This is a genomic window from Blastococcus capsensis, assembly GCF_030165005.1.
Lineage (GTDB): Bacteria > Actinomycetota > Actinomycetes > Mycobacteriales > Geodermatophilaceae > Blastococcus > Blastococcus capsensis.
Genome location: NZ_JASNNW010000021.1, coordinates 1 through 55867 on the forward strand (window position 1 = coordinate 1; position 55867 = coordinate 55867).

The window sequence follows — 55867 nt, forward strand, 5'->3', positions numbered from 1 at the left end:
TGGAGTCCCACTTCCACTGGCACGGCGACGCCTTCACCGATGGCCAGGTCATCGACACGATCACCCCCAAGACCGGCCGCGCCAAGGGCGGGAAGGTCGGGGAGAACGACACCGCCCGCCGCGCCGAGCCCGTGTGGGACCCCACGCAGCACACCGGGTCGTGGCGGGCGGTGTGGGCATACTCGGCCAGGCGCGCAGCCCGGGACCGCAAGACCCTCGCCCTGCAGGAGGCCCGGGCGCGGGAGGTCGTCGACGGCGAACGCGCGGCCCGCACGCCGCGGTTCGTCAAGACCAGCAACGGTGCCCGATCCCTGGACGAGACCGCACTGGCCAGAGCGCAGAGCCTGGTCGGGTTGAAGGGCTACGTCACCAACATCCCCGCCAATCTCATGCCCGCGGCCGAGGTGATCGGCAGCTATCACGACCTGTGGCGGGTCGAGCAATCGTTCCGGATGAGCAAGACCGATCTGCGGGCCAGGCCGATGTTCCACCACACTCGCGACGCCATCGAGGCCCACCTCACCGTCGTGTTCACCGCCCTGGCCGTGGCCCGCGAGGTTCAGAACCGCACCGGCCTGGCGATCGGCAACGTCATCCGCCAGCTGCGGCCGCTGCGCTCGGCCACGGTCGCGATCAACGGCGCCACCCAGACGTTTCACCCCGCCGTTCCCGCAGCTCAGCGGGTCATCCTCGATGCGCTACCGCCGGTCGAAGTCACGCACTAAGCAAATGATCAAAGTCGGGTCGGACGATGGCGTCGCGGACGACGGTGGCCCACGGGTGGTGTTCGTCGGACGACGGCGTCGCGGACGACGGTGGCCCACGGGTGGTGTTCGGCCAGGGGTCGGCGGCGTCCGCTGCGGGCCAGGGTGGCCGGGACGGTGAACAGCCTGGTCTGCAGCCGCTTGGGCTCCCACCGCCGGGCGGCGTGATCGGTGAGGGCCAGCAGCTGCATCCAGCCGGGTGAGCTCACACGCCAGCGCCAGGATGGCGCACCAGGTCTGGTCTTGGTCGAAGGCGTGCAGCGGCAGGTTGGTCAGTCCGGTGTCCTTCGCGCAGCGGATCCGGTCTTCGACGCAGGCGCGGCAGCGGTGCCGCAGCTCGAGTGCTGGCAGCTGCCCGCGGGCGCTGTTGGTGGCGAACGCGGTGCCCCGCAGCCCGTCGGCGTCGGTGATCCGCAGCTGCGCACCCGGGCGCGGGCGTTCCTCGCGGACGATCACCCGCATCCCGGGCGGCCAGCCGGTGAGGTCCGGCAGCCCGGTCAGCTCGGCGACCCAGGCGCCCTCGCAGATCTGGTCGTGCGCGTCGTAGGCCGGCGTCCACACCTCGGCGGGGATCTTGGAACCGCGCGGGTTGGTTCCCCTCGGTGACCGATTCGGTGGCCGGCACGACCACCGCCTCCTACGGCCCCGACGGGGAGCTGCGCGTGCAGGTGCTGCCCGGTGGGGTGGCGTTGCGGATCGGCTATGACGCCAACCGCACCCCGACCTCCCGGTCCTACGTGCGGACCGCGGACGGCGTGCAGGTGGCGACCTCGTCGATGCTGGCGAACTCGGCGGGGCAGATGGTCACCCACACCACCGCCGTGTCGGCGGATCGTGCGCACCCCGACGGCCGTTGGGTAGCGGCAGCGTCAGCTGCGCCTGGTGGCGACGAGCAGACCGCTGCCCATCGGCAGCACGGCCGGCAGCAGGGTGTCGTCGTCGCGGACGGCGCGGGAGATCTCCCGCCACGCCACCGACTGCGGGTCCCGCGCGGTGCGGTCGGCGATCCGCCCGCCCTCCAGCAACCCGTGGCAGGTGAGCGATCCGCCCACCCGCACCAGCGCGAGCAGCCCCGCGAGGTGCTCGGCGTACTCCCGCGGCGGGCCGGCGCAGCACACCATGTCGTAGCCGCCGGGGGAGAGTCGGGGCAGGACCTCGCCGGGGGTGCCGAAGATCAGCCGCGCCCGGCTGGCGGGCACCCGGGCCTCGGCGAGCGCGGTGCGCGCCGCCCGCAGCTGCTCGGGATCGCCGTCCAGGGCGGTGAGGACGCCGTCGGGCCGCATCCCGCGCAGCAGCCACAGCGCGGCGAGGCCGCCGCCGCTGCCGATGGACACCACCGAGCGGGCCCCGGCCGTGGCGGCGAGGACGGCCAACGTGGCGCCGACAGCCGGCTCCACCGGCGTGGAGCCGGGCAGCAACTGGGCACGGTGCCGCGCGGCCTGCATCTCGGGCGACTCCGCGGCGAAGCGTTCGGCGTAGGCGGCGCCCAGCTCGGTGCCGCCGGCGGGCGGCGGTCGCTCGGCGCTCATCAACACACCTCCGGTGACGGAGCAGAACGGCTCCGCCGTGCTCCAAAGGTTCCCCGCACCGGCCGAGGGTAGTGGCCGGGCTGCGCGAGGCCGTGTGCCCGGCCGGACCTGTGCGTCTCCTGGGAGCCGCGGTGCGCGGGAACACGCATGTGCCGGCCGTCCGTTGATCCGTACGTGCGCCTGAAGCGAGCCGTGCCCGTTCCACCCGTCGACGCGTCTCAGCACGCGCCGGCATCCGTCTGCGAAACTGGTGGGGTGTCCGAGGCCACGTCCGCGCAGTCCGAGGGCACCGGCATGGCCGCGGACAGCTGGGTGGCCCCGTCCTGGGAGCAGGTCGTCCGTGACCACTCCGCCCGGGTGTACCGCCTCGCCTACCGGCTGTCCGGCAACCCGCAGGACGCCGAGGACCTGACGCAGGAGACCTTCGTCCGGGTGTTCCGCTCGCTGGCCGACTACTCGCCCGGCACCTTCGAGGGCTGGCTGCACCGGATCACCACGAACCTGTTCCTCGACATGGTCCGCCGCCGCCAGCGGATCCGCTTCGATGCGCTCCCCGAGGACACCGAGCGGCTGCCCGGCCGCGCGCCGAGCCCCGAGCAGGTGTACGCCGACACCCACCTGGACCCGCAGGTGCAGGCCGCGCTCGACGCGCTGTCCCCGGAGTTCCGGGTGGCCGTGGTGCTCTGCGACATCGAGGGCCTCACCTACGAGGAGATCGCGGCCACGCTGGGCATCAAGCTGGGCACGGTCCGCAGCCGCATCCACCGTGGCCGGGTGCAGCTGCGCGAGGCGCTCGCCCACCTGGCCCCGCGTCGGGTGGCCGCGGCCGGGGAGGCCGGCGCGTGATCCCGGAGAGCCACCTGGCCCAGGAGGCGATCGCCGCGCTGGTCGACGGCGAGCTGACGGCGGGCCCGGCCGGACGGGCAGCCCGGCACCTCGCGGGCTGTGCCACCTGCCGCATGGCCGTGGAGGCCCAGCGGGAGGCGAAGGCGGCGCTGCACGGCTCCGCGGACGTCACGATCCCCGGTGACCTCATGTCGCGCCTGCGCGCCATCCCCTTCACCGCCGACGTGCCCGGTTCCGGTGACGGAACGGGTGCGATGAGCGCCGCCGCGGGGGAGCTGACCGTCACCGGCAGCACCGGCTCCTGGTCGCTGGACCTCACCGAGGGCGCGCAGCGCCGCGGGCCGCTCGGTGCGCGCTGGCTTCGCCGCGGGGTGGCCGGCACGCTCGCCGGTCTCGGTGCCGGCGTCACCGCGCTGGCGCTGACGCTCCCGGCCGATGCCGCCCCCGCGCCCGCCGCGGACCGGCCGCAGCCGGAGCAGCACACCCAGGTCGTCCCTCCCGTCGTGCGGACGGTCACCGTCGACCTCTCCACCGGCATCGGTTCCCCGGGTGGCACGCCCTGAGCACCGACCACGACCACGACCCGGCCGCACCCGGGGAGGCCGGTTACTCGCGTCCCGAGGGGCGGCTCGGCGGCTTCGACGACGCGGCGGTGCAGCGGCTCACCCCGCGCGCCGTGCCCGCCCCGCAGCCCACGCCGGCGCAGGCGGGTGCGTTCGGCCGGCCGGAGCGGGTCGCCGGCAGCTTCGCCGGTGACCGGCCCCCGCCCGCACCCCGCCCGGTGCCGCCGCCGCCCCCGGAGGCACTGCTGCGGGCGTTCGGACCGCCCGCGCCCGGCCGGCACGGGCTCCAGGAGCCGCCGGGTGGCCGGCCCGGCGGCCGGCGCACCGCCACCGGTCCGTGGTGGAAGGCCGACGCCTCGAGCGACCCCTGGCGCGACCCGGCGTCACCGGCCGGCCTGGGCATCCCCGCGGTGTACGACGAGGACAGGCAACCCGGCCCGGTCGTGGTCGACAGCCAGGGGCGGCGCAAGGTGCGGCTGCGCGACCTCTCGGTGCGGCTGGCGACGCTCGTCGTGCTCGGCCTACTGGTGGTCGGCGTGGTGGGCGGCGGCGTCGGCTGGTACCTGACCCGCACCGCCGGCGAGACCCCGCTGCTCAGCCCGGGGACGACGCTGTCGCAGGTGGACCCGGGCATCACCCGGGAACCGGGCTCGGTGTCCGACATCGCCGACGCCGTCATGCCGGCGGTGGTCTCCATCGAGGTTCGCGTGGGGCAGGCGGGGGCCACCGGCTCCGGCGTCGTGATCGACGGCGAGAACGGCTACATCGTCACGAACAACCACGTCATCTCGGGCGCCGACGGCGTCGAGGGGGCCGAGATCCGCGCGGTCTTCTCCGACGGCAGCGGATCCGCGGCGCGCATCGTCGGCCGCGACCCGGCCAGCGACCTCGCCGTCATCAAGGTGGAGAAGCCCGGACTGGTGACCGCGTCCATGGGACGCTCCGACGACGTCGTCGTCGGCGACCCCGTGGTCGCCATCGGCTCCCCGCTCGGCCTCGCCGGCACCGTCACCAGCGGCATCGTCAGCGCGCTGGAACGGCCGGTCCGGCTGTCCGGTCAGGGTACCGACACCAACGCGGTGATCAGCGCCGTCCAGACCGATGCACCCATCAACCCGGGGAACTCCGGCGGTGCGCTGGTGGACGCCACGGGGGCGCTCGTCGGCATCAACACCGCCATCGCGTCGAGCGGAATGGGTGGTGGCTCGATCGGCCTGGGCTTCGCCATCCCCATCGACACGGTGAAGCGGATCACCGAGCAGCTGATCTCCACCGGCACGGCCGTGCACGCCGCGCTCGGCGTCAGCGCCCGGTCGGTGACCGACGGGACGCGGGACGGCGCGCTGGTGGTCAACATCGAGCCGGGCAGCGCCGCGGCGCAGGCGGGCATCCGCGAGGAGGACATCATCATCGCGGTCGACGACACCCCGGTCGGCAGCTCCGAAGAGCTGGCCGTGGCGGTGGACGCCCGGCAGCCGGGCGAGGAGGTCGTGATCGAGTTGGTCCGCGGCGGGAGTTCCCGGACGGTCCAGGCGACGCTCGGCGCCGCCTGAGGCTCCTTGCAGGATCCCGCCGCGAGCTCGCGAGTGGCGGGGGGCAAGGAATGTTCTGACTACGCTGGGACGGTGAGCGGCGCGCGCAGGCGGCATGCGGAAGGAGGGCGGCGGTGTTCAACTCGATCGGCTGGCCCGAGCTCTTCGTCGTCGCCCTCGCCGCGCTGTTCATCTTCGGTCCCGAGCGCCTGCCCGACCTGGCCAAGGACGCCGCCAGCGGGCTGAAGAAGGTGCGGACCGCCATCACCGGCGTCCGCGAGCAGGTCAACGAGTCCCTCGGCGACGACTTCGCCGACCTGCGCGACCTCGACCTGCGCAAGTACCACCCGCGCACTTTCATCCGCGACCAGCTGCTCGGTGACGACGACGAGTCCCCGCCGGCCCGGCCGGCCAGCGGCGCGACAGCGGCCTCGGTGGTCGCCGCCCAGCTGCGCGACCGCAGCGTTCCGCCACCCTTCGACGTCGACGCGACGTGATCTGTCGTCCTCCGGACGACACCGCGGCCACGTGCCCTCCCCAGTTGCGCTGAGCCGCTGCCGTCACTCCTCGGGGGAGCCTCCGGCCCCCCGCTCGTCGCGACAAAGCGCTGCTCGCCCCGGCTCGGGGAGCCTCCGGCCCCCGCTCGCCGGAGCGAATACTCAGTGCTTGACGGGGGTGAGGCCCAGGGACATGCCGGACAGGCCGCGCTGGCGGACGGCGAGCCCGTCGGCGATCTTCTCCAGGGCCTGCGCGGCGGGGGAGTCCGGGTCGGCGAGCACGATCGGCGCACCGGCGTCGCCGGCCTCGCGGAGCCGGGTGTCCAGCGGGATCTGGCCGAGCAGCGGCACCCGGGCACCCAGCGTGCGGGTCAGCGCGTCGGAGACGGTCTGGCCGCCGCCGGAGCCGAACACCTCGACCCGGGAGCCGTCGGGCAGGTCCATCCAGCTCATGTTCTCGATGACCCCGACCACCTGCTGGTGGGTCTGGGTCGCGATCGCCCCGGCGCGCTCGGCCACCTCGGCGGCGGCCAGCTGCGGGGTCGTGACGACGAGGATCTCGGCGTTCGGCAGCAGCTGCGCGATCGAGATGGCGACGTCACCGGTGCCGGGCGGCAGGTCCAGCAGCAGGACGTCGAGGTCACCCCACCACACGTCGGCGAGGAACTGCTGCAGCGCGCGGTGCAGCATCGGCCCGCGCCACACGACCGGGGTGTTGCCCGGCGTGAACATGCCGATCGAGATGACCTTCACGCCCAGCGCCTGCGGCGGCATGATCATGTTGTCGACCTGGGTGGGCTTGTCGTCCACGCCGAGCATGCGCGGCACCGAGTGGCCGTAGATGTCGGCGTCCACGACGCCCACCGCCAGGCCGCGCTTGGCCAGGGACGCGGCCAGGTTCACCGTGACGCTGGACTTGCCGACGCCGCCCTTGCCGGAGGCGACGGCGTAGACCCGCGTGAGCGAACCGGGCTGGGCGAATGGGATCACCGGTTCGGGGGCGTCGGTGCCGCGCACGGTCTTGCGCAGCTCGGCGCGCTGCTCGTCGCTCATGACGTCGAGCGCGACCTGCACCGAGGTGACACCGGGGACGGCGGAGACGGCCTGGGTGACCCGGGTGGTGATCGTCTCCCGCATCGGGCAGCCGGAGACGGTCAGGTAGACCTCGACGTCGACCGAGCCGTCGGGCCCGATCCGCACGTCCTTGATCATGCCCAGCTCGGGCAGGGGCCGGTTGATCTCGGGGTCCTGGACGGTTGCCAGAGCGGCGTTGACGGCGTCGAGCGCCGGCGTGCCGGTCAGCTGGTCGGACATCGTGTTCGTCTGTCTCCTTCGACGGGGGACCGGCGTCCGGCGGTCGGCGGCAGCAGCGGCGACCCGCGCGATCGGTCGCCTGCCACTGTACGGCGGGCGGCGCCCCGCCCCGTCCGCCGGAGGGTGATCTGGGGCGCACCCGGTGTGTCACTAGGGTCGGTTCGTGTCGCCCGACCGGTCGCAGACCCTCCGGGACGCCGTCGGTCTGGGCCTCGCCGTCGGCCTCTACGGGGTGGCGTTCGGCGCGGCCGCCGACGCGGCGGGCCTGGACGTCTGGCAGGCGCTGGTGCTCTCGGCCGTCATGTTCACCGGGGCCTCCCAGTTCGCCCTGATCGGGGTGCTCGGCGCCGGCGGCAGCCCCCTCGCCGCCGTCGGCAGCGCCCTGCTGCTCGGCACCCGCAACACCGTCTACGGGGTGCGCCTGGTGCCGCTGCTGCGACCGCGGGGCCCCCTCCGCCGCGCGGGGACGGCGCACTGGGTCATCGACGAGACGACGGCGCTGTCGCTGGCGGCTCCCGACCGGGCGCTCGCCGGGCTGGCGTTCCTGGTGGGCGGCGCGACCCTCTACCTGACCTGGAACGCGACGACCGTCGTCGGTGCGCTCGGCGCCGCGGCCCTGGGCGGTACGGCGCGGGCGGCGCTGGACGCGGTCGTCCCGGCGGCGTTCCTGGCGCTGCTGTGGCCGCGGCTGGGCCGGGGCAACGCCCAGCCGGCGGTGCAGCGCCGGGTGGCGCTGGGCGGTGCCGTGGTCGCCCTGGCGCTGACGCCGTTCGTCCCGCCCGGCGTGCAGGTCGTCGCCGCGGTGGTGGCGGTGGCGCTGGCCGGACGCCCGCGGCGGGCCGCCGCATGAGCGCCACCTGGACGGCGGTGCTGGTCGCCTCGGTGGGCTGCTACCTGCTCAAGCTCGCCGGGCTGTCGGTCCCCGCGTCGTGGGTCGAGCAGTCCTGGGTGGCGCGGGTCGTCGATTTCGTGCCGGCGGCGCTGCTCGCCGCGCTCGTGGTCGTCCAGGGACTGACCAGCGGGGACGAGGTCGTGGTCGACGGGCGGCTCGCCGGGCTGGCGGTCGCCGCGCTGGCCCTGGCGCTGCGGGCGCCGTTCATCGTGGTGCTGGTCCTCGCCGGGGCCGTGGGCGCGCTGGTGCACGTGCTCGCCGGCTGATCCGGGACGCTGAGGCGCGGGCGTCCTCGAGTGTCGGCCGGTCGTCCTCTCCCACGGACCGACGGGACAGCCGGCCGACACTCGGCGGTGACCAGCGGGTCAGCCGACGGTGTCGCGCCGGCGCGGCTTGTCGCGTCGCTCGTCGCCGTCGTCGCTCGACATCCGGTTCAGCTCGCCGCGGATGAAGTCGCGGGTGGCCAGCTCGCCGATCGCCACGCGGAGCGCGGCCAGCTCGCGAGCGAGGTACTCCGTGTCCGCGCGGGTCTGGGTCGCCCGGGCGCGGTCCTCCTCGGCCTGCACGCGGTCGCGGTCGGCCTGCCGGTTCTGCGCCAGCAGGATCAGCGGCGCGGCGTAGGCGGCCTGGGTGGAGAAGGCCAGGTTCAGCAGGATGAACGGGTAGGGGTCCCAGCGCAGCTGGACGGCGAAGACGTTGAGCGAGATCCAGACGACCACGAGGATCGTCTGCACCGCCAGGAACCGGCCCGTGCCCAGGAACCGGGCGATCCCCTCGGCGAACTGGCCGACGGCGTCGGGGTTCAGCCGCAGGAAGCTGCCGAACCGGCGCGCGCCCCCGCTCGGGACGTCGAGCCGCGGCGTGTCAGCCACGGCGGGCTCGCTCCCGCCAGTCGTCGGGCAGCAGGTGGTCGAGGACGTCGTCGACGCTCACCGCGCCCACCAGCCGGCCCTGCGCGTCGACCACCGGCGCGGCGACCAGGTTGTAGGTGGCGAAGTACCGGGTGACCTGGGCCAGCGGGGCCTCGGGGCGCAGCGGCTCGAGGTCGTCGAGCACCCCGCTGACCAGCGTCGACGGTGGCTCGCGCAGCAGCCGCTGGATGTGCGCCAGCCCGAGGTAGCGGCCGGTGGGCGTGGCCGACGGCGGGCGGCAGACGTACACCTGGCTGGCCAGGGAGGGCGTGATCTCCTCCTGGCGGACCCGCGCCAGCGCCTCGGCGATGGTGGCGTCGGGGGAGAGGATCACCGGCTCGCTGGTCATCATCCCGCCGGCGGTGTCCTCGGAGTACTTCAGCAGCTGCCGCACGGACTCGGCCTCGTCGGGCTCCATGAGCTCCAGCAGCCGGTCCCGGTCGACGTCGCGCAGCTCCGACAGCAGGTCGGCGGCGTCGTCGGGGTCCATCTCCTCCAGGACGTCGGCCGCGCGGCTCTCCTCGAGGGTGCCCAGGATCGTGATCTGCTCGGCCTCGGGCAGCTCGCCGAGGACGTCGGCCAGCCGCTCGTCGTCCATGGCCTCGGCCACCTCGTGCCGCCGCTTGATCGGCAGCTCCTGCAGCGCGTGGGCCATGTCGGCGGCGTTGAGCTCCCGGTAGGTGGCGATCAGCGTCTCGGCGCCCTGCCCGGTCTGCGGCAGGGCCAGCCCGGTCACCTCGTCCCAGGCCACCTGGTGCAGCTGCCCGCGCCGGCCGATCCGGCCCGGCTCCTGGACGGCCAGCCGGGTGAGCAGCCAGTCGCCGGTGCGGGTCTGCTCCATGCCGGCGTCGACGACGTGGGCCGGGCGGCCGGACTCGTCGATGCGCACCTGCCGGTCCAGCAGCTCACCGAGGACCAGCGTCTCGCCGGCCCGCTGCTCGAAGCGCTTGAGGTTGAGGGTGCCCGATGCGAGCATCACCGCGCCCGGGTCGATGGCGGTGACCCGGCCCATCGGCACGAAGATCCGGCGGCGCGCGACGACCTCCACGACCAGGCCCAGCACCCGGGGACAGGCGGTGCCCACCCGCAGGGCGACGACGACGTCACGGACCTTGCCGACGCGGTCGCCGTTGGGGTCGAAGACGGTCAGCCCGGCGAGCCGGGAGACGTAGGCCCTCGTCACCGTGGTCACGAATCCTCCTCGCTGGCGCTCGTCGGCTCCGTGCCGCACGGCTGTGTCGCTGCGAGACCTCGCTAGCTCGGTCTCGAGTCCTCGCCGGCGCTCGTCGGCCCCATGACCCACGGCTCTGTCGATGCGAGCCCTCGCAAGCCCGGTCCCGGCGAAGGTTACCGTCGGCGCCGTGACTGCCCCGGTTGCGCTGGACTACGAGGTCGTCGACGTGTTCGCCGCCCGGGCATTCGCCGGCAATCCGCTGGCGGTGGTGTTCGACGCCGACGACCTGTCCACGGAGCAGTGCCAGACGCTGGCCAACGAGTTCCACCTGTCGGAGACCTCGTTCCTCTGCTCGCCCACCGAGCCGGGGGCCGACCACCCTGGGTCGGCCGGCGGTCCGCGGGCCGACTATCGGATCCGCATCTTCACGCCGTTCGCCGAACTGCCCTTCGCCGGCCACCCGAGCGTGGGTGCGGCGCACACGCTGGTCCGCACCGGGCGGCTGCCCGCCGGGACGCTGCGCCAGGAATGCGGCGCGGGGGTGCTGGACGTGGTGGTCGACTCCGACGGCGCCACCTTGTCCGGCGGCCGCCCCACGCTGTCGGACGGGCCGGACCCGGGTCTGCTGGCCGCCGCCATGGGGCTCGCGCCCGCCGACATCACCGGGGTGCCCGCCGACGTCGCCGGCTGCGGGCTGCCCTTCGCGTACCTGTCGGTGCGGCCGGACGCCGTGGACCGCGCGGTGCCCGATCCGAGGGCGCTAGCCGCGCTGGGCGTGGGGGAGGGGGTCTCGGTGCTGTCCTGGGACGCCGACAGCGGGACGGCCTACGCGCGGGTCTTCGCCGCCGATCTGAGCTGGGGCGAGGACCCGGCGACCGGCTCGGCGGCGCTCGGGACGGGGGTGTGGCTCGTGGAGTCCGGGTTGCTCGCCCCGGAGGGGACGTCGTCCTTCGTCGTCCGGCAGGGGGAGAAGCTCGGCCGGCCGTCGGTGCTGGAGTGCACGGCCACGGCGTCGGGGAGCAAGGCCGTGGCCGCGACGGTGCGCGGCGCCGTCGTCCCGGTCGCCGGCGGCCGCATCCGGGTTCCCTCCTGGTGAAGGACCCCGTTCCCCTTCCGCCTCGCTCCGCTCTGCGGGAGCCTCTGGACGGGGCCGGCGCCGCGTGGGCGCCGCACCGGCCGGGCGGGCGGGACGTCGGCCTCCTGTCGCTCGCGGTCATCGGGGTCTCCCTGTCCGCGCCGCTCACCACGATGGTCGCCGCACCGATGCTGGCGCTGGCGTTCTGGCGCAATGCGGCCGGCGCCGCTGCGCTGCTGCCGGTGCTGCTCGCCCGGGAGCGCTCGACCCTGACCGGGCTCCGCTGGCGTGACCTGCGCAGCTCGGCCGTGGCCGGACTGTTCCTCGCCGCGCACTTCGCGGCCTGGCTCCCGAGCCTGTCCATGACGACGGTCGCCGTCTCGACGGCCCTGGTCACCACGACCCCGATCTGGACGGCGCTGGCCGCGCGGATCTCCGGGGTGCACCTGCCGGCCGCCGTCTGGTGGGGGCTCGTGCTCGCGGTGGTCGGCGTGGCGCTGATCGTGGGCGTGGACGTCGCGGTGAGCCGGGAGGCCCTCGCCGGTGACGTCCTGGCCCTTCTCGGGGCGATCTGCGCCGGCGGCTACGTGCTGGCCGGGGCGCGCGCCCGGCAGCGGCTGGCGACATCGGCGTACGCCGTCGTCGCCTACTCGGTCTGCGCGCTGGCGATCGCGGTGTCGGCGGTGCTCGTCGACGCGCCGCTGGCCGGCTTCCAGGCGCGGGACTGGTGGCTGATCGCGGCCATCACCGTCTCCGCCCAGCTGTTCGGCCACACCCTGCTCAACCTGGTGCTCTCCTCCGTCGGCCCCACGGTGGTGAGTCTCGCGGTGCTCCTGGAGGTGCCCGGGGCCCTGGTGTTCGCGCTGGTGCTGCTGGGCGAGGTCCCGCCGCTGCTGGCCCTCCCCGGGGTCGTGCTCGTCGTCGCGGGCGTGGCGCTGGTGGTGCGGGCCAGCCGGCCGACCACCCTCGTCGAGCCGGGCACCTGAAGGCCGAGCCCGTGTTGATCATCGGCATGCGGCGGCCGCCAGCGGCGTGTCGGTCAGCCAGTTGACGGTGATCAACGCGGTTCTGCGGGCGGAAATCCTCGTCGCTACCCTCCGGTAGCCGACTTTCCCGACCCACCCCAGCCCCGCCTCAACCCACCCACCATCCCGGAGGACCCCGTGGCCGAGCTCCGATCCCGTCGTTCCAACCTGGCCGTTCCCGGCAGCAACCCCCGGTTCCTGGAGAAGGCCAAGGGTCTGCCGGCCGACCAGGTGTTCCTGGACCTCGAGGACGCGTGTGCGCCGCTGGCCAAGCCCGGCGCCCGGAAGAACATCGTCGCGGCGCTGAACGAGGGCGGCTGGGGCGAGAAGATCCGCACCGTCCGCGTGAACGACTGGACGACGGAGTGGACGTTCCAGGACGTGCTCGAGGTCGCCGGCGGGGCCGGCGCCAACCTCGACGCCATCATGCTGCCGAAGGTCCAGGACGCCGCCCAGATCAAGGCGCTGGACATGCTGCTGACCCAGATCGAGAAGGCCAACGGCCTGGAGGTCGGCCGGATCGGCATCGAGGCGCAGATCGAGACGGCGCAGGGCCTGATCAACGTCAACGACATCGCGTTCGCCAGCGAGCGGATCGAGACGATCATCTTCGGCCCGGCCGACTTCATGGCCAGCATCAACATGAAGTCGCTCGTGGTCGGTGCTCTGCACCCCGACTACCCGGGCGACCCGTTCCACTACATCCTCATGCAGATCCTCATGGCCGCCCGCGCCCGTGGTGTGCAGGCCATCGACGGCCCGTTCCTGCAGGTGCGCGACGTCCCGGCCTTCGAGGAGGTCGCCAAGCGCTCGGCCATGCTCGGCTTCGACGGCAAGTGGGTGCTGCACCCGGGGCAGATCGACGCGGCCAACGAGATCTACGCGCCGTCCCAGGAGGACTACGACCACGCCGAGCTGATCCTCGACGCCTACGACTGGGCGACGTCGGAGGCCGGTGGCAAGAAGGGCTCGGCGATGCTCGGCGACGAGATGATCGACGAGGCCAGCCGCAAGATGGCGCTGGTCATCGCCGGCAAGGGCCGCGCCGCGGGCCTGTCGCGGACGTCGTCCTTCACCCCGCCGGAGGCGTGACCCGGGCATAGGAAGCTCTACCTGCGGATCCGACCCGCGATCCGCAGGTAGAGCTTCCTATGCTCCGCTGGATCAGGGGCCGAAGCCGCCGCTGGTCAGCGTCGCGAAGGCGACGACCCAGAGCACGACGACCAGCGCGAAGAAGCCGGTGACCAGGCCGCCGACGATGATGCCGGCCAAAGCCAGGCCGCTGCCCTCCTCACCGGTCCGCTTGATCTGCTTGCGCGCGACGATGCCCAGCACCAGCCCGGCCGGCGCGAAGACGAACGCCATGACCAGCGCCAGGATGGCCAGGGTGTTCGTCGACCGGCCGTAGGCGGGCGGGTAGCCCGGCGGGCCGTACCCCGGCGGCGGGTAGCCCGGCTGGGCGTACCCGGGTGGCGGGTAGCCCGGCTGGCCGTACCCGGTCTGCGCTGCCCCCGGCGCCGGCGGCGGATCGCCCCGGTGGAGGTCGTCGTCCCTGCTGTTCATGCGTCCCTCCTGTCCGGCGGGCGCCGGTCGGGCTACTCCACCACGCGGGCGGACCGGACGTGAGCAGGCACACGCCGGAGCTCATCCGACGGTGCTCCATACTCGCGGGTAACCCGGACACCGGAGTCCCCGAGGAGCGAACCTGTGACCCGCTTGGCCCAGACCGCAGACCTGACCGACATCCAGCAGGAGATCCTGTCGACGGTTCGGAGCTTCGTCGACCGGGAGATCATCCCGAACGCGCAGGAGCTCGAGCACGGCGACGTCTACCCGCAGAAGATCGTCGACGGGCTCAAGGAGCTCGGCATCTTCGGCCTGATGATTCCCGAGGAGTACGGCGGTCTCGGTGAGTCGCTGCTCACCTACGCGCTGGTCGTCGAGGAGATCGCCCGCGGCTGGATGAGCGTCTCGGGCGTCATCAACACCCACTTCATCGTCGCCTACATGATCAAGCAGCACGGCACGCAGGAGCAGAAGGAGCACTACCTGCCCCGCATGGCCACCGGCGAGGTGCGCGGCGCCTTCTCGATGTCGGAGCCGGGGCTGGGGTCCGACGTCGCCGGCATCCGCACCAAGGCCACCAGGCAGGCCGACGGGGACTACGTCGTCGACGGCCAGAAGATGTGGCTGACCAACGGCGGCAGCTCCACGCTGGTCGCCGCCCTGGTCCGCACCGACGAGGGCGCGGAGAAGGCCCACCAGAACCTGACCACGTTCCTCGTCGAGAAGCCGGCCGGCTTCGGCCAGGTCAAGCCCGGGCTCACCATCCCCGGCAAGATCGACAAGATGGGCTACAAGGGCGTCGACACCACCGAGCTGGTGTTCGACGGCTACCGGGCAGGTGCCTCGGACATCCTCGGCGGCGAGCCGGGCAAGGGCTTCAGCCAGATGATGGACGGCGTCGAGGTCGGCCGGGTCAACGTCGCCGCCCGCGCGTGCGGCATCTCGATCCGCGCCTTCGAGCTCGCCGTCGCCTACGCCCAGCAGCGGGAGACCTTCGGCAAGCCGATCGCCCAGCACCAGGCGATCGCCTTCCAGCTGGCCGAGATGGCGACCAAGGTCGAGGCCGCCCACCTGATGATGGTCAACGCCGCCCGGCTCAAGGACGCAGGCAAGCGCAACGACGTCGAGGCAGGCATGGCCAAGCTGATCGCCAGCGAGTACTGCGCCGAGGTGACCACGCAGTCCTTCCGCATCCACGGCGGCTACGGCTACTCCAAGGAGTACGAGATCGAGCGCCTGATGCGCGAGGCGCCGTTCCTGCTCATCGGCGAGGGCACCAGCGAGATCCAGAAGACGATCATCAGCCGCGGGCTGCTCAAGACCTACAAGCTCAGGGGCTGAGCTTCCCGGCGCACCTCGGCCCCGTCCCTCCGCCGAGGGACGGGGCCGAGTTCGTCTCTGCGGACGGTCTGCCTCTGAGTGCAGGGGCACTCAGAGCCAGACTGTCCGGGGGGTCCCCGTGGCCCGGCTGCGGGCGGGTCAGCCCGAGTCGCCCGGTGCGGGCTCGAGCGGACGTCGACCCGGTCGACGCCGAAGGACCGGGCCAGCCCGGTCAGCACGGCCCGGGTGTTCCGTTCCGCGCGGTCGGTGAGGTCGCTCTCGGCGGCGGCCACCGCCAGCCGGCGCTCGGCCAGCGCGTAGCGGCCGCCGTCAGCCGGCGGGGCGGTTCCGGGCCGCACCGGGCGGTGGGGCGGGAGCGCCCGTGCTAGGCAGGGCGCATGCGTGCCGTGGGAGTGACCGAGTTCGGTGGGCCCGAGGCCCTGCACGTCGTCGACGTGGAGCCGGAGCCGCTCGGCCCGGGCCAGGTGCGGCTGCGCGTGCAGGCTGCCGCCGTCAGCCCCACCGACACCCACGCCCGCTCCGGCGCCTACGCCGACCGGGATCCGGTGAAGACCCCGCCGTGGGTTCCGGGCATGGACGTCGCCGGCGTGGTCAGCGAGGTCGGCGAGGGGGTCGACCACCTCGCGGTCGGCGACCTCGCCATGGGCATCGTCGTCCCCTTCGGCCCGTTCGGCGGCTACCGCGAGGACAAGGTCCTGCCGGGTGACTCCGTGGTCCGGGTCCCGCGCGGGGCCACCGCCGTCGAGGCGTCGACGCTGCCGATGAACGGGCTCACCGCGCGGCTGGCCCTGGACCTCATGGGCCTGCGGCCCGGGCAGGTGCTCGCGGTGACCGGCGCGGCCGGGGCGTTCGGCGGCTACGTGGTCCAGCTGGCCGAGGCCGACGGGCTGACCGTCGTCGCCGACGCCTCGGAGGCCGACGAGGAACTGGTCCGCGGCCTGGGGGCCGACGTCGTCGTGCGGCGGGGCGACGACGTCGCCGACCGGATCCGGGAGCACCACCCGGAGGGCGTGGACGGGCTGGCCGACGGCTCGGTGCAGGACGAGCTGGTGCTGCCCGCCGTCCGGGACGGGGGCGCGGTGGCCACGGTGCGCGGCTACCGCGGGAACGGCGAGCGCGACCTGCGGGTGTTCCCGACGCTGGTGCGGAAGGTCGCCACCGACCGCGCGGCGCTCGACCGGCTCCGCCAGCAGGTGGAGGACGGCGCCGTGACCCTGCGGGTGGCCCGGGCGTTCCCCGCAGCGCAGGCGGCCGACGCCCACCGGGCCCTGGAGGCCGGCGGGGTCCGGGGACGGCTGGTCCTCACCTTCTGACCACCCGATCTCCGCCCCGCCCGTGCGGGTGACCCGCTACCGGGGGTTTCCACAGGCGCCGATGGACCGGAACGGACGCGTCCGTCTACGGTCTCGCGACGTCAGCCCGGCGTACCGCGACGGCCGGGGCCGCCCCCGGAGCCTCCGGGCGGCCACCGGGTGGGGACGGTCGGGAGGGAGTGCGGTGCGCGTCCAGCTGAGCGTCGGGCACGACGACGGCGCGTTGCTCGACGTCGCCGTCGACGTGGACGACGACCTCCCGCTCAGCCGGGTGACGGCGGAGCTGGCCCGGGTCACCGGCTCGCCGGCCGAGGGGATCTGGCTCGCCGGCCGCCGGCTGGACGACGACCAGCCGGTGGGGGAGAGCCCGCTGGTCGACGGCGCGGTGGTGCACCTGTCGTCGGCGGCGGCGGCGGTTGCCGCGCCGGCCGGTGCGCCGACCCGTGGCTGGCAGTTGCGGGTGCTCAGCGGTCCCAGCAGCGGCCTGGTCGCCGACCTGCCGATGGGGGACCACGAGCTCGGCCGCAGCAGCGGGTTCGGCTTCGCCGACCGTTCGATGTCCCGGCGGCACGCCCTGCTGCGGGTCGGGGCCGACGGCGCCTCGGTGCGCGACCTCGGCTCGGCCAACGGCACGTTCCTGGAGGGCGAGCCGGTACCCGAGGACGGCGGCGTCGCGGTGGCACCGGGGCAGATCGTGCAGCTGGGCGACACCCAGCTGGTCGTCGGCCCGGCTCCCGCCCCGGATGCCGCGATCGAGCCGGCCGGCCCCGGCACCCGGGCGTTCGTCCGGGCGCCGCGGCTGCTGCCGTCCAACCGGGAGGTGCGCGTCCAGCTGCCGCAGGAGCCGAAGAGCAGGGAGCCCCGCCGGTTCCCGCTGGTGATGATCCTGGCGCCGCTGGTCATCGGCATCGTGCTGGCGCTCGTGCTGCGCTCGCCGCTGTACCTCGTGTTCGCCGTAGCCAGCCCGGTGCTGATGATCGGCAACACCGTGGCCGACCGCCGGCACAGCGCCCGCGAGGAGCGCCGGGCCCGGGAGGAGTACGAGCAGGAGCTCGCCCGGGCGCTGCAGCGGATCGAGACGGCCGTGGCCGAGGAGACCGCCCGCCGCCGCGCCGCCCATCCCGACCCGGCCACCGCGCTGCTCACCGCCGTCCTTCCCGGCCGGCGGTTGTGGGAGCGGCGCCGCACCGACCCCGACGCCCTCGACCTGCGCCTGGGCGCCGCCGATCTGCCCGCCCAGGTCGTGGTCGCCGACCGGTCCGGCCGCGACGAGCCGCCGGAGCAGCGCACCGTGCGGGCGGTCCCGGTCGTCGTCCCGTTGCGCGGAGCCGGTGTCGTGGGGCTCGCCGGGCCGGCCGAGCCGCTGGCCGGTCTGCTGCGCTGGGTCGTCCTGCAGCTGGCCGTGCACCACCCACCCCGCGACCTCGCACTGACCCTGCTGGCCCCCCGGCGACAGGCGGACTGGAACTGGGTGCGCTGGCTGCCGCACACCCGACCGGCCGACGGCGAGGGCCCGGTCGCCTTCGTGGGCAACGACTCCGAGACGGTGACCGCGCGGGTGGCCGAGCTGACCGCGCTGATCAAGGCCCGCCGGAACGCCGCGGCGTCGGGCGGTGGCCGGATCCAGCCGGAGTCGTTCCCCGCGCACGTGCTCGTCGCCCACGGCTTCCGGCCGCTGCGCGCCACCCCGGGCCTGGCCCAGGTGCTGCAGGACGGCCCGGCGGTCGGGGTCTACGCCGTGTGCGCCGACGAGGAGGAGCGGTTCCTGCCGGAGGCGGCCACCGCGACGGCGGTGTTCGACGCAGTCGAGGAGAACCAGCTGCTGGTGCGGCGCAGCGGCCACGACCCCGTCCCGGGCGTGCTCGCCGAGCCGGTGGGTGCGGAGCTGGCCGAGGCGGCGGCCCGGGCGCTGGCGCCGCTCCGCGACGTCAGCCAGGAGGACGACGACGCCGTCCTGCCCGACGGCGTGCGGCTGCTCGACGTCCTCGGCCTGGAGCCGCCGACGGTCGACGGGATCCGCGCGCGCTGGCAGCTGGAGGGGCGGACGACCCGGCTGGTGGTCGGCTCGGGGCTGCACGGGCCGTTCGTCCTCGACCTGCGCACCGACGGCCCGCACGGGCTGGTTGCCGGCACCACCGGAGCCGGCAAGTCGGAGCTGCTGCAGACGATGATCGCCTCGCTCGCGGTGGCCAACCGGCCGGACGCGCTCAACTTCGTGCTCGTCGACTACAAGGGCGGCAGCGCGTTCAAGGACTGCGTTCACCTGCCGCACACCGTCGGCATGGTCACCGACCTCGACGCCCACCTCGTGGAGCGGGCGCTCACCTCGCTCGGTGCGGAACTGAGGTACCGCGAGCACCGGCTGGCGCGCGCCGGCGTGAAGGACATCGACGACTATCTCGAGCTGCAGGCGCGCGAGCCCGGACGTCCGCCGCTGCCCCGGCTGCTCATCGTCATCGACGAGTTCGCCTCGATGGCCCGCGAGCTGCCCGACTTCGTCGCCGGCCTGGTGAACATCGCCCAGCGCGGCCGGTCGCTGGGCATCCACCTGATCCTGGCCACCCAGCGGCCCAGCGGGGTCGTCTCACCGGAGATCCGCGCCAACACCAACCTGCGCATCTCGCTGCGGGTCACCGACGGCGCGGACAGCAGCGACGTGCTCGACGCCCCGGACGCCGCCCGCATCCCCAAGTCCGCGCCCGGTCGTGGCTTCGCCCGGCTCGGGCACGGCGCGCTGGTGCCGTTCCAGGCCGGCCGCATCGGTGGGCGCCGCCCCGGGCAGGGCGCGGTGGCGGCGGCGGTTCCGTTCGTCGTCCCGCTGGGCTGGCACCAGGTGGGCTATGGGCCTCCACAGAGGCCCGCGACGGCGGCCCGCCGGTCCGACGTCGAGGTCACCGACCTGTCGGTGCTGGTGGAGGCGGTGCGCGGCGCGTCGGTGGCCGAGGACGTGCCGGCGCAGCGCAGCCCGTGGCTCGAGGCGCTGCCCACGCGCGTGCTGGTGGGCGATCTCGATGCCCCCGCCGCCGGCGTGGCCCGCCTGCCGTACGGCCTGCAGGACCTGCCCGCGCTCCAGGAGCGGCGGGTGGCCGCCTTCGACCCGGCCACCGACGGGCACCTGCTGGTCATCGGCTCGCCGAAGAGCGGCCGGTCGCAGCTGCTCCGCACGCTGGCCGGCGCGGTCGGGGTGCACTGCGCGACCAGCGACGTCCACCTGTACGCGATCGACTGCGGCAACGGCGCGCTGCTCCCGCTCGCCGACCTGCCGCAGTGCGGTGCGGTCGTTCCCCGCGCTCAGACCGAGCGGGCGGTGCGGCTCCTCGACCGGCTGAAGCGGGAGATGGAGCGCAGGCAGCAGGTGCTGGCCGAGGGCGGGTTCGCCGACATCACCGAGCAGCGGCGGTCGGCGCCGGCGCAGCAGCGGCTGCCGCACGTGCTGCTGCTGCTGGACCGCTGGGAGGGGTTCACCCCGACGCTCGGCGAGGTCGACGGCGGGCGGCTCACCGACATCCTCATGGCGATCGTCCGGGAAGGTGCCTCGGTCGGGATCTCCGTGGTGATGACCGGCGACCGGTCGTTGGGCACCGCCCGGCTGTCGTCGCTGACCGACAACAAGCTGGTTCTGCGCCTGGCCGACCGGGGGGACTACCCGCTCGTCGGGGTTCCCGGCAAGCAGGTGCCCGGTCTGCTGCCGCCGGGGCGGGGGATCACCGTCGACGGCGCCGTCGAGACCCAGGTGGCGCTGCTGGCCGGCGACGACTCGGGCCAGGGGCAGGCGGCCGCGATCGCGGAGATCGCCAAGGCGGCACACGTGCGCGATGCGCTGGTGCCGCGGTCGGCCCGGCCCTTCCGGGTCGACGTGCTGCCCTCGCGCATCACCTTCGAGACGGCCTGGGAGATGCGGCCGGCCGACGCAGGTGCCGGCTTCGCGCTGGTCGGCGTCGGCGGCGACGAGCTGGTGGCCGTTGGCCCGGACCTGGTCCAGCGCGGTCCTGCCTTCGTCGTCGCCGGGCCGGCGCGCTCGGGCAGGAGCACGGTCCTCGCAGGGATGGCCGAGTCGCTGCTGCGGCAGGGCACGTCGATCGTCGTCTGCGCACCGAAGGCGTCACCGCTGCGGGCGTTCGCGGGCCGCCCGGGGGTGCTCGCGGTGGTCGAGGAGGTGTCCACCCCGGCCGACCGCTGGACGGAGCTGCTCACCGCCGATCCCGGCCGGCCGCTGGTGCTGCTCCTGGACGACGGCGACGTGCTGCGCGACTGCCCCGCCTCGGAGGTGTTCCGCGGGGTCGTGAAGGGCTACGCCGGCCCGGGACGCAGCCTGGTGCTGGCCGGGAACGCCGACAGCATCTGCACCGGCCTGTCCGGCTGGCAGGTGGACGCGAAGAAGGCGCGGCAGGGTGTGCTGCTGTCCCCACAGGGCAGCACCGACGGCGACCTGATCGGCCTGCGGGTGCCGCGCAGCGCCGTGGGTGGGCCGGTGCAGCCGGGGCGGGCCCTGCTGCACCTCGGGGACGGCGCGCTGCGCACCGTCGCCGTACCGAGCCCACCGGTCGGCTGATCCGCCGGGCGCGACGGGGCCCGACGCGACGGAGGCCGCCTCGCGCGGCGAGGCGGCCTGTCGTTCGAGCGGGGGAGGTGGTCAGCGACCGAGGGCGCCGGCCAGCTGGGTGTCGGCGTCGCGGAAGGTGGCGGCGGCCGTGTTCAGGTACTGGGCCATGCCGTCCAGCCCGCCGATCATGTTCTTCGCGCCGGTGTCGAACTCGTCGTAGGACGCCTGGAAACTGCGGCTGGAGCTGTCGGTGACGTACCCGTCGGAGACGAGCTGGTCGACGAGGCTCTTCAGCTGGCCGAGCATGCCGTCGATCTCGGCGCGCCCGTTCATCAGCCGGCCGGCGGCGTCTTCCATCTGCTGGTAGGTGACGTTCACGTTCGCCATGAGGATCCAATCGGGACGGCCCGGTCGCGGACACCGCACCGGGGAGCAGCGGGTCATCGGGACGGTAACGGCGGGAGGGACGCCGTGGGCCCGCTCTCCGTTGGCCTGTGGACAGAGCCCCGGGGTGGGGGCGGGAGGTCTGGGGTCGCGGCGGTCACGGGGTACCTGATTGGGTGCAGCTGAGGCTCCGGGCAGCGGAGTCCGGCGGATCCGGAGGTACGGCGCGATGGTGCACAGGCTGGTGGTCAGCTACGGGACGCCCGAGGACCCCGCGGCGTTCGATGCCTACTACCGGGAGACCCACACCCCGCTGGCGCTCGAGCAGCCCGGGCTCGTCCGGCTGACCTTCGGGCACGGCAAGGCCATGGACCCGGCCCAGCCGGCGCCCTACCTCGTCGCGGAGCTCGACTTCGACTCCGAGGAGGCCATGGGGCAGGCGCTGACGTCCCCGGAGGGGCGGGCGGCCGGCGCCGACCTCGCCAACTTCGCCACCGGTGGGGTCTCGTTCGTGCACTTCGACGTCCAGACGGCGAGCCCGGCGTGAACGGCGCCCAGGCACTGATCCGCACCCTCGTCGACGCGGGTGTGGACGTCTGCTTCGCCAACCCCGGCACCTCCGAGATGCACTTCGTCGCCGCGCTGGACGACGTGCCGGAGATGCGCGGCGTGCTGACCCTCTTCGAGGGCGTCGCGACCGGTGCTGCCGACGGCTACGCGCGCATGGCCGGCCGGCCCGCCGCCACCCTGCTGCACCTGGGGCCGGGCATGGGCAACGGGCTGGCCAACCTGCACAACGCCCGCCGCGGGCGGGCCCCGATGGTGAACGTGGTGGGCGACCACGCCCGTTCGCACAAGCGCCTGGACGCTCCGCTGGAATCCGACATCGACGCCGTGGCCGGCACCTTCTCCGCCTGGGTGCGCCGCTCCTTGTCCCCGGCCGACGTGGCCGCGGACGCCGTCGACGCGGTGGCCGCGGTCTCCGGCGGGGGCATCGCGACGCTGATCCTCCCGGCGGACGTGTCGTGGGAGGACGGCGCCGCCGTCGCCGATCCCCGGCCGGTGCGACCGGCTCCGCGCGTGGCGCCGTCGGTGGTCGAGGAGGTCGCGGCCGTCCTGGCCGGCGGGGAGCCGACCGTGCTCTTCCTCGGTGGGAACGCCGTCGGCGAGGACGGTCTGCTGGCGGCCGGTCAGATCGCCGCAGGCACCGGCGTCCGGCTGATGACCGAGACCTTCCCGGCGCGCGCGGCCCGGGGCGCCGGGCTGCCCGACGTCGCCCGGCTGCCCTACCCGCCCGAGGTCGCGATGAAGGCTCTGGCCGGGACCAGGCACCTGGTGCTCGCCGGCGCCACGGCGCCGGTGCACTTCTTCGGCTACCCCGGGGTCCCCGGCCACCCGGTGCCCGAGGACTGCACCGTGCACGTGCTCAGCGAGCCGGGGGAGGACGGCGTCGCGGCGCTGCGGGCCCTGGCCGACCTGGCGGCCCCGGGCGCGGAGCCGCAGCTGCTCGAGGCGTCCCGCCCCGAGCTGCCCACGGGACCGCTGACGCCGCGGGCGATGTCGGCGGTCATCGGTGCGCTGCTGCCCGAGCGCGCGATCGTGGTCGACGAGGCGATCACCTCCGGCGTGGGGATCATGGAGCTGACCTCGGGGGCGCCCCGGCACGACTGGCTGGCGCTGACCGGCGGCGCGATCGGTGACGGGCTACCGATGGCGCTGGGCGCGGCGGTGGCCTGCCCCGACCGGCCGGTCCTGGGCATCCAGGCCGACGGCAGCGCCATGTACACGATCTCGGCGCTGTGGAGCTACGCCCGCGAGCAGGCCGACATCACCACGATCATCTGCGACAACGGCTCCTACGCGATCCTCCAGCACGAGCTGTCCCGCGTGGGCGCGGCCGGCGACGGCGAGAAGGCGGCCAAGCTCCTGGACATCAGCGGGCCGGGGCTGGACTTCGTCGCCCTGGCCCAGGGGATGGGCGTGCCGGCGACCCGGGCGATGACGGCCGAAGAGCTCGCCGACCAGCTGCGGGCGGCGCTGGCCGAGCCGGGGCCGCACCTGATCGACGCAGTCCTGCGCTGAGGCGGCGTCCGGGAGGGACACCCCGGGCAGTGGCCGCTTGCTCACGTGAGGTACACAGGAGTCACCTCGCTGTGAGGAGCACCACAGCCACGACGAAGGAGTCGCGTCTTGTCCCTGCACCGCAACCGGTTGGTCCCCCTCGCTGTCGCCGCAGGAGTGGGGATGGGTGCGTTCGTCGCCGGCGGGCCGGCCCTGGCAGGTCCACCGTCGTCCGTCCAGCCGCCTGGCGAGGCAGCCGGCCACGAGGCGGCGAACCCGAACTGGCAGCCGGTCCAGGAGTCCCCGCGGGAGCCGCTGTTCAAGAAGGACTGGACGATCGCCGACCCGAAGTTCGACTACCGCGGCGAGACCGCGGGGCAGGAGTTCGTGCCGCTGACCGACGAGGACGGCAACGCGATCAGCAAGGTCCTCTACGGGATCCACCAGGGGGCGGCCTACCGCATCGAGGTGCCGCTGGACTGGAGCGGTGACGTCGTCTTCTGGGAGCACGGCTACCGCGGCACGGGGACGACGCTCTACGTCAGCGACCCGAGCTACGACCTGCGCCAGACCTACATCGAAAACGGGTACGCCTGGGCCGCGTCGTCCTACAGCGCGAACCGGTACGACATCGAGGCCGGCGTGCGGTCCACCGAGCAGCTCGCCGAACTCTTCGACCGGGAGGTGGGCAAGGCCGACCAGCGCTACCTGCAGGGCGTCTCGATGGGCGGCCACGTGATCGGCGAGCTGATCGAGCGCAACCGGGGCGTCGAGTGGGCCGGCGCCGCGCCGATGTGCGGCGTGATGGGTGACCGCGAGCTCTACGACTTCTTCCTCGACTACAACCTGCTGGCGCAGGCGCTGGCCGGGGTGGACGGCTATCCGCTGCCGAACCAGGCGGAGTACTTTGGCCAGGTCGTGCCGGAGATCAAGGCTGCGCTGGGAACCCCCACGACGAAGAGCCCGGAGTATTCGGGCCTCACTGAGAAGGGCGAGGTCTTCCGCGACCTGATCACGGCGATCTCCGGCGGCGAGCGCCCCGGGGACGACGAGGCGTTCGGCTACTGGGAGGGGCAGAACTTCGTCTACGGCGTCGTGACCACAGACCCGGGCGGCCTGGACGGAGTGGCCCCGGGGCCGGTCTGGTCGAACGTCGACACCGACTACCCGGTCGACTACACGTTCGAGAACGGCACGACCCTCGACGAGGCGGTGGAGCGCGTCGCCCCGGCGCACCAGGCCCGGCGCAGCGGCCCGTCGGCGTACGTCCCGGACATCACCGGCGACATCGACGTGCCGGTGCTGTCCATCCACAACCTCGGCGACTACTACGTCCCGTTCTCGATGGAGCAGTACTACGCCGCTGACGTGCTGGCGCAGGGCAACGAGGACCTCCTGGTGCAGCGAGCCATCCGGGCCGCCGGTCACTGCGAGTTCACCCCCGCGGAGGCTGCCGACCAGTTCCTCGACCTCGTGGAGTGGGTGGAGGACGGGGTGGAGCCCGAGGGTGCCTCGGTGCTCGACGCTGACGTGGTCGCCGCTCCCAGCTACGGCTGCGAGTTCACCTCGACCGGAGCCGGCGGTACGCGCGGCTTCTACGACGACTGCTCGAAGCTGGGCGAGGCCGACTGACCGAGCGCTCGCCAGACAGAGGGCCCTCCTTCCCCACCGGGAGGGAGGGCCCTCTGATGTCAGTGCTTCTTGCCGTGGGTCAGGTTCTCCATCTGGGACGTCGTGTCGACCTTGGCCTTGCGGTCGATCCGCTTCTCCTTGATCGACTTGCCGCTGGCCTTCTTGGTCATCGACTGTCGCGGGGACTTGTCACCCATGGTGCGCGCTCCCTCATCGGGAGCCTGGACGGCTCCGTGCGGCGCACGCTACGCCTGCCCGGGGCCCGCCGGTGGCCGTCCGACCGGCCCGGGTGACCGGCCTCCGACGGCGCTGCCTAGATTGCGTGGCAGTGGAAGACGGAGCGGAGCAGCATCCCGGACCCGGCGCGCCCCGGCCGTCGCGGCGGTTGGTCACCGACCCCGTCTTCGGGCCCTACTGGGCCGGCAAGTTGCTGGCGAACGTCGGCATCTGGATCCAGAACATCGCCAGCGCCGCGCTGGTCTGGCAGCTCACGTCGTCGGCCTTCCTCGTCGGTCTGGTGAGCTTCGCCCAGTTCGTGCCGCAGCTGGTGCTGACCCCGATGAGCGGGGCGATGGCCGACCGGGGCAGCCCGCGCCGGCAGATCCTGCTCGGACGCACGTTGTGCACCCTGGGTGCCGCGGCGCTGGCCGGCTGGGTGCTGCTGACGCCCGACGTGTCCGACGTGCCGCCGTGGGTGGTGATGGTCACCGCGCTCGTCGTCGGCATCGGGTTCTCCGTCGGCGGACCGGCGATGCAGGCGCTGCTCCCGTCGCTGGTGCGGGAGGGCGAGGTGGCCCGGGCCGTCGCGCTGGACAACCTGACCTTCTCCGTGGGCCGTGCCGTGGGGCCGGCCGTGGGTGGCGTGGTGGCAGCCACCGCCGGCTACGGCGTCGCCTTCCTGCTCGCGGCCGTCGGCCACGTCGTCTTCCTGCTGGCGGTGTTCCGGCTCCGGACGCCGGGCGGTGCCGTCGCTCCGGGCCCGCGGCTGTCGGTCATCGCCGGGGTCCGGTATCTGCGTACCGACCCGGTGGTGGGTGTCCTGCTGCTCGGTGTCACCGCGGTGGGCGTCGGTGCCGACCCGGCGGTGACGCTGGGGCCGTCGCTGGCCGACGCCCTCGGTGGCGGTCCAGGACTGGTCGGGCTGCTGGCTTCTGCGTTCGGCGTCGGGGCGTTCCTGGGCTTCTTCGTCCAGGCGGCGCTGACCCGTTACCTCGACCACGCGCGGCTGGCCACCAGCGGTCTGGTGCTGCTGGGGTTGTCGGCGGTGGGGCTGGCGCTGAGCTGGAACGTGCCCGCCGCCGTCGTCGCCTTCGTCGTGGGCGGCGTCGGCCTGACGCTGGCCATGAACAGTCTCACGACGTTGCTCTACGACCGCGTCCCGCGCGAGTTCATCGGCCGCATCATGGCGCTGTGGCTGGTCGGCTTCGTCGGGTCCCGGCCGCTGGCCGCCGCGCTCAACGGCGCGCTCACCGACCTCGTCTCGGTGGGCGCCGCCCTGCTGACGACGGCGGTGATGGTGCTGGGCGTCGCCGCGGTGTGCCGTCCGTCGGTGCTCCGGCGTTCCGCACCGGGGCGATGACGCGGTGGGGAGGGGCGGTCATCATCGGACGCGTGGTCCGGTCGCTTCTGCTGGGCGCCGGGGCGGTGGTGCTGCTGCTCGCCCTCCTGGTCGGTCTGCTCTGGGGGTTCCAGCGCAGCCTGATCTACCTGCCCGACCCCGGCCCGGTGAGCAGCGCCGGCGACCTCCTCCCGGGTGGCCGCGACGTCGTCCTGCACACCTCCGACGGGCTCGATCTGGGCGGCTGGTACGTGCCCGCTCCCGCTCGGGACGCGGCCACGGTGCTGGTCGCCAACGGCAACGGCGGGCACCGCGGCATGCGTGCGCCGCTGGGTGAGGCGCTTGCCGACGCCGGGCTCGGCGTCCTGCTGTTCGACTACCGCGGCTACGGCGGCAACCCCGGCAGCCCGACCGAGGAGGGACTGGCGCGCGACGTCCGCGCGGCGCGGACGTTCCTCCTCGACGACGCCGGGGTGCCGGCGGACCGGCTGCTCTACTTCGGCGAGAGCCTGGGCGCCGCGGTGGTCACCGAACTGGCCACCGAGCATCCGCCGGCCGGGCTGGTGCTGCGGTCGCCGTTCGTCGACCTGGCGTCGGTCGCCGCGGAGCACTACCCGCTGCTGCCGGTGCGGGCGCTGCTGTGGGACCACTACCCGCTGGCCGAGCAGATCGCCGGCGTGGACGTGCCGACGACGGTGGTGCTCGGCACCGCCGACTCGATCGTGCCTCCGGCGCAGAGCCGGGCCGTGGCCGAGGCGGCCCGGCGGCTGCACCGGCTGGTCGAGGTGCCCGGCGCCGGCCACAACGACGCGGCGCTGCTGAACGGGGCCGCCCTCGTCGACGCCGTCCTCGACCTGGCCGAGCACACCACCGACTGGTCCCGGCCGTGACCGGGTGGGCGTCGCGGCGCCGGGGTGCGGCATCCGGGGCGCGGCATCCGGGGCACGGGTACGGCGCGTGCTGACGACGTCCGAGGGACGAACAGATGCCTGATCCGGCGGGACGGTCGACCCGTGAGGTGTTCGAGGACCATCTCCGGCTGGCCGCGGCCTGCGGACCATCTGCGGACTCTGTGCGGACCAGGATCAGACGATGGTCGTCATCGATGGATCTCCAGGCGGCGTGGACGCCGCTCCCCATCGGGCGGCCAAGCGTGCCGGACGTAGCGCGCCGCCGCAGGGCAGTGCGCGTCCCTTCGGGATGGCAACCCATCCTCAGCTCGGTGGGCTCGGTCCTGCGGTGGCCGCTAGCGCTCTGACCCGACCGACGCCGGAGGAGCCGCGCGTGCGGCTAGGAGAGGCGCGCCGGGCCGGATGGGTGTGAGCTGGGTGGGTGGTATCCCCGGACCGGGACGGGCCGGGGCGCGATCCGGGGGTGGGCATGTCGAGAGCCGAGGAGCCGTCGTCGCTGGACGAGGGCCGTTCTGCACCGGCGAGCGGGCTGACCGACCGGCGCCAGCCCTACAGCGGCCCGTCGTCCGCCGGGGGAGCGCGGAGCGCGAAAGGTGGGGACGCCGCCGGCCCGGACCGGACGGCGCCGTCGGCGCCCGGCGACCCGGGCGCGGTCGACACCGAGCAGCCCAACGTCAGCGAGACCCCGGTGCCGCCCCGCCGGCAGTGGGTCGGCCTGGTCGCCGGTCCGGTGCTGGCCCTCATCGTCTACTTCCTGCTCGCGATGGACGATGAGCTGGGCACCCCCGGCCGCACGACGGCAGCCGTGGGCGTGCTCGTGGCCGTGTGGTGGGTGACGGAGGCACTGCCCCTGCCGGCGACGGCGCTGGTGCCGATCGTGGCCTTCCCGCTGCTCGGGGTGCTCACGGTCGGAGAGGCCACCGCGCCTTACGCCAACCCGAACATCTTCCTGTTCATGGGCGGTTTCATGATCGCCCTGTCGATGCAGAAGTGGAACCTGCACCGGCGGATCGCACTGCTCACCGTCCGCGCCGTCGGGACCAAGCCGCGCCGGCTCGTCGGCGGCTTCATGCTCGCGACGGCGTTCCTCAGCATGTGGGTGTCCAACACGGCCACGACCGTGCTCATGCTGCCCATCGGGCTGTCCGTACTCCTGCTCGTCCTCGACCGGGTAGCCGCGGAGAGGGGCGACCGGGGTGCGGTGGAGGCGGTGGCGGGATCGCAGGCGGCCGGGAACGCGGAGCAGCCGGCCGGCTCGGACGACGCCCCGGGCGCCGGCGGGCCGGCGGTCACCGAGCTGATCCGCGACGCCGACACGCGCAACTTCGCCGTCGCGCTCATGCTCGGCATCGCCTACGCGGCGAGCATCGGCTCGCTCGCGACGCTCATCGGGACACCGCCGAACCTCATCCTCGCCGCCTTCGTCCGGCAGAACTACGACATCGACCTCGGCTTCGGGCAGTGGATGGCCATGGGGCTGCCGCTTGCCGTGGTCTTCCTGGTCCTGGCCTGGCTGGTGCTGACCCGGCTGGTTTTCCGCTCCGGGCTGAAGGAGATCCCGGGTGGCCGCCGCGTCATCCAGGATGAGTTGGACAAGCTGGGCCGGATGTCGCAGGGGGAGTGGACCGTCCTGGCGGTGTTCGTGGCGACGGCTCTGCTGTGGGTGTTCCGGCAGCCGCTCAGCGGCTGGGAGGCCCTGACCGGCGTGCTGCCGTTCGTGGCCAACCTCGACGACGCGACGATCGCGATCGCCGCGGCCGTGCTCCTCTTCCTCCTCCCGGCCGCCGGCCGCCGCGTTCCGGCTCTGGACTGGCACACCGCGCAGCAGTTGCCTTGGGGTGTGCTGCTGCTGTTCGGCGGCGGGCTGAGCCTGGCCGCCGCGGTGCAGGCCAGCGGCCTGGACGCCTACATCGGCAACCAGGTCGGTCAGCTCGGCGCGCTCCCGGTGGTGCTGCTGGTCTTCTCGGTCGCGCTCGTCGTCATCCTGCTGACCGAGGTCACGAGCAACACCGCGACCGCCGCCGCGTTCCTGCCCGTCCTCGGGGGCGTGGCGCTCGGGCTCGACCTCGGCCCGCTGGCCCTCCTGGTGCCCGCGGCGCTAGCGGCCACCTGCGCCTTCATGCTCCCCGTCGCCACCCCGCCCAACGCGATCGTCTTCGGCTCGGGCTACGTGACCATCGGCCAGATGATCCGGGCCGGCGCGGTGCTCAACGTGATCGGCGTCGTGCTCGTCACGGCGACCGTGTACTTCCTGGGCGGGCTCTTCCTCGGCATCGAGTTCTAGCGAGCTGCTCGGCGTGGGCGTCGACAGCTCGGCGATGTCGGGGTCCAGTCCGGGGTGGCCGAGGGCGGCGGCGGTTGCGGAGAGGAGGTCGATGTCGGCGGCGGGCAGGGTGAGCGCGGTCAGCGGTGCGTGCTCGTAGCGGCCGTCCGGGCCGAGCAGCCGGCCGCCCCCGGGTCCCCGGGACTGGGTGGGGCCAGGACGGTGAGCAGGCGCTGCACGGCGGCGAGGGCGACCCGACCGGCCAGCGACGCCGGCAACCGCAGCGGCTCGGTGTCGGTGTCGGTGTTCGGATCCCGCCGGTCGTCGTCCTCCCACGTGCCCAGGCACAGCGGGATCTCTTCCAGGGCGCGCAGCGGCGCCAGCGGCTCGCCGTCGAGGTCGACGACGAGCACGGTGCGCTGCCCCGCCGCGGTTCCTTCGCTCCCTCCGCGGTGGCCGGTCGGCTGCTCAGTCACGGGCGGACCACCGCGCGGTGGCCGACCGGCCGGTCATGCCGGTGACCCGGCCGATGTCGGCCCACGAGGCCCCGGCCGCGAGTGCGGCGCGCACCGCCTGGTCCAGCGCGCGGGCAGCGACGGCGTGCCGGGCGGCGGCCGCCTCGACGTCCTCGAGGGCTTGCCATCCGGCGATGTGGCGGCGCCAGTCCTGTGTCACCCGGTTCTCGTCGGCGGCCTCCAGATCGGCCCACGGGCCTGTGACGGCGAGTCGCCGCGCCGCCGGGTCGGCCAGCCCCGGCGGTATGCGGGTCCAGGGGGTGCCGCGCCAGCCGCAGGTGCAGCCGGCGGCCCAGCCGACGACCGCGGCGTCCGGGCGCCACTGCTCCGCCTGGTCGATCACCTCGAGGAGGACCTAGGGCCTGTCCTGTAAGGGTTCGCGGAGCCACAGGATGGCGGCGGCGATGATCAGTTCGCTGCGCCAGTAGGCGGCGCGTTTGGCGTAGCGGGTGGCCAGGTCCCGGAACTGCTTGAGCCGGTTGAAACAGCGCTCAACGACGTTGCGGTTCTTGTACTGCTCGGCGTTGAAGGACGGCGGACGTCCGCCCCGGCTGCCCAAGGCCTTCCGGCGGGCCCGGGAGTCACTCTTCTCCGGACAGATGAACCGGATGCCCTTCTCCCGCAGCGCACGCCGGGTCGAGGGGTGGGCGGAGGCCTTGTCGGCCAGCACCGCCTCGGGTCGTTTCCGAGGCCGGCCGCGGCCGGCGCGCGGCACGTCGATCGCCTCCAGCAGCGGCATCAGCTGCGGGTTGTCCCCGGCCTGGCCCGGGGTGACGATCACACTCATCGGCAGACCGCGGCCATCGACGGCCAGGTGGACCTTGCTGGTCAGTCCGCCGTGTGAGCGTCCGATCCCTTCACCATCGACCTCGATCGCGCCTACTCGGGCCGATCGGGAGCCCCCTTTTCCGGGCTCCGGCGGCGTGCTGGTGAGCCCGGGAGACCGTCGAGTCGATCGACACGATCCACTCGACCGCTCCGACCGAGTCGTCCTTGACCTGGGCGGCGGACAGCACCTTCTCCCACGTCCCATCGAAGGTCCACACCCGCAGCCGCTCGTGGCAGGTCTTCCACGGCCCGTACCGCTCGGGAAGGTCTCGCCACGCGCTCCGGTCCGCAACTTCCACAAGATCCCATTGATCACCTGCCGGTGATCTCGCCAGGGCGCCCCGCTGTCATCTGCGCGGGCAGCAGAGGCTCGATCCGAGCCCACGCCGTATCGGTCAGCTCACCTCGACCCACCATCGGCCCAGCCTCGGCGCAACACCCACCAAACCCTTTACAGGACACGCCCCTGCCGTGCCGTTGCTATCAAGAGCGCATTACGGGACGGTGAGGCCATGGAGAAGGAGCCGGCCGATCGGTTGGGGCTGGCGATCGCAGCCGCCTCCACCGGGACGCTCGCAGACATCGCCGCCGGGGGTGGAGCGGCTGGCACGGCCGCCGGTGGTCTTGCTTCCATCGGTGTCCTCGTTGTCGACCGGTTCGTCGGAGTGGTTCGTCGTCACCGGCAGGAGCGCGCCGGCCGCATGCTGGCCGTCGCCGCCGAGGTGCTTGGCGGATTGGACATCCTCGAGGAGCGCACTACCGCTGACGACGAGCGGGTGGAGCTACTCGGACGAATCCTAGAGGCCGCGGTCCGCACTCCACTCGAGGAGAAGATTCGCGCCCTCGGGCGAGTTCTCGGGGAGGGGCTGAGCCAGGACGGTGACGTGAGCGAGGCGATGGTCCTCGCTACCGCGCTCGCTGACATCGAGGCCCCGCACGTCGCGGTCCTGCAGTTGCTATATGAGCAGCCCGGTCCTCCGGCAGAGCTTCTCCGTGCCGGAATCGACAGGGCCACGGGGTGGGAAGCGACAGCGGTGGCAGCTGCACTCCCCAACCTCGGCGACGTTGTGGACGGCCTGCTCGCGGTCCTTGGCGGTCGCGGCCTGCTGAAGGACTCTGGAGGGGTCCCATATCCCGGCGGCGTGGGGCCGGCCGTGTGGGTGGCCACCGACCTCGGTCGCCGGTGCCTGTTCCTGCTAGCTGAGCCCGACGAGACCAGCACGGAGAGCGGCGAGCGCTGAATCACCGTCGTCGCGCTGGCTCGGTGCCGAAACGCTGGACGTCCGGCCCTCGGTGATGACGCAGGGCAGGGGTAGCCCCCAGAACGACTGCGCCAAGTGGTGCTGCAAGGGTTCTCCGTCCTGCGCGGTGACCCGACGATGTATCGGCCACTCCTGACACTCGCGCGCACCTGAAGTGCCACGCCACATATGGGGGCTGCCGGGCATGTGCACGTTGCACGCCAACAGCGCCCGCGAGGCCGTGGTGAAGATGTGCCCCCTGCCGCTGCTGGCCGGGGAGAACATCGGCACGTCGTTCGTCGTCCCCACCGTCGCCTCGAGCGTGGACCTGGTGGTGCACGTGGGCACCGACGCCGACGGGCGGCGGCGGGTGCGCGAGATCGTCGCGCTGCCCGGCCGGGCCGAGGACGGCGTCATCGAGACCGCCGACGTGTTCGCCAGCCGCGACGGCCGGCTGGTGCGGGCCGACGGCTTCCCGCCGCACGCCGAGCGGTTCGCCGCTGCCGGCTTCGACCTGCTGGCCCTGCTGGGCGCCGGGGCACGACCGAGTCCGGTGTCCGCTGAGGCTGAATGCCGACCCGTGCTTCTTCAGTGCCGCGGCGACGCGTCGCGAAACTCGAGCGGACGCCGTCTTCACCCGACCGGGTGCTCTCGTACCTCTCAGTGCTCGTCCCTGTCCACAGATCGACTGACGTCACCCCTACGGACTGATTCGTTTTCTTACAGTCCCCAGCGATTCGACTGCTGGCTGGGCTCGACGGGGGATGGGCGTGCCGACTGCTCTGGACGTCGTGGACGGCGAGGTCCGCGAACTCATCCGGCGACGGGGGCTCGATCCGTTCACCGATCCCGGCCCGGTCCGGCTGCTGGTCCGCGACGTCGTCGCCGACTACTCCGAGCGGTCGCTGACCTCCGCGCTGCCGCCGATCGGCGACGTCGAATCCGTCGTCCGTGACGTGCTGGACCGGGTGGCCGGCTTCGGCCCGCTGCAGCGCTACCTGGACGACCCCGAGATCGAGGAGATCTGGGTCAACGAGCCGGGCCGGGTGTTCATCGCCCGCCGTGGCCGCAGCGAGCTGACCACGACGATCCTGGCGCCCGGTGAACTGGCCGACCTGGTCGAGCGGATGCTGCGCACCTCGGGTCGACGCATCGACATGTCGACGCCGTTCGTCGACGCGATGATGCCCGACGGGTCCCGGCTGCACGTGGTCATCCCGGACATCACCCGCCGCCACATGGCCGTCAACATCCGCAAGTTCGTGCTGCAGGCGCACTCGCTCGACGAGCTCGTGGCGCTGGGCACGATCACCGCCCCGGCGGCGCGCTTCCTGGAGGCCGCCGTCGCCTCCGGGCTGAACATCCTCGTCTCCGGCGGCACCCAGGCAGGGAAGACGACGCTGCTGAACTGCCTCTGCGCCGCGGTGCCCGCCCGGGAACGGGTGATCACCTGCGAAGAGGTCTTCGAGCTCCGGGTGCCGCTTCCCGACGTCGTCTCCATGCAGACCCGCCAGCCCAACCTCGAAGGCGCCGGGGAGATCCCGCTGCGCCGGCTGGTGAAGGAGGCGCTGCGCATGCGTCCCTCCCGCATCGTGGTGGGCGAGGTGCGGCAGGAGGAGTGCCTGGACCTGCTGATCGCGCTCAACTCCGGGCTGCCGGGCATGTGCACGCTGCACGCCAACAGCGCCCGCGAGGCCGTGGTGAAGATGTGCACCCTGCCGCTGCTGGCCGGGGAGAACATCGGCACGTCGTTCGTCGTCCCCACCGTCGCCTCGAGCGTGGACCTGGTGGTGCACGCCGGCACCGACCCCGACGGGCGGCGGCGGGTGCGCGAGATCGTCGCGTTGCCCGGCAGGGCCGAGGACGGCGTCATCGAGACCGCCGACGTGTTCACCAGCCGCGACGGCCGGCTGGTGCGGGCCGACGGCTACCCGCCGCACGCCGAGCGGTTCGCCGCCGCCGGGTTCGACCTCGCCGGTCTACTGGCATGACGGAGTCCGGTGCCCTGCTCGGCTTGGTCCTCGGGGTCGGCCTGCTGCTGATCTGGCGCAGCGGTTCCCGTGCCCCGAGGCCGCGGACCGACCCGCGCCGGCCGGGGCGACGCGAGCAGGTGCTCGCCGCGGCGGGGCTTCCCGGCATCAACGGCGCCCAGCTGCTGGCGCTGCAGATCGGGCTCGGGTTGCTGGCCACCGTCGTCGTCCTGCTCGCCACCGCCACCGTCACGGTCAGCCTGGTGTTCGGCCTGTTCGGTTTCCTGCTGCCGGACGTGCAGGTGCGCCGGCTCGCCGGCAAGCGCCGGGCAGACCTCCGCGAGGTGTGGCCCGAGGTGGTGGACAACCTGGCGTCCGCCGTCCGGGCCGGGCTGTCGCTGCCGGAGGCGCTGTCGACGCTGTCCACCCGCGGCCCCGAGGTGCTGCGCCCACCGTTCGCCCGGTTCGCCGCCGAGTACCGCTCCAGCGGCCGGTTCGGCACCTCGCTCGACCGGCTCAAGGACGACCTCGCCGATCCGGTGGGCGACCGGATCGTGGAGACCCTGCGGGTGGCCCGCGAGGTGGGCGGCAGCGATCTGGGCCGGGTGCTCCGGACCCTCTCGACGTTCCTGCGCGAGGACGCCCGCGCCCGCGCGGAGCTGGAGACCCGGCAGGGCTGGGTGGTGCAGGCCGCGCGGCTGGCCGTCGCCGCGCCGTGGGTCGTGCTGCTGCTGCTCGCCACCCAGTCGACGACGCTCGCCGCCTACGACTCGGCGCTGGGGACGGCGATCCTGCTCGGCGGGGGCGCGGTCTGCCTGGTCGCCTACCGGCTGATGCTGCGGATCGGGCGGCTGCCCGAGGACGTCCGGGTGCTCCAGTGAGCGGGGTGCGCTCGTGACCCCGGACGTGCTCGGCATGGTGCTCGGGCTGGTCGCGGCGACCGGCCTGCTCCTGGTGCTCGCCTACGCGCCGCCGTTCCGCTCGGTGCGGCTGGTCGACCGGCTGGTGCCGTACGTGCATGACACCCCACCGCCGTCCCGGTTGCTGGGCACGGCCACCGAGGCCGGCCTGCTGACGGCGGTCCGCCGGATCGCCGGACCCTCGATCGGCAACGGCGCCCGGATGGTGGACCGGCTGCTCGGCGGGCGCGCCGCGGTGCGCCGGCGCCTGGACGCCCTCGGTGGCGCCATGACCGTCGAGGACTTCCGCATCGAGCAGGTCGTGTGGGGTGGCCTCGGGCTGCTCGGTACGGCCCTGGCGGCGACCTTCGGCTCCGTGGCGGCCGGCAGCGTCAACGTGCTGTCGGCCGGGCTGTTCTGCCTGGCCGGCGCCCTCGGTGGCGTACTCGGCCGCGACTGGTGGCTCACCCAGCAGGTGACCCGGCGGGAGGAGCTGCTGCTCGCCGAGTTCCCGGTCGTCGCCGAGCTGCTCGCCCTCGCCGTGACCGCCGGGGAGAGCCCGACCGCGGCCATCGCCCGGGTCACCCGGCTCTCCGGCGGCGAGCTGGCCCGCGAACTCGGCGCCGCGCTCGGCCGCGCACGGGCCGGCGTTCCGCTGGTCGATGCCCTGCAGCAGGTCGCCGACCAGACCTCGCTCGACCCGCTCGCCCGGTTCATCGACGGGCTGCTGGTCGCCATCGAACGCGGCACGCCGCTGGCCGAGGTGCTGCGCTCGCAGGCCGCCGACGTCCGGGAGGCCGGGAAGCGCCGGCTGCTCGAGGCCGGCGGCCGCAAGGAGATCGCGATGATGATCCCGGTCGTCTTCCTGGTGCTCCCGGTCACCGTTCTCTTCGCCCTGTTCCCGGGGCTGATCAGCATCGTCTCGCTCTCGCAGTGAGCGGCGAGCGCAAGTAGGAAGGACCACTCCATGCGCGCATTCGCGTACCTGTTCGCCGCCCTGTCCGCGCTGTCGGACCGCATGGCCGGCGAGGACCCCGAGCGGGGCGACGTCCCCGGCTGGGTCATGGTGACGGTGATGACGGCGGCCCTCGTGCTGGCGATCCTGGCCGTGTTCCAGACGGCCATCGTCACGGCCGTGCAGAACGCGCTGAACTCCGTCACCGGCGCCGGTGGCTGATGAAGGACCTCGCTGCCCCCCACCGCTCGCACGCTCGCGGCGGGACCCTGCAGCAAGGCCGTTCCAGCAGCTCACCAAGGGAGACGACGGCGAACGGGGCAGCGCCGTCGTCGACTTCGTGCTGGTCTCGATGCTCATCGTGACGCTGCTGCTGGCGGTGCTGCAGGTTGCGGTCTACGTGCACGTGCGCAACGTGGTCACCGCCAGCGCGCAGGAGGGGGCGCGGTACGCGGCCAATGCCGACGTCGCCTCGTCCGCCGGTGCCGGCCGCACGGTGGAGATCGTCGCGCGGGCGACGTCGGTGCAGACGGCGGAGGGGCTGGCCTGCACCTCCGCGGAGGAGGCCGACCCCAGCGGCGCGACGCTGGTGGTGGTCCGCTGCTCGGGATCGGTGCCCTCGCTGCTCGCGGTGCTGGGCAACCTGCTGCCGTTGGAGGCAACCGGGCGGGCGATGAAGGAGGCGGCGTGAGCTGGCTGCGCCGCCGGCTGGGCATGGTCGCCGGTGAGCGCGGCTCGGCGCTGGTGGAGTTCGTGTTCATCGCGCTGGTGGTGTTCGTGCCGCTGGTCTACATCGTGGCCGGGTTCTCGGCGGTGCAGCGCGGGGTGTTCGCCTCGCAAGCCGCGGCCCGCGAGGCCGGCCGGGCGATGGGGATCGCCCCGGACCCGGGAACCGGGCACGAGCGGGCGCTGCGGGCGGCGCAGCTGGCGGTGGAGGACCAGTCGGTCGAGGCCACCGATCTGCGGCTGGCCTACGCGCCCGCCGGCGCGGGCTGCGACACGGCGGGCAGCTACTCGCCGACGCTGGCGCCGGGGGAGGAGTTCTCCGTCTGCGTCACCGTCACGGTGCGCATCCCGCTGCTGCCGGAGTTGATCGACACCAACACCGCCACCGGCCAGTTCGTCGTCGAGCGGGACCGCTACGTCGACGGCTGAAGCAGCTCACATCACTGTCACGAGGTGTCCAAGCTTCACGATGACCGGTCGGGAAGCTGATCCGGCGGCACCAAGGCCATGCGAGTCCGGCGACCCGGAAGCGTGGTGGCCTGACCGGGACGTCGACGAGGCCGCGCGGGAGGCGTGCCAGGTCTGCCGCGCCCGTGCCGAGGGATGGCGTGCCGCCGGCCGAGCGCCGTTCGTTCGCGCAAGTCGCCTAGCGTCGTCCGAGGCAGCACGGTCCGGGGCGCCCATGCTGGCGGCTCGCTGGGAGTCGGAAGGGCATCGATGTTTGGTGGAGACAAGCGCGCCGAGCGAAGGGGCGAGGAGGCACGCGCAGCGCTACTAGAAGAGGCGACCGAGGCGCGTCGTACCGGCCTGCCGGTCTACTTCTGCACTGTCAGTGTCGGCTCATCGAAGGGCGACGTCGCAGGCTTCGGCGGTCGAATGGCTTCCCCGAACCTGGCCGTAGGCGAGGCGATCGACACCATTGAGAGCGCGGGGTGGCGCCTGGAGCAAAGCGGCTACGTCTTCGTTCCGCAGAGCGGGGGGACCCTCGCGGGAGTAGGAGGCATCGGGGCGACCGCTGTGAACGGCTTCGTGCAGGGGCAGTTCATCTTCCGCCCTGCCTGACGTTCCTCCAGAAACTAGGAGCCGCGGTAAAGGCGCGGACAACCCAGAGAGCCCGGCCGATTGCGGTCGGCCGAAAGCTCAGTGCGTTGTGGCGTCAGGTGCGTATGTTGCTCCCGATCTCGTCGGCCGCGCGATCAGTGCCTCACCGATCGTGCGGGCCTCGGCTGCTGCGCCCGGGCCCTGCGCCGCCGACCCCGGCCGCGTACCGGTTACCGCGCGCTTCCCGCTGCACGTCTGCGTCGACCAGACCGGCGTCACGGTCCACAACGACCGGGACGTGCCCGTCGCCGGGGGCGCTCGGACCACCCGGGGAGCGGGACCGGCGCGGGCGCCCAGCCGCCCTCCCGGGTGCCGGGCGCCCCCGTGGCCCGGCCCGCACCGGTGCCCCGCCCGGGACCGACCGCACCGGCTCCGCACCCCGTTCCGCCCCCGCTGCCGGCTCCTCCGGCTGCTCCGCTGCCGGCTCCTCCGGATGCTCCGCCCCCGGCTCCGCCAGCTGCTCCGCCACCTGCGCCCCACGACGACCGGGACGACCGCGAGGACCGGGACGAGCGGGACGACCGGGACGACGAGGACGACCGGGACGACGACCGCGGTGACCGGGACGCCGACGAGAACCGGGGCAAGGGCAAGGACGACAAGGACCGGGGGAAGGACAAGGACCGCGACTGACCGCGGTCGGCCGGGGGACCGGCCGAGCGCGGATCGGCCGCGCGGTGGAGGCGGGAATCGGCGGCTCCGCCGATGTGCCCGGCCGGGCACGCCCGCGCAACCGCCCGGCTACGCTTCCGCAAGCTGAACCACCGGCGTCGCCGGGCTCGGGTCGGCCTGCAGCCGGCGCAATCGCCGGGCCACCGCCTGCTGGGAGGCGTTTCCCCTCACGATCGAAGAGCCGCGATCGGCGCCGTCGACCCGGAGTCGTGCAACAGTCCCCGCGTGACGTCTCAGCATGAGCACACGGACACGCGACTGCCACGTGCGACGACGCGCTCGATCATTGTGCTGACCGTCGCCATGGCGCTCATCGGCGTCCTCGGCTGGCCACGACCCGAATACGAGTCGGAGACGGACCTCGACATCTTCCCGGCCGCGCCGGTCCCGCTGTTGACGCTGCTGGCGGGTTCTGCGATTGCGTGTGTCGCGGTCGCCGTCGTGCTCGTGCTCAGGACGAGTGATCTGCGGGCGGCTGAGCCGGCCGCGCTCGGGCTGTGGCTCCTCTTGGTCGTGTCTGCCGGTGCGCTGGCGTGGAACGCCCTCTACTCCGCTGCGCTCTCGACGGTCCCGTTCGGCGCCGCCATCCCGATCTTCCACTGGCTGTTCACGCCCGTGCCGGCCGTGCTCGCCATGGCCCTCGTGGCGCGGCGGAGCCGCCGCACACGCCTCGCCGCGGCCCTCGCTACCGGTGTGGTCACGCTGCCGCTGTTCGCGCTCGGCGGGTCGCTTCTCCTTGCACCGGACTTCCACCCCCTTGCTGTGGTGGGGGCGATGGTGTGGACGGGCTTGCTCGGCATCGCTCCCTTCGTCGCCGGCATCGTCGCTGCGATGGCCAGATGGGAAGACGAGCTCCAGCCACCGCACACGATGCCGGGCTGAGCAGCGGGGAACGCGCCGGTGAGCGAGAGACGGGGAGCAGGCAGGCGTCGAGGAAGCCGGCGACGGCGAAGACCAGCAGCACGCTGCCGACTACGCGGCCCCACGCCGAGCACCCCCAGGTGATGTCGACCAGCCGGCCGGAGACCCCGGGCGCGCCTGGCCGATCTGCGCCAGGCCGGCGCCGACCGCACGGGCGGTCAGGCAGGCACGGGCTCGTCCGCCGGACGCCGTCCGCGTTGGACGAGCAGCACGCCGACGACGGCGACGATGACGCCGACCACTGGCGGGATGAACCAGCCGGCCTCGCTGCTCCACCAGGCGGCGAGCGCGGCCACCACGTAGACGGCGATGTTGCGCCACTCGACGTCCGGGAGCGCCGCGCTCTCCGGCATCCCGCGCCGCCAGCGCGCCAGGAAGTCACCGATGACCACGCCGCCCAGCGGCGGGATGAGGATGCCCAGCCACACCAGGTACTGGATGAGGTTCTCGTAGATGCCCGTGATCGCCAGCAGCGTCCCGATGACCACGCCGCCGATCACGAACGGCTTCTTCGACCGCGAGTTGGCGATCTCGGCGCCGGCGACCCCGAAGTTGTAGGCGGTGTTGTCGTTCGTCGTCCAGAGGTTGGCGACGAGGAAGACCAGCCCCCAGCCGACCAGGCCCAGCTGGTACAGCACCAGGACGAAGTCGCCCTCGCCGAAGGACAGGGCCCCGATGGCGCCGAAGCCCAGCATCAGCAGCTCGCCGATAAGGAAGGCGACCAGGCAGGCCCAGAAGCCGCTGATGGGGGTGCGGGCGAACCTGGTCCAGTTCGGTGCCTGGGTGCCGCCGGAGGCGAACGTGCCGACGACGATGGTGATCGCGGTGGCCACCGGCATGGTGGCGGCCGGCTCGAGGGCGGTCAGCCCGCTCCAGCCGCCGACCTCGTCCAGCGAGCGCCAGGTGACCCAGCCGGCCAGCACCAGCATCAGCGGCACGGAGACCACCGACAGGGCGTACATGCCCTTGTAGCCGTAGTACGCGGTGACGCCCATCAGGGCACCCCCGGCGATCATGAGCGCGATCTCGGCGGCGCGGCCGTCCCACTCCAGGGCGCTCGCGGTGAGCCCGGCGAGGGTCGCGACGGTGACGCCGTACCAGCCGACCTGCGTACCGCCCAGCAGCAGCGAGGCGAGCTTGGCCCCCCGCCGGCCCAGCGTGTACCGGCACATCATCACCGTGGTCAGGCCGGTGCGGGCACCGATGCCGCCGATGACGGCGACGTAGACGCCGAGGACGGCGCTGCCGAGCAGCAGCACCCAGATCAGCGAGCTGACGTCGAAGGCGGCGCCGATCTGGGCGCCGGCGAGCATGGTCGGGGTGAAGAAGGTGAAGCCGAGCAGCACGATCGCCAGCGAGAACAGCGACCGGCGGGCGTGCTGGGGGACGGGGTCGATCGGGTAGTCGGGGTCGACGGCGGCCGGGGCGTCGTCGGTACGGACGGTGCTCATCGGATCTCCTGACCGGCACCGGCGGGCAGCTCGTCCTCGCCGATGTCCTCGTTCCACAGCGCCGGGTTCGCGGCGACGAAGTCGGTCATCAGCTGCACGCACTCGGGATCGTCGAGCACCAGCACCTCGACGCCGTGCTCGGCCAGCCACTCGTGCCCGCCGGAGAAGGTGGTGGCCTCCCCGACGACGAGCCGGGTGATGCCGAACTGGCGCACCAGGCCGCTGCAGTACCAGCAGGGCGAGAGGGTCGTGACCATCGTCGTACCCCGGTAGGAGGGCTGCCGCCCGGCGTTGCGGAAGGCGTCGGTCTCCCCGTGCACCGACGGGTCGTCGTGCTGCACCCGGCGGTTGTGCCCGCGACCCAGCACGGTGCCGTCGCGGCCGATGAGGGCGGCCCCGATGGGGATGCCTCCCTCGGCGAGCCCGGCACGGGCTTCCCCCACCGCCACGGCCAGCCAGCTGCGTGCGGTCTGTTCATCGAGCGGGGTCGTCATCGCGTCTCCAGGTCCGGGCCGGTGTCTGCGCCGACCTTGGCGTTCACGCTGCCGCCTGTCCATCTCCGTGTGGTCACGGCCGTGTTACGGGTCGCAGTCCGCGCCCACCTGAGGTCCCAGGACGACGTCGGAGACCGGTCACCGGCGCCTCGGGGTACCGGTGTCGCTCGTACGTCGGCGCGGGCGGCCGGGGATCGGCCGCGCGGCGGAGGCGGGGATCGGCGGCTCGGCCGATGTGCCCGGACGGGCGGGCGCGGGACCGTTCAGGCCCGTCCCCGGCCCCGGAGGTTCCCGTGCTCGACAGCCCGATCACCGCGCCCATCCCCGCCGACGAGGGCGCTGCGCCCGGTCGTGCGGCCCGCACCGCCCGACGCTGGTTCCTGGTCGTGGCCCCGGTGCTCGCGGGCATGCTCGCGGTCGCCGGCGCGGCCGCCGACCCGGCGGTGGACCTCGACGGCCGGCAGCTTTACCGGCTGTATGCGGACAACCCCGAGGCCCTGCAGTTCAAGTCGCTGAGCTACCACTTCTCCTACGCGTTCTGGGGCGTGGCGGCGTTGTTGCTGGCCTGGTCGGTCCGGGGCCGCGGCGCCTGGCTGGCCAACGTCGCGGTGCTGCTGGCCTTCCTGGGGGCCACCTCGCTGCCCGGCTTCCTGCTCGCCGACTTCTACGACTCCGGCATCGGCCAGGCCTTCGGCGTCGAGGGCAACGTGGCGGTCGAGGAGGCGATGAGCGGCATGTGGGCGTTGCAGGTCATGCAGATCAGCGGCGTCGCCGGCTTCCTGCTCTGCCTGCCGGTCGCGGCCCTGGCCGCTTGGCGCGGCGGGCTCGTGCCCTGGTGGGCGCCGGTGGCGGTGGTCGCCGGCATCGGAGGCGGGTTCTTCGTCGTGGGCGCCAACGTCCCCGGTGCGCTGATCATGACGGTGGGCTTCACGGTGCTGTCGGTGGCGCTCGCCCGCAGCCGGGGGCTCCGCGGGGCGCCCGGCTCCGTGGGCACCCCGGCCGGCTCCTGACGACGGCGGACCGCCCGTGCGCCCGCCGCCGGGACTACGTTCCGTGACCATGGTCCGGGGACTGGCCGGGCGGCCGGCCATCGTCGATGCGCTGGTGGCCGGTGCGCTCGTCGCACTGGGTCTGGTCGAAGCGGCGACGACGCCGCTGGACCGGCCGGCCTGGCTGCACGCCCTGCTGACCGTCGTCGTGATGGGGGCGGTGGCCTGGCGGCGGCGGTTCCCGCTGGCGGTGCTGGCCTTCGTCGTGGCCGGGATGATGGTGATCGACGCCGACGGCCAGTTCGCCGTCTTCGCGGCCCTGGTCATCGTCTCCTTCACCGCCGGGACGGAGCTCGACCCGCCGCGTGCCTGGGTGGGGCTCGCCCTGGCCGTCGTCCCGTTCTGCATCGCCTTCGCGGTCACCGGCGGCGAGGTCAGCGACTTCGTCGCGGTGACCGTGCTCTACGGCGGCAGCTGGGTCGTGGGCCAGGCGGTGCGCGACCGGACGCGCCGGTCGCTCGAGGCGGCGGAGCGCGCCGACCGGGCCGAGCGCACCCGGGAGGAGGACGCCGCGCGGGCCGTCGCCGCGGAACGGGCCCGCATCGCCCGCGAGCTGCACGACGTCGTCGCCCACTCGATCAGCGTGATCGCCGTCCAGACCCAGGCCGTCCGCCGCCGGCTCGACCCGGCGCTGGGCCGGGAGATCGACGACCTGCGCGCCGTCGAGGTGACGGCCCGGCAGGCCATGGCGGAAATGCGCCGGTTGTTCGGCGTCCTCCGCGCCGACGGCGAGCGACCGGCGCTGGCGCCCCAGCCGGGGCTGGACCAGCTCGACCGGCTCGTCGCCGACACCCGCGCGGCCGGCGCACCGGTGGACGTCGTCATCGAGGGGCAGCCCGTTCCACTGCCCCCGGGCGTGGGCCTGGTGGCCTACCGGGTCGTGCAGGAGGGGCTGACCAACGTGCGGCGGCACGCGACCGGGAGCCGCGTGACGGTGTGCCTGCGATACCGGGACGCAGAGCTGGACGTGGAGGTGGTGGACACCGGCGGTACCGGGGCCGGCCTCTCGGACGGCGGCGGTCTGGGGCTGGTCGGGATGCGGGAGCGGGTGGCGCTCTACGGCGGGGTGCTGGAGGTGGGGCCCCAGCCCGGCGGTGGGTTCGCCGTCCGGGCCCGCCTGCCGTTCCGGGAAGGTGCCGCGGCATGACCGTGCGGGTGGTGGTCGCCGACGACCAGCCGATGGTGCGGGCCGGGCTGCGTTCGCTGCTCGAAGGGGAGGACGGCGTCGCCGTCGTGGGAGACGCCCGGGACGGCGAGGAGGCGCTCGCCTGCATCCGCCGCCTCGAGCCGGACGTGGTGCTCATGGACATCCGCATGCCGGTGCTGGACGGGCTGGCGGCCACCCGCCGGCTGGTGACCGGTGGATCCCGGACACGGGTGCTGGTGCTGACCACCTTCGACCTGGACGAGTACGTGTTCGACGCCCTGCGCGCCGGCGCGAGCGGCTTCCTGCTCAAGGACGCCACGGCCGAGGAACTGCTCTCCGCGGTCCGGACGATCGCCGCAGGCGAGGCGGTCCTCGCGCCGTCGGTCACCCGCCGGGTGATCGAGGCGTTCGGGACGGCCCCCAGGGCCGACCCCCGGCTGGCCGACCGGCTGGCCGTGCTCAGTCCGCGCGAGGTCGAGGTGCTGCGGCTCCTCGGCCGCGGCCGGGCGAACGCGGAGATCGCCCGCGACCTCGTCGTCAGCGACGCCACGGCGAAGACGCACGTGAGCAACGTCCTCACCAAGCTCGGGCTGCGCGACCGCGTGCAGGCGGTGATCTTCGCCTACGAGAGCGGCCTGCTCCGGACCGGCGAGGCACTCCCCGGCTGACCGACGGACCGTGCCCGCGCAACCACCCGGCCTCCGGCTCGTTGGACCGACCGGAGCGCGCGACGAGGCGTGCCCGGGACGGCGGGAGTCCGGCGTGCGCAGCGGTCGGTCGTGTCTGGCGGCGGCGGTGGCTGCCGCCGTGGTGGTCCTGCTCGGCAGCGGGACGGCGGCGGCGACCCCGCCGCCCGCCGCGGCCGGGGAGTTCGCTCCGCTGGACCAGCAGGGCCCCCGGCTCGGCGTCCCGAAGGCGCAGCTGGACGCCGGCCTGTCCTGCAACGGACCGCTGCGGCGGTCGGCTCAGGACCCGGTCCTGCTCGTGCCGGGTACGACCCTCACGCCGGAGGTCAACTTCGGGCGGACCTACATGCGGGCGTTCGACCAGCTGGGCCTGCGGTGGTGCGCGGTCACCCTGCCCTCCGACGCGACCGGCGACATCCAGATCGCGGCGGAGTACGTGGACGTGATCGGCCTGAGCCCGTCCAACCACGGCACCGTCGTCGCCGACGCGGCGTGCCAGCGGGAGTGCACCCCCGCCAACCACCAGCAGGCGTCGCAGTCGGCGTTTATGGCCGCGCTCAACAGCGGCACCGAGACGTTCGCCGGCATCGACTACACGGTCGCGTACACGGCCACCGACGAGATCGTCGTCCCGAACACGCCGCCGAACGCGAGCTCCGCGCTGCGCACCGGGCAGGGCCGGATCGCGAACATCGCGCTGCAGGAGGTCTGCCCGACCAACACCGCCGACCACTTCGCCATCGGTAGCTACGACCCGGTCGGCTACGCGATCGTCACCGACGCCCTCGCCCACGACGGCCCCGCGGTGCGGGAGCGGATCCCGCTGGCCACCTGCCTCCGGACCACCCAGCCCGGGGTCGACCGGGCGACGTTCCTGCCCGACTTCACCGGGATGGTGCGCTACGCAGGCAACAGCGAGGGCGACGCCGCCAAGACGCCGGACGAGCCGCCGCTGGGGCCCTATGTCGTCGCCCGCCGCTGACCCGGCCGTGGCCGGGGGCCGTGGCGGGGAGACCGCCGCGGGACCCCGGCCGACCGTCAGCCGCCGCGCTCGACCTCCGCCTGGACGATGCCGCGTACCGCCCGGAGCAGCGCTTCGTCGGAGGTGTCCCCGCGGCCGAGCGCCTCGCGCGCCGGGTCTGGCAGCAGGTCTCCGTCGACCGTCTCCAGCCAGGTCACGTCGCCGCCCACCCGGCGGCCCACCTGCAGGCCCTTCCCGTCCGGGCGAACCACGTACTCCTCGCTGTCCAGCTGGATCGTCATCTCGTCGCTCATGCCCGCCCCCCTACCCGCAGGACGGTCGGTTCCACGCAAGAGATCGGTGATCGGTCGGGGAAGGATCGACCCATGGACGAGGAGTTCTGCGAGGTCGTCGTGACCGCCGCCGACGGGGACTGGCTGGCCGGGTTCACCCGCACGCTGGTCGAGGAGCGGCTGGTCGCCTGCGGCCACCACGTGACGCCGATCCGGTCGGTCTACCGGTGGGACGGCGCGGTGCACGACGAGACCGAGGCGCGGGTCGCCCTGCACACCCGCCGCTCGCTGGTCCCGGCGGTCGTGGCTCGCACCAAGGAGCTCCACCCGTACGAGGTGCCCTGCGTCATCGCGCTTCCGCTGGTCGGCGGCAACCCCGACTACCTGGCCTGGATCGTGGCGGAGACCAGGGCCGGCTGACACCGGAGCGCGCCACCCTCATCCTTAACGGGCACAGCGCGCGTCAGCAGACTGTGTCTCCCGTTCCCCGTGCCGATGGGGACGAGAGACTCCACGGGGAGACGTCACGAGCCGACGGGGGACACGTGCACGGAAGACAGGGACGGGCCGAGCTGCCGTTCGACGGGCGGGACTTAGGGGCTGCCCAGGGCCGGGACGCCGCACTGATCGCCGCCGTCGTCGACGCGCTGCCCTCGCCCACCGTCGTGCTCGATCCGCGGGGCGTGATCGTGCTGGTCAATTCCGCCTGGGTGAACGACGGTCGCAAGCACGGGCTGTCCATCCGGCCGGGCGCCGACTACTTCACCGAGGCAGTGGGCCTGGCGGACGACCCGGACGGCCGCACGCTCGTCGCCGAGCTGCGCGAGCTGATGGCCGGCGAGCGCTCGGAGATGTCGATCGACCGCTCGATGCCCGGTCTGTCCGGCACCGGGCGGCTCTGGTTCCACGTGCAGGGCACGCGGGTGGGGGGCGCCGGGCACGTCGTGGTGACGCACACCGACGTCACCGCGCGGGTGCTCGCCGAGCGCGCCTCCTCCTGGCAGGCGCGGCACGACCACCTCACCGAGCTGCCCAACCGGGCGCACCTGCACGAGCTCATCAACCGCGAGCTGCACCGCCCGGACCACCCCGCCGTGTCGGTGCTGTTCCTGGACGTCGACGGCTTCAAGGACGTCAACGACTCCCTCGGGCACGAGGTCGGCGACGAGCTGCTGCGCCAGATGTCGGCCCGCCTGCTCGAGGCCACCCGCGCCCAGGACACCGTCGGCCGGCTGGGCGGCGACGAGTTCGTCGTCCTCTGCCGGAACTGCGACACCGACGGGGCGGCCGCGCTGGCGGCCCGCTGCCAGGCCGCCTTCGTGGAGCCGTTCGAGCTCGGCGGCCGCCGTCTCACCCTCGGGGCGAGCATCGGCATCGCCGGCACCGACGGCGGGAACCGGCGCAGCGTCCGGTCCACCGAACTGGTGCGCGACGCAGACCTGGCGATGTACGCCGCCAAGGCCGCCGGGCGCGGCCGCGTGCGGGTGTTCAGCCCCGACCTGCGGTCCGCGGCCGAGACGAGGATGCAGCTGGCTGCCGAGCTGCGCGACGCCATCGCAGGCGACCAGCTGGTCCTCCACTACCAACCGATCGTGCAGCTGTCGACCGGGACCTGCACCGGGATGGAGGCGCTGGTCCGCTGGCAGCACCCCGAGCGCGGCCTGCTGCCGCCGTCGGACTTCGTGCCGCTGGCCGCCCAGCACGACCTCATGGCAGAGCTGACTTGCTGGGTGCTGCGCACCGCCACCGGGCAGGCCGTCGCCTGGGACGCCGCGGGGCTGCCACTGGTGATGAACGTGAACATCAGCGCCGAGCACTTCTCCGCCGGCACGCTCACCGACGACGTCGCGGCGGCGCTGGAGGCCTCCGGGCTGCCACCCGACCGCCTCGTCGTGGAGCTCACCGAGACCAGCGTGGCAGAGGACCCGGTCAGCGCGGCGGCGCAGCTGGCCCGCCTGCGGGTGACCGGCGTCGAGGTGTCCATCGACGACTTCGGCTCCGGCTTCTCCTCGATCAGCCAGCTGGTCGCGCTGCCGGCCGGTCTCTTGAAGATCGACCGGAGCCTGGTCACCTGCGCCGCAGGCCGGGCCGGCCAGGCAGCCGCGGCCATCGAGGCCGTCGTCGGACTGGCCGACGCCTTCGGCATGCGCAGCCTCGCGGAAGGGGTCGAGACGGCAGAGCAGCTGGCGATGGCCACGGCGCTGGGTTGTACCTTCGCGCAGGGCTTCCACATCGCCCGCCCCATGCCGGCCGAGGACATCCCGGCGTGGATGGCGGCGCGCACCCGGGGAGCGGCCCCCCTGCCCCTGCTCACCGATGCCGCGTCGCTGTCCCGCGGCCTCGGTTCTGCGGTCGGGAGCGGCTGAACGGGTTCAGCCGGGTTCGCCGCGGGCCTTGCGCCGGAGGATGACGACGATGTCGACCAGGGCGATCGCGCCCAGGACGAACAGGACGACGGCCGGCCAGGCGGGCACGTCGGCGGCCAGCCAGAGGAATCCGCCGCCCACGCAGACGACGAGACCGAACGCAGCCAGCACCAGCCGCAGGGTGAGCGCCGACCGGGCCGGTGGCGCGCCGCCCAGCCCGGCCGTGGGGTCGTGGTGGTCGGGGAGGCCGCGTGCGTAGTCCTCCCGGGAACGGGGTCGTCGCGGTTCGCTCATGCCACGCATGCCTACCCCTTCCCGGGGCGCACTACCCTGGCTAGACGTGGCCGCTGACTTCTCCGTCGTCCTGGACGAACTCGACACGACCTTGAGGTCGATCGAGGCCGTCCTCGACGTCGACCGCATGCGCCGGGAGGTGGCCGAGCTCGAGCTGCAGACGGCCGCCCCCGACCTCTGGGACGACGTCGAGGCCGCCCAGGCGCTGACCTCCAAGCTCTCCTACATGCAGGGCGACCTGCGCCGGGTCGAGGAGCTGCGCGGCCGGCTCGAGGACGTCGGGCTGCTGCACGAGATGGCCGCGGAGGAGAACGACGAGGCGACGACCGCCGAGGCCGAGCGGGAGCTGGAGAACCTGCAGAAGGTGATCGCCGAGCTCGAGGTGCGCACCCTGCTCTCCGGTGAGTACGACTCCCGCGAGGCGCTCGTGACCATCCGCTCGGAGGCCGGTGGCGTGGACGCCGCCGACTTCGCCGAGATGCTCATGCGCATGTACCTGCGCTGGGCCGAGCGGCACAAGTACCCGACCGAGGTCTACGACGTCAGCTACGCGGAGGAGGCCGGCATCAAGTCGGCCACGTTCACGGTCAAGGTGCCCTACGCCTACGGCACCCTCTCGGTCGAGCAGGGCACCCACCGGCTGGTCCGCATCTCGCCGTTCGACAACCAGGGCCGCCGGCAGACCTCCTTCGCCGGCGTCGAGGTGCTGCCGGTCGTGGAGCAGACCGACCACGTCGAGATCCCCGAGAACGAGATCCGGGTCGACGTCTTCCGCTCCTCCGGCCCCGGTGGGCAGAGCGTCAACACCACCGACTCCGCCGTCCGGATGACCCACATCCCCACCGGCATCGTGGTGTCCTGCCAGAACGAGAAGAGCCAGATCCAGAACCGGGCGGCCGCCCTGCGGGTGCTGCAGGCCCGCCTGCTCGTCGTCCGCCAGCAGGAGCAGAAGGCCGAGATGGACGCGCTCAAGGGCGAGGGCAGCAGCTGGGGCAACCAGATGCGCTCCTACGTCCTGCACCCGTACCAGATGGTGAAGGACCTGCGCACCGAGCACGAGACCGGCAACACCGCCGCGGTGCTCGACGGCGAGATCGACGCCCTCATCGAAGCCGGCATCCGGTGGCGCCGTCAGCAGGAGGCCGTCCCTTCCTCCTGAGGCCGGTCTTCCCACCGGCCCCGGTGCAGGGGGCCGCGACGGGCCTGCGAGTCGTGGGGGGCACCGAGGTTCTTCCGCATGCACCGCGAGAACGACTCCGGAGCGTTCCGTGGCGAACGGGCCTGACGCACAGCCGGGACTAGTACCGTGGCGCCTCGTGATCGAATTGCAACACGTCACCAAGCTCTATCCGGCCAGTGGCCGGCCGGCCCTCGACGACGTGTCCACCGAGATCGACAAGGGCGAGTTCGTCTTCCTCATCGGGTCTTCCGGCTCGGGCAAGTCGACGTTCCTGCGGCTGCTGCTGAAGGAGGACGACCCCACCTCGGGCACGGTCTCGGTGAACGGCAAGGCGCTCAACACCATGAGCAAGTGGCAGGTGCCCAAGCTCCGCCGCACCATGGGCTGCGTCTTCCAGGACTTCCGGCTGCTGCGCAACCGCACGGTGGCCCAGAACGTCGCCTTCGCCCTCGAGGTCATCAACAAGCCGCACCGGACGATCAAGCGGGTCGTGCCGGAGGTGCTGGAGATGGTCGGGCTGGAGGGCAAGGCCAACCGGCTGCCCGGCGAGCTCTCCGGCGGTGAGCAGCAGCGGGTGGCGATCGCCCGCGCGTTCGTGAACCGGCCCCTGGTGCTGTTGGCCGACGAGCCGACCGGAAACCTGGACCCGGAGACCAGCGAGGGCATCATGCTGCTGCTCGAGCGGATCAACCGGACCGGCACCACGGTGATCATGGCGACGCACGACTACCACATCGTCGACTCCATGCGCCGCCGCGTCATCGAGCTCAACGGGGGAGTCCTCACCCGCGACCAGTCGCGCGGGGTCTACGGCGTGGGCCGCTGACCGTCTGCTGCTGACCGACTCCTCACGCACTCCACGACAGGGAATCCATGCGCGTCAACTTCGTGCTCTCCGAGGTGGCCACCGGGCTTCGTCGCAACCTGACCATGACGGTCGCGATGATCCTGACGACGGCCATCTCGCTCGGCCTCATGGGCACCGGCCTGCTGATCGCCGGGATGATCTCCGAGATGAAGGAGATCTACTACGACAAGGTGCAGGTCTCCATCTTCCTGGCCGACGGCGTCACCGACGAGCAGCGGCAGGCGATCCAGTCGGAGCTGGAGGCCTCCCCGGAGGTCGCGGGCTTCATCTACGAATCGCGGGAGGAGGCCTACGAGCGGTTCCGGCAGCAGTTCAGCCAGCAGCCCGAGCTGGTGGAGAACACGCCGCCGGACGCCCTGCCGGAGAGCTTCCGCGTCGAGCTGGTCAACCCGGAGCGCTACGAGATCATCGCGGCCGAGTTCCCCAACGGCGAGGCCGGTGTCGACCAGGTGCGGGACGAGGGGCAGTTCCTCGACCGGCTGTTCAGCCTGCTCAACGGCGCCCGGAACGCCACGATCGCCGTCGCCGTCGTGCAGGCGCTCGCGGCACTGCTGCTGATCTCCAACACGATCCAGCTGGCGGCGTTCAACCGGCGCAACGAGACCAACATCATGCGGCTGGTCGGCGCCTCCCGCTGGTACACCCAGCTGCCGTTCATCCTCGAGGCGGCGATCGCCGGTCTCATCGGTGGTCTGCTGGCCGCCGGCGGTCTGATCCTCACCAAGGTGCTGTTCATCGACCGCACCCTGGCCGGGCCCATCAAGGCCGGGATCATCCCGCCGGTCGAGTGGGACGCGATCATCTGGAACAGCGTCGTCGTCTCCGGCGTCGGCGTCGCCCTGGCCGGTATCGCCGCGTACGTGACGCTGCGGCTGTACGTCCGGCTGTAGCTCCCCACGCGCGAGTGCGACGCACTCGTGGCCATCGCCCGCTCGATGGCCACGAGTTCGTCGCATTCGGCAAGATCGCCCCTCGACGTAGGGTGGACCCATGCCGCGTGAGACCGGGCGCAAGCTCATCGCCCAGAACAAGAAGGCGCGGCACGACTACTCGATCCTCGACACCTACGAGGTGGGTCTCGTGCTCACCGGCACCGAGGTGAAGAGCCTGCGTGCCGGCCGTGCCTCCCTGGTGGACGGCTTCGCCTCCATCGACGACGGCGAGGTGTGGCTGCAGCACGTGCACATCCCCGAGTACGTGCAGGGCACCTGGACCAACCACACCCCGCGCCGCAAGCGGAAGGTGCTCATGCACCGCAGCGAGATCGACAAGCTGCTGGGCAAGACCAAGGAGGGCGGGCTCACGCTCGTCCCGCTCGACCTGTACTTCAAGGACGGCAAGGTCAAGGCCACCCTCGCCCTGGCCAAGGGCAAGAAGTCCTACGACAAGCGGCACGACCTTGCCGAGCGCGACTCGCGCCGGGAGATCCAGAAGGCCTTCGGGCGGTACGTGAAGGGACGTCGGTAGATGCGCGGGATGGCCTACGACCGGTTCGGCGGCGACGACGTCCTCTCCCTGCGCGACGACCTGGCGGAACCGCCCGTCGGCCCCGATACGGTGCTGGTCCGGGTGCACGCCGCCGGGGTGAACCCGGTCGACATGCTCATCCGCCAGGGCGGGCTGGCCGGCGCCTATCCCCACCACTTCCCGATCGTCCCGGGCTGGGACGTCGCCGGCGTCGTCGAGGCGGTCGGTCCCGCGGTCGTCGCCTTCGCGCCGGGTGACGAGGTGTTCGGCTACGTCCGCCGCGACGACGTCCAGTGGGGGACGGCGGCCGAGCTGGTGCCCGCCCCGCAGCGCTGCCTGGCGCACAAGCCGGGGTCGCTCTCCTTCGCCGAGGCCGGCGCGCTGCCGCTGGCCGGGCTCACCGCCTACCAGGCGCTCACCGAGGCGCTGCAGGTCGGCGAGGGCGACCGGGTGCTGGTGCACCGCGCCGCCGGTGGGGTCGGTTTCTTCGCCGTGCAGATCGCCGTCGCACTGGGCGCGACGGTCATCGGCACCGCCAGCCCGCGCAACCACGGTTTCCTCACCGACGCCGGGTGCGCCGAGGTCCTCGACTACTCCGCCGGCCCGATCAGCGGGCAGCTGGCCGAGCCGGTCGACGCCGTCCTGGATCTCGTCGGGGGCGACACCTTCGCCGACGCCCCGGAACAGGTGCGCGACCGGTCGCGGATCGCCTCCGTCGTCGACCCGTCGGTGAACGAGATGGGCGGGCGCTACGTCTTCGTCCGCCCCGAGCACGCCGACCTCGAAGAGCTGGCCCGCATGGCCGACGCCGGCCAGCTGCGGGTGCCGATCGCCAAGGCGTTCCCGCTGGCGGAGCTGGTGGCGGCCCACCGGCTGGTCGCCGGCGGGCACGTGCGCGGCAAGGTCGTCGTCACGGTCCAGTGAGCATCCACCCGCCGGCCGACGACGCCGACGTCCCGCGGTACTGGCGGGAGCTGGGCCTGCCCGGGCTGGTCGACGTGCACGTGCACTTCCTGCCCGAGCGGGTGCAGGCGAAGGTCTGGCAGTACTTCGAGGCAGCCGGGACCCACTACGGCGCGGACTGGCCGGTCACCTACCGGCTGCCGGAGGAGGAGCGGCTCGCCGTCCTCGACCGGCTCGGCGTCCGTGCGTTCCCGACGCTGCCGTACCCGCACAAGGCCGGGATGGCCGCGTGGCTGAACGAGTGGTCGCACGCGTTCGCGGCCGGCCGCCCGCACGTGCTCCGGTCGGCGACGTTCTTCCCGGAGCCGGGGGTGGCCGACTACGTCGCCGAGGCCCTCGGCGCCGGCGCCCGGGTGTTCAAGGTGCACGTGCAGGTGGGGGCGTTCGATCCGCGCGACGGCCTGCTGGACGACGTCTGGGCGCGCCTTGAGGAGACCGGCACCCCGGTGGTCATCCACTGCGGATCGGGGCCCCTGGCGGGCGAGCACACCGGACCGGAGCCGATGGAAGGACTGCTGGAGCGGTACCCGCGGCTCCAGCTCGTGATCGCGCACCTCGGCATGCCCGAGTACCGGGAGTTCCTCGACCTCGCCGAGCGGTACGAACGGGTGCACCTGGACACGACGATGTTCGCGACCGACTTCACCGAGCGGCTGATGCCCTTCGACCCGGCCGACCGGCCGCGGCTGGCGGCGCTGCGCGAGAAGATCGTCCTGGGCAGCGACTTCCCGTCGATCCCGTACCCCTACGCGCACCAGCTGCAGGCGCTGCACCGGCTGGACCTGGGGGAGGACTGGCTGCGTGCCGTCCTCTGGCACAACGGCGCCCGCCTGTTCGGGCTGGAGGCCTGATGCCCCGCTTCGCGCTCACCGGCACCGTGCTCGACACCCCCGATCCGCAGGGGCTGGCGCGCTTCTACCAGCGGCTGCTCGGCTGGCCGCTCGGCACCGACGACCCGGAGTGGGCGACGCTGCGGCCGCAGGACGGCAGCGCCGGCCTGTCGTTCCAGCGGGAGGAGCGTCACGTCCGCCCGGTGTGGCCGGCCGGTGACGGGGACCCGCGCATGCAGCTGCACCTGGACATCGAGGTGGACGACCTGGCCGCCGCGGTGCAGCTGGCGGTGGATGCCGGCGCCACGGTGGCCGACTTCCAGCCGCAGGACGACGTCCGGGTGTGCCTGGACCCGGCCGGTCACCCCTTCTGCCTGTACGTGCCCGAAACCCGGTAGCCCCTCCAGCGGGCGACCTCTAGCCTCGCGTCTCGTGCCCGCTCTCCCCGCCGTCCCCGACGGCTTCGTGGCCCGGCCGCTGCGCACCGACGACATCCCGGCCGTGGCCGAGCTGCTGGTCGCCGCCGAGCCGCTCGACGACACCGGGGAGTTCCCGGACGCCGACGACGTCGCCGAGGAGTGGAGCAGCCGGGAGATCGACCCGGCCCGTGACGGGCTGGCGGTCCACGACGCCGACGGCGCGCTGGCCGGCGTGGCGCACGTGTCCGCCCCGGCCACCTTCCGCGATGCCTTCCGCATCCACCTCGAGGGGCGGGTGCGTCCCGACCAGCGGGGCAGGGGCATCGGTGGGGCGTTGCTGGACTGGCAGCTCGAGCGCGGGGCGGAGGTCCACGCGGCGCGGCATCCGGAGGCCCCGGCCCGCCTGCTGGTCGGAATCATGGGCAGCCAGCCGTCCCTGGAACGGCTGGTCCGGGGGCGCGGCCTGTCCGCCGAGCGCTGGTACCGGACCATGGAGCGGCAGCTGAGCGATCTGCCGGGACCTCGTCCGGTGCCGGGCGTGGAGTTCGTGCCGTTCAGCTGGGACCGCGACGACGAGGTGCGGCGCGCGCACAACGCCGCGTTCACGCAGCACCACGGCTCCAGCGAGCGCGATCCGGCGGCGTGGCGGGCGCTGTTCACCGGGCAGCGCGCCTTCCGGCCCGACCTCTCCGTCCTCGCCGTCGAGGCCGGCGTCGTGCAGGGCTACGTGCTGTCCTACGTCTTCGAGTCCGACACCGCGGCACGGGGCTACCGGGAGGTCGGTCTCGGGCAGATCGGGGTGCTGCCGGGCGCACGCGGTCGCGGGATCGCGGCGGCGACCATCCTCGACGCACTGCGCCGCGCGGCCGCGGACCACTGCCGGACCTCGGCTCTCGACGTCGACAGCGACAACGTCACCGGTGCGATGCGGCTCTACGAGAGCCTCGGTTTCCAGACGGTGCGCACCCGGGTGTCGTGGTCGCTGTTCCGGCCACCCACGACCGCTGGCTAGGGTGCGCCCATGGTCAGCGTCGATCAGCCCGAGCCCGCGTTCGATCCCGCCCTCGTCGGCCGCGCCCACCGCGCGATCGACCCGCTGCACTCGCAGCTGTACTTCGCGCCGGAGCAGGACCAGTACCTCGGCGCACTCGGGCTCCGGCCCGGGCGGATGGTGTACTTCGCCGGCCGCGCCGCTCCCATGGGTGCCGTGGGCGCGGGCGTGGTCACCGCGACGTTCTACAACTTCGCGCCCTCGCTCGTCGCGCACATGATCCCGCGGGCCTGGACGCTGGCCACGCCGGAGCAGGTGCTCAGCGCCCGCCTGGACGCGGCCCGCGCGTCGCTCACCCGGCTGCTGGGCGAGGAGGCGGCCGCCTCTTCCGAGGTCGCGGAGCTGGCCGGGCTGCTGCGCGAGGCCTGCGCCGGTCTCAGCGCGGAGGGCCGCCCGCTCTACGCCGGCCACGCCGACCTGCCGTGGCCGGAGGAGCCGCTGCTGGCCGTGTGGCACGGCGCCTCGCTGCTGCGCGAGCACCGGGGCGACGGGCACGTCGCCGTCCTGGTGCACGCCGGGCTCACCGGCATCGAGGCGCTGATCACCCACTGCGCCACCGGCCGCGGGTTCACCGTGGCCGCGGCCAAGGCGACCCGCGGCTGGAAGGACGAGGAGTGGGACGCAGCGTGTGCCGCGCTGGCCGACCGCGGGCTGCTCGACGACGCCGGGCTCACCGAGGAGGGCGCCGAACTGCGCGCGCGGATCGAGATGCAGACCGACGCGCTGGCAGCCGACCCGTGGCTGTCCCTGGGCGCGGAGAAGACGGCGCGGGTCGTCGAGCTGGGCAAGGGGCTGTCCCGCCTGCTGACCGCCAACGGCGCGTTCG

Annotated in this window: 57 protein-coding genes and 2 pseudogenes (1 of these 59 cut by a window edge); 44 read left to right on the forward strand and 15 right to left on the reverse strand. The window is 73.4% G+C overall.

Annotated elements, in window-relative coordinates; translation table 11 throughout:
* Positions 1–725 (forward strand): IS1634 family transposase (locus QOZ86_RS16300; protein ID WP_284493024.1); only part of this gene is annotated, 725 nt, incomplete at its 5' end.
* A gap of 8 nt (positions 726–733) precedes the next feature.
* On the opposite strand, the pseudogene QOZ86_RS16305 reads toward QOZ86_RS16300, so the two are convergent.
* Both QOZ86_RS16305 and QOZ86_RS16310 read right to left on the reverse strand, forming a co-directional pair.
* Positions 734–1340 (reverse strand): annotated as a pseudogene (locus QOZ86_RS16305) (transposase); the annotation flags it as partial.
* Positions 1341–1633: 293 nt separating this feature from the next.
* Positions 1634–2293, reverse strand: coding sequence for an O-methyltransferase (locus QOZ86_RS16310; RefSeq protein WP_284493025.1), 660 nt, complete (start codon positions 2291–2293; stop codon positions 1634–1636).
* Positions 2294–2548: 255 nt separating this feature from the next.
* On the opposite strand from QOZ86_RS16310, the gene sigE reads away from it, so the two are divergent.
* The 4 genes from sigE (at position 2549) to QOZ86_RS16330 (ending at position 5731) form a co-directional block, all read left to right on the forward strand.
* The gene (gene sigE, locus QOZ86_RS16315) at positions 2549–3139 is read left to right on the forward strand and encodes an RNA polymerase sigma factor SigE (protein ID WP_284493026.1); all 591 of its coding nucleotides are present in this window, start codon (positions 2549–2551) and stop codon (positions 3137–3139) included.
* The gene (locus QOZ86_RS16320; RefSeq protein ID WP_284493027.1) at positions 3136–3702 is read left to right on the forward strand and encodes an anti-sigma factor family protein; all 567 of its coding nucleotides are present in this window, start codon (positions 3136–3138) and stop codon (positions 3700–3702) included. Before sigE ends, QOZ86_RS16320 begins: the two co-directional genes overlap by 4 nt.
* Before the next feature lie 113 nt (positions 3703–3815).
* Entirely contained in the window at positions 3816–5255 is a 1440-nt protein-coding gene (locus QOZ86_RS16325; RefSeq protein WP_284493028.1) for a S1C family serine protease, read from the forward strand.
* Positions 5256–5368: 113 nt separating this feature from the next.
* A complete protein-coding gene (locus QOZ86_RS16330) occupies positions 5369–5731 on the forward strand; it encodes a twin-arginine translocase TatA/TatE family subunit (RefSeq protein ID WP_284493029.1) in 363 nt (120 codons plus the stop codon).
* A 162-nt stretch (positions 5732–5893) separates the two neighbouring features.
* Here QOZ86_RS16330 and QOZ86_RS16335 read toward each other — a convergent pair whose 3' ends face one another.
* On the reverse strand, positions 5894–7045 hold the full coding sequence (locus QOZ86_RS16335) for an Mrp/NBP35 family ATP-binding protein (protein WP_284493030.1): 1152 nt from the start codon (positions 7043–7045) through the stop codon (positions 5894–5896).
* 163 nt (positions 7046–7208) lie between these two features.
* On the opposite strand from QOZ86_RS16335, the gene QOZ86_RS16340 reads away from it, so the two are divergent.
* Both QOZ86_RS16340 and QOZ86_RS16345 read left to right on the forward strand, forming a co-directional pair.
* On the forward strand, positions 7209–7895 hold the full coding sequence (locus QOZ86_RS16340; protein WP_284493031.1) for an AzlC family ABC transporter permease: 687 nt from the start codon (positions 7209–7211) through the stop codon (positions 7893–7895).
* A complete protein-coding gene (locus tag QOZ86_RS16345) occupies positions 7892–8203 on the forward strand; it encodes an AzlD domain-containing protein (protein WP_284493032.1) in 312 nt (103 codons plus the stop codon). Before QOZ86_RS16340 ends, QOZ86_RS16345 begins: the two co-directional genes overlap by 4 nt.
* Before the next feature lie 99 nt (positions 8204–8302).
* Here QOZ86_RS16345 and QOZ86_RS16350 read toward each other — a convergent pair whose 3' ends face one another.
* A complete protein-coding gene (locus QOZ86_RS16350) occupies positions 8303–8809 on the reverse strand; it encodes a DUF1003 domain-containing protein (RefSeq protein WP_284493033.1) in 507 nt (168 codons plus the stop codon).
* On the reverse strand, positions 8802–10040 hold the full coding sequence (locus QOZ86_RS16355; protein ID WP_284493034.1) for a magnesium transporter MgtE N-terminal domain-containing protein: 1239 nt from the start codon (positions 10038–10040) through the stop codon (positions 8802–8804). Before QOZ86_RS16355 ends, QOZ86_RS16350 begins: the two co-directional genes overlap by 8 nt.
* Positions 10041–10209: 169 nt before the next feature.
* Here QOZ86_RS16355 and QOZ86_RS16360 point away from each other — a divergent pair, with 169 nt between their 5' ends.
* From QOZ86_RS16360 to QOZ86_RS16370, 3 genes are all read left to right on the forward strand, one after another.
* Complete coding sequence (locus QOZ86_RS16360) at positions 10210–11118, forward strand: PhzF family phenazine biosynthesis protein (RefSeq protein WP_284493035.1); 909 nt, start codon at positions 10210–10212, stop codon at positions 11116–11118.
* Positions 11115–12083 (forward strand): DMT family transporter, encoded by a 969-nt coding sequence (locus QOZ86_RS16365; protein WP_284493036.1) that lies wholly within the window; start codon positions 11115–11117, stop codon positions 12081–12083. The genes QOZ86_RS16360 and QOZ86_RS16365 overlap by 4 nt, the downstream gene beginning before the upstream one ends.
* Positions 12084–12260: 177 nt before the next feature.
* Positions 12261–13214: an HpcH/HpaI aldolase/citrate lyase family protein gene (locus QOZ86_RS16370; protein WP_284493037.1), complete on the forward strand. Its 954-nt coding sequence runs from the start codon at positions 12261–12263 to the stop codon at positions 13212–13214.
* A gap of 72 nt (positions 13215–13286) precedes the next feature.
* Here QOZ86_RS16370 and QOZ86_RS16375 read toward each other — a convergent pair whose 3' ends face one another.
* A complete protein-coding gene (locus QOZ86_RS16375; protein ID WP_284493038.1) occupies positions 13287–13685 on the reverse strand; it encodes a DUF4190 domain-containing protein in 399 nt (132 codons plus the stop codon).
* A gap of 144 nt (positions 13686–13829) precedes the next feature.
* On the opposite strand from QOZ86_RS16375, the gene QOZ86_RS16380 reads away from it, so the two are divergent.
* From QOZ86_RS16380 to QOZ86_RS16390, 3 genes are all read left to right on the forward strand, one after another.
* The gene (locus QOZ86_RS16380) at positions 13830–15029 is read left to right on the forward strand and encodes an acyl-CoA dehydrogenase family protein (RefSeq protein WP_284493039.1); all 1200 of its coding nucleotides are present in this window, start codon (positions 13830–13832) and stop codon (positions 15027–15029) included.
* A gap of 377 nt (positions 15030–15406) precedes the next feature.
* Entirely contained in the window at positions 15407–16342 is a 936-nt protein-coding gene (locus tag QOZ86_RS16385; protein ID WP_284493040.1) for an NADP-dependent oxidoreductase, read from the forward strand.
* A gap of 184 nt (positions 16343–16526) precedes the next feature.
* The gene (locus QOZ86_RS16390) at positions 16527–20894 is read left to right on the forward strand and encodes an FtsK/SpoIIIE domain-containing protein (RefSeq protein WP_284493041.1); all 4368 of its coding nucleotides are present in this window, start codon (positions 16527–16529) and stop codon (positions 20892–20894) included.
* A gap of 81 nt (positions 20895–20975) precedes the next feature.
* Here the strand turns inward: QOZ86_RS16390 and QOZ86_RS16395 are convergent, their stop codons facing one another.
* Positions 20976–21272 (reverse strand): WXG100 family type VII secretion target, encoded by a 297-nt coding sequence (locus QOZ86_RS16395; protein WP_284493042.1) that lies wholly within the window; start codon positions 21270–21272, stop codon positions 20976–20978.
* A gap of 226 nt (positions 21273–21498) precedes the next feature.
* Between QOZ86_RS16395 and QOZ86_RS16400 the strand changes: the two genes are divergently transcribed.
* The 3 genes from QOZ86_RS16400 (at position 21499) to QOZ86_RS16410 (ending at position 24962) form a co-directional block, all read left to right on the forward strand.
* Positions 21499–21816 (forward strand): EthD family reductase, encoded by a 318-nt coding sequence (locus QOZ86_RS16400; protein ID WP_284493043.1) that lies wholly within the window; start codon positions 21499–21501, stop codon positions 21814–21816.
* Positions 21813–23351, forward strand: coding sequence for an acetolactate synthase large subunit (locus QOZ86_RS16405; RefSeq protein ID WP_284493044.1), 1539 nt, complete (start codon positions 21813–21815; stop codon positions 23349–23351). The genes QOZ86_RS16400 and QOZ86_RS16405 overlap by 4 nt, the downstream gene beginning before the upstream one ends.
* Before the next feature lie 162 nt (positions 23352–23513).
* Positions 23514–24962: an alpha/beta hydrolase gene (locus QOZ86_RS16410; protein ID WP_284493045.1), complete on the forward strand. Its 1449-nt coding sequence runs from the start codon at positions 23514–23516 to the stop codon at positions 24960–24962.
* 59 nt (positions 24963–25021) lie between these two features.
* Here QOZ86_RS16410 and QOZ86_RS16415 read toward each other — a convergent pair whose 3' ends face one another.
* Positions 25022–25159: a hypothetical protein gene (locus QOZ86_RS16415; protein ID WP_284493046.1), complete on the reverse strand. Its 138-nt coding sequence runs from the start codon at positions 25157–25159 to the stop codon at positions 25022–25024.
* Positions 25160–25290: 131 nt separating this feature from the next.
* Here QOZ86_RS16415 and QOZ86_RS16420 point away from each other — a divergent pair, with 131 nt between their 5' ends.
* From QOZ86_RS16420 to QOZ86_RS16430, 3 genes are all read left to right on the forward strand, one after another.
* On the forward strand, positions 25291–26541 hold the full coding sequence (locus tag QOZ86_RS16420) for an MFS transporter (RefSeq protein WP_284493047.1): 1251 nt from the start codon (positions 25291–25293) through the stop codon (positions 26539–26541).
* 32 nt (positions 26542–26573) lie between these two features.
* Positions 26574–27410: an alpha/beta hydrolase gene (locus QOZ86_RS16425; protein WP_284493048.1), complete on the forward strand. Its 837-nt coding sequence runs from the start codon at positions 26574–26576 to the stop codon at positions 27408–27410.
* 490 nt (positions 27411–27900) lie between these two features.
* Entirely contained in the window at positions 27901–29715 is a 1815-nt protein-coding gene (locus QOZ86_RS16430) for an SLC13 family permease (RefSeq protein ID WP_284493049.1), read from the forward strand.
* 119 nt (positions 29716–29834) lie between these two features.
* Here the strand turns inward: QOZ86_RS16430 and QOZ86_RS16435 are convergent, their stop codons facing one another.
* From QOZ86_RS16435 to QOZ86_RS16445, 3 genes and pseudogenes are all read right to left on the reverse strand, one after another.
* Positions 29835–30170, reverse strand: a complete 336-nt coding sequence (locus QOZ86_RS16435) for a hypothetical protein (RefSeq protein ID WP_284493050.1) — start codon at positions 30168–30170, stop codon at positions 29835–29837.
* Positions 30163–30552, reverse strand: coding sequence for a hypothetical protein (locus QOZ86_RS16440; protein ID WP_284493051.1), 390 nt, complete (start codon positions 30550–30552; stop codon positions 30163–30165). The genes QOZ86_RS16435 and QOZ86_RS16440 overlap by 8 nt, the downstream gene beginning before the upstream one ends.
* 12 nt (positions 30553–30564) lie before the next feature.
* A pseudogene (locus QOZ86_RS16445) lies at positions 30565–31451 on the reverse strand (IS5 family transposase).
* A gap of 98 nt (positions 31452–31549) precedes the next feature.
* Between QOZ86_RS16445 and QOZ86_RS16450 the strand changes: the two are divergent.
* The 10 genes from QOZ86_RS16450 to QOZ86_RS16495 all read left to right on the forward strand — a co-directional run bounded on the left by QOZ86_RS16450 (position 31550) and on the right by QOZ86_RS16495 (position 39483).
* On the forward strand, positions 31550–32278 hold the full coding sequence (locus tag QOZ86_RS16450) for a hypothetical protein (RefSeq protein ID WP_284493052.1): 729 nt from the start codon (positions 31550–31552) through the stop codon (positions 32276–32278).
* A 770-nt stretch (positions 32279–33048) separates the two neighbouring features.
* Entirely contained in the window at positions 33049–34269 is a 1221-nt protein-coding gene (locus tag QOZ86_RS16455) for a TadA family conjugal transfer-associated ATPase (RefSeq protein ID WP_284493053.1), read from the forward strand.
* Positions 34266–35129: a type II secretion system F family protein gene (locus QOZ86_RS16460; protein ID WP_284493054.1), complete on the forward strand. Its 864-nt coding sequence runs from the start codon at positions 34266–34268 to the stop codon at positions 35127–35129. The genes QOZ86_RS16455 and QOZ86_RS16460 overlap by 4 nt, the downstream gene beginning before the upstream one ends.
* Before the next feature lie 13 nt (positions 35130–35142).
* Positions 35143–36084, forward strand: a complete 942-nt coding sequence (locus QOZ86_RS16465) for a type II secretion system F family protein (RefSeq protein ID WP_284493055.1) — start codon at positions 35143–35145, stop codon at positions 36082–36084.
* Between the two features lie 30 nt (positions 36085–36114).
* Entirely contained in the window at positions 36115–36324 is a 210-nt protein-coding gene (locus QOZ86_RS16470; protein ID WP_284493056.1) for a hypothetical protein, read from the forward strand.
* Positions 36317–36793: a TadE family protein gene (locus QOZ86_RS16475; protein ID WP_284493057.1), complete on the forward strand. Its 477-nt coding sequence runs from the start codon at positions 36317–36319 to the stop codon at positions 36791–36793. The genes QOZ86_RS16470 and QOZ86_RS16475 overlap by 8 nt, the downstream gene beginning before the upstream one ends.
* Entirely contained in the window at positions 36790–37257 is a 468-nt protein-coding gene (locus QOZ86_RS16480; RefSeq protein ID WP_284493058.1) for a hypothetical protein, read from the forward strand. The genes QOZ86_RS16475 and QOZ86_RS16480 overlap by 4 nt, the downstream gene beginning before the upstream one ends.
* 288 nt (positions 37258–37545) lie before the next feature.
* Positions 37546–37890: a hypothetical protein gene (locus QOZ86_RS16485; protein WP_284493059.1), complete on the forward strand. Its 345-nt coding sequence runs from the start codon at positions 37546–37548 to the stop codon at positions 37888–37890.
* Between the two features lie 363 nt (positions 37891–38253).
* Positions 38254–38562 carry a hypothetical protein gene (locus QOZ86_RS16490; RefSeq protein ID WP_284493060.1) on the forward strand — a complete coding sequence of 103 codons (309 nt, stop codon included), beginning with the start codon at positions 38254–38256 and terminating at the stop codon, positions 38560–38562.
* Between the two features lie 264 nt (positions 38563–38826).
* Entirely contained in the window at positions 38827–39483 is a 657-nt protein-coding gene (locus QOZ86_RS16495) for a hypothetical protein (protein ID WP_284493061.1), read from the forward strand.
* Positions 39484–39680: 197 nt separating this feature from the next.
* Here the strand turns inward: QOZ86_RS16495 and codB are convergent, their stop codons facing one another.
* A complete protein-coding gene (codB, locus tag QOZ86_RS16500) occupies positions 39681–40973 on the reverse strand; it encodes a cytosine permease (RefSeq protein ID WP_284493062.1) in 1293 nt (430 codons plus the stop codon).
* Positions 40970–41467: a nucleoside deaminase gene (locus QOZ86_RS16505; RefSeq protein WP_284493063.1), complete on the reverse strand. Its 498-nt coding sequence runs from the start codon at positions 41465–41467 to the stop codon at positions 40970–40972. Before QOZ86_RS16505 ends, codB begins: the two co-directional genes overlap by 4 nt.
* 293 nt (positions 41468–41760) lie before the next feature.
* Between QOZ86_RS16505 and QOZ86_RS16510 the strand changes: the two genes are divergently transcribed.
* The 4 genes from QOZ86_RS16510 (at position 41761) to QOZ86_RS16525 (ending at position 45331) form a co-directional block, all read left to right on the forward strand.
* Positions 41761–42477 (forward strand): hypothetical protein, encoded by a 717-nt coding sequence (locus QOZ86_RS16510; protein ID WP_284493064.1) that lies wholly within the window; start codon positions 41761–41763, stop codon positions 42475–42477.
* Positions 42478–42526: 49 nt separating this feature from the next.
* Entirely contained in the window at positions 42527–43663 is a 1137-nt protein-coding gene (locus QOZ86_RS16515; RefSeq protein WP_284493065.1) for a sensor histidine kinase, read from the forward strand.
* Positions 43660–44331: a response regulator gene (locus QOZ86_RS16520; protein WP_284493066.1), complete on the forward strand. Its 672-nt coding sequence runs from the start codon at positions 43660–43662 to the stop codon at positions 44329–44331. Before QOZ86_RS16515 ends, QOZ86_RS16520 begins: the two co-directional genes overlap by 4 nt.
* Before the next feature lie 94 nt (positions 44332–44425).
* Positions 44426–45331, forward strand: a complete 906-nt coding sequence (locus QOZ86_RS16525; protein WP_284493067.1) for a lipase — start codon at positions 44426–44428, stop codon at positions 45329–45331.
* Between the two features lie 56 nt (positions 45332–45387).
* Here the strand turns inward: QOZ86_RS16525 and QOZ86_RS16530 are convergent, their stop codons facing one another.
* Positions 45388–45624, reverse strand: a complete 237-nt coding sequence (locus QOZ86_RS16530; RefSeq protein ID WP_284493068.1) for a hypothetical protein — start codon at positions 45622–45624, stop codon at positions 45388–45390.
* Between the two features lie 72 nt (positions 45625–45696).
* On the opposite strand from QOZ86_RS16530, the gene cutA reads away from it, so the two are divergent.
* Both cutA and QOZ86_RS16540 read left to right on the forward strand, forming a co-directional pair.
* Entirely contained in the window at positions 45697–46023 is a 327-nt protein-coding gene (gene cutA, locus QOZ86_RS16535) for a divalent-cation tolerance protein CutA (protein WP_284493069.1), read from the forward strand.
* Positions 46024–46148: 125 nt separating this feature from the next.
* The gene (locus QOZ86_RS16540) at positions 46149–47969 is read left to right on the forward strand and encodes a putative bifunctional diguanylate cyclase/phosphodiesterase (protein WP_284493070.1); all 1821 of its coding nucleotides are present in this window, start codon (positions 46149–46151) and stop codon (positions 47967–47969) included.
* 6 nt (positions 47970–47975) lie between these two features.
* Here QOZ86_RS16540 and QOZ86_RS16545 read toward each other — a convergent pair whose 3' ends face one another.
* Positions 47976–48263, reverse strand: a complete 288-nt coding sequence (locus tag QOZ86_RS16545; protein WP_284493071.1) for a DUF6343 family protein — start codon at positions 48261–48263, stop codon at positions 47976–47978.
* Between the two features lie 46 nt (positions 48264–48309).
* Between QOZ86_RS16545 and prfB the strand changes: the two genes are divergently transcribed.
* The 9 genes from prfB to QOZ86_RS16590 all read left to right on the forward strand — a co-directional run.
* Positions 48310–49422, forward strand: coding sequence for a peptide chain release factor 2 (prfB, locus tag QOZ86_RS16550; RefSeq protein WP_284493072.1), 1113 nt, complete (start codon positions 48310–48312; stop codon positions 49420–49422).
* Positions 49423–49579: 157 nt separating this feature from the next.
* Positions 49580–50269, forward strand: coding sequence for a cell division ATP-binding protein FtsE (gene ftsE, locus QOZ86_RS16555; protein ID WP_284493073.1), 690 nt, complete (start codon positions 49580–49582; stop codon positions 50267–50269).
* A 47-nt stretch (positions 50270–50316) separates the two neighbouring features.
* Positions 50317–51201: a permease-like cell division protein FtsX gene (gene ftsX / locus QOZ86_RS16560; RefSeq protein WP_284493074.1), complete on the forward strand. Its 885-nt coding sequence runs from the start codon at positions 50317–50319 to the stop codon at positions 51199–51201.
* Positions 51202–51301: 100 nt separating this feature from the next.
* Positions 51302–51778 carry an SsrA-binding protein SmpB gene (smpB, locus tag QOZ86_RS16565; RefSeq protein WP_284493075.1) on the forward strand — a complete coding sequence of 159 codons (477 nt, stop codon included), beginning with the start codon at positions 51302–51304 and terminating at the stop codon, positions 51776–51778.
* Positions 51779–52702, forward strand: a complete 924-nt coding sequence (locus QOZ86_RS16570; protein ID WP_284493076.1) for an NADP-dependent oxidoreductase — start codon at positions 51779–51781, stop codon at positions 52700–52702.
* The gene (locus tag QOZ86_RS16575) at positions 52699–53592 is read left to right on the forward strand and encodes an amidohydrolase family protein (protein WP_284493077.1); all 894 of its coding nucleotides are present in this window, start codon (positions 52699–52701) and stop codon (positions 53590–53592) included. The genes QOZ86_RS16570 and QOZ86_RS16575 overlap by 4 nt, the downstream gene beginning before the upstream one ends.
* Entirely contained in the window at positions 53592–53969 is a 378-nt protein-coding gene (locus QOZ86_RS16580; protein WP_284493078.1) for a VOC family protein, read from the forward strand. Before QOZ86_RS16575 ends, QOZ86_RS16580 begins: the two co-directional genes overlap by 1 nt.
* 34 nt (positions 53970–54003) lie before the next feature.
* Positions 54004–55002 (forward strand): GNAT family N-acetyltransferase, encoded by a 999-nt coding sequence (locus QOZ86_RS16585; RefSeq protein WP_284493079.1) that lies wholly within the window; start codon positions 54004–54006, stop codon positions 55000–55002.
* Between the two features lie 9 nt (positions 55003–55011).
* Positions 55012–55867, forward strand: the 5' portion of a protein-coding gene (locus tag QOZ86_RS16590; RefSeq protein ID WP_284493080.1) for an SCO6745 family protein. The gene runs 23 nt beyond the window's last position; only the first 856 of its 879 coding nucleotides appear in the window; the start codon lies at positions 55012–55014; its stop codon lies off the right edge, out of view.

Bases quoted from the DNA above. Each gene is read 5' to 3' on its own strand.
- QOZ86_RS16375 (WP_284493038.1), bottom strand. From the start codon at position 13,685: ATGAACAGCAGGGACGACGACCTCCACCGGGGCGATCCGCCGCCGGCG.
- QOZ86_RS16345 (WP_284493032.1), top strand. From the start codon at position 7,892: ATGAGCGCCACCTGGACGGCGGTGCTGGTCGCCTCGGTGGGCTGCTAC.
- codB (WP_284493062.1), bottom strand. From the start codon at position 40,973: ATGAGCACCGTCCGTACCGACGACGCCCCGGCCGCCGTCGACCCCGAC.
- QOZ86_RS16515 (WP_284493065.1), top strand. From the start codon at position 42,527: ATGGTCCGGGGACTGGCCGGGCGGCCGGCCATCGTCGATGCGCTGGTG.
- QOZ86_RS16450 (WP_284493052.1), top strand. From the start codon at position 31,550: ATGGAGAAGGAGCCGGCCGATCGGTTGGGGCTGGCGATCGCAGCCGCC.
- QOZ86_RS16545 (WP_284493071.1), bottom strand. From the start codon at position 48,263: ATGAGCGAACCGCGACGACCCCGTTCCCGGGAGGACTACGCACGCGGC.
- QOZ86_RS16460 (WP_284493054.1), top strand. From the start codon at position 34,266: ATGACGGAGTCCGGTGCCCTGCTCGGCTTGGTCCTCGGGGTCGGCCTG.
- smpB (WP_284493075.1), top strand. From the start codon at position 51,302: ATGCCGCGTGAGACCGGGCGCAAGCTCATCGCCCAGAACAAGAAGGCG.
- QOZ86_RS16485 (WP_284493059.1), top strand. From the start codon at position 37,546: ATGTTTGGTGGAGACAAGCGCGCCGAGCGAAGGGGCGAGGAGGCACGC.
- QOZ86_RS16310 (WP_284493025.1), bottom strand. From the start codon at position 2,293: ATGAGCGCCGAGCGACCGCCGCCCGCCGGCGGCACCGAGCTGGGCGCC.
- QOZ86_RS16400 (WP_284493043.1), top strand. From the start codon at position 21,499: ATGGTGCACAGGCTGGTGGTCAGCTACGGGACGCCCGAGGACCCCGCG.
- QOZ86_RS16415 (WP_284493046.1), bottom strand. From the start codon at position 25,159: ATGGGTGACAAGTCCCCGCGACAGTCGATGACCAAGAAGGCCAGCGGC.
- QOZ86_RS16570 (WP_284493076.1), top strand. From the start codon at position 51,779: ATGCGCGGGATGGCCTACGACCGGTTCGGCGGCGACGACGTCCTCTCC.
- cutA (WP_284493069.1), top strand. From the start codon at position 45,697: ATGGACGAGGAGTTCTGCGAGGTCGTCGTGACCGCCGCCGACGGGGAC.
- QOZ86_RS16430 (WP_284493049.1), top strand. From the start codon at position 27,901: ATGTCGAGAGCCGAGGAGCCGTCGTCGCTGGACGAGGGCCGTTCTGCA.
- QOZ86_RS16395 (WP_284493042.1), bottom strand. From the start codon at position 21,272: ATGGCGAACGTGAACGTCACCTACCAGCAGATGGAAGACGCCGCCGGC.
- QOZ86_RS16335 (WP_284493030.1), bottom strand. From the start codon at position 7,045: ATGTCCGACCAGCTGACCGGCACGCCGGCGCTCGACGCCGTCAACGCC.
- QOZ86_RS16520 (WP_284493066.1), top strand. From the start codon at position 43,660: ATGACCGTGCGGGTGGTGGTCGCCGACGACCAGCCGATGGTGCGGGCC.
- QOZ86_RS16580 (WP_284493078.1), top strand. From the start codon at position 53,592: ATGCCCCGCTTCGCGCTCACCGGCACCGTGCTCGACACCCCCGATCCG.
- ftsX (WP_284493074.1), top strand. From the start codon at position 50,317: ATGCGCGTCAACTTCGTGCTCTCCGAGGTGGCCACCGGGCTTCGTCGC.
- QOZ86_RS16410 (WP_284493045.1), top strand. From the start codon at position 23,514: ATGGGTGCGTTCGTCGCCGGCGGGCCGGCCCTGGCAGGTCCACCGTCG.
- QOZ86_RS16505 (WP_284493063.1), bottom strand. From the start codon at position 41,467: ATGACGACCCCGCTCGATGAACAGACCGCACGCAGCTGGCTGGCCGTG.
- QOZ86_RS16530 (WP_284493068.1), bottom strand. From the start codon at position 45,624: ATGAGCGACGAGATGACGATCCAGCTGGACAGCGAGGAGTACGTGGTT.
- QOZ86_RS16470 (WP_284493056.1), top strand. From the start codon at position 36,115: ATGCGCGCATTCGCGTACCTGTTCGCCGCCCTGTCCGCGCTGTCGGAC.
- QOZ86_RS16385 (WP_284493040.1), top strand. From the start codon at position 15,407: ATGCGTGCCGTGGGAGTGACCGAGTTCGGTGGGCCCGAGGCCCTGCAC.